This window comes from Amycolatopsis sp. NPDC104863, from assembly GCF_055582965.1.
The window spans coordinates 851406-908200 of the sequence record NZ_JBVJOW010000001.1; the positions used below are offsets into that span (position 1 = coordinate 851406).

Annotated in this window: 53 protein-coding genes and 1 pseudogene (2 of these 54 cut by a window edge); 30 read left to right on the top strand and 24 right to left on the bottom strand. The window is 72.4% G+C overall.

Annotation, left to right across the window (positions count from 1 at the left end):
• A protein-coding gene (locus tag ACZ63J_RS03760; RefSeq protein ID WP_465399880.1) for an APC family permease crosses the window boundary here: on the bottom strand, window positions 1–405 show its 5' portion. 972 nt of this gene lie to the left of the window's left edge; 405 of the gene's 1377 nt are visible here — the first part of the coding sequence; the start codon lies at window positions 403–405; its stop codon lies off the left edge, out of view.
• Window positions 406–577: 172 nt separating this feature from the next.
• Here ACZ63J_RS03760 and ACZ63J_RS03765 point away from each other — a divergent pair, with 172 nt between their 5' ends.
• The 5 genes from ACZ63J_RS03765 to ACZ63J_RS03785 all read left to right on the top strand — a co-directional run bounded on the left by ACZ63J_RS03765 (window position 578) and on the right by ACZ63J_RS03785 (window position 5075).
• Complete coding sequence (locus tag ACZ63J_RS03765) at window positions 578–1072, top strand: Lrp/AsnC family transcriptional regulator (RefSeq protein WP_465313920.1); 495 nt, start codon at window positions 578–580, stop codon at window positions 1070–1072.
• A 117-nt stretch (window positions 1073–1189) separates the two neighbouring features.
• Window positions 1190–2581, top strand: a complete 1392-nt coding sequence (locus ACZ63J_RS03770; RefSeq protein WP_465399879.1) for an aspartate aminotransferase family protein — start codon at window positions 1190–1192, stop codon at window positions 2579–2581.
• 217 nt (window positions 2582–2798) lie between these two features.
• Entirely contained in the window at window positions 2799–4007 is a 1209-nt protein-coding gene (locus ACZ63J_RS03775) for a cytochrome P450 (RefSeq protein ID WP_465399878.1), read from the top strand.
• A 33-nt stretch (window positions 4008–4040) separates the two neighbouring features.
• Window positions 4041–4430, top strand: a complete 390-nt coding sequence (locus ACZ63J_RS03780; RefSeq protein WP_395922494.1) for a hypothetical protein — start codon at window positions 4041–4043, stop codon at window positions 4428–4430.
• Between the two features lie 3 nt (window positions 4431–4433).
• A complete protein-coding gene (locus tag ACZ63J_RS03785) occupies window positions 4434–5075 on the top strand; it encodes a response regulator transcription factor (RefSeq protein ID WP_465399877.1) in 642 nt (213 codons plus the stop codon).
• A gap of 491 nt (window positions 5076–5566) precedes the next feature.
• On the opposite strand, the gene ACZ63J_RS03790 is transcribed toward ACZ63J_RS03785, so the two are convergent.
• The 4 genes from ACZ63J_RS03790 to ACZ63J_RS03805 all read right to left on the bottom strand — a co-directional run bounded on the left by ACZ63J_RS03790 (window position 5567) and on the right by ACZ63J_RS03805 (window position 10197).
• Complete coding sequence (locus ACZ63J_RS03790; RefSeq protein WP_465399876.1) at window positions 5567–6028, bottom strand: GNAT family N-acetyltransferase; 462 nt, start codon at window positions 6026–6028, stop codon at window positions 5567–5569.
• 56 nt (window positions 6029–6084) lie between these two features.
• Window positions 6085–7233, bottom strand: a complete 1149-nt coding sequence (locus ACZ63J_RS03795) for a S53 family peptidase (RefSeq protein WP_465399875.1) — start codon at window positions 7231–7233, stop codon at window positions 6085–6087.
• A 14-nt stretch (window positions 7234–7247) separates the two neighbouring features.
• On the bottom strand, window positions 7248–9359 hold the full coding sequence (locus ACZ63J_RS03800; RefSeq protein ID WP_465399874.1) for a hypothetical protein: 2112 nt from the start codon (window positions 9357–9359) through the stop codon (window positions 7248–7250).
• Window positions 9360–9471: 112 nt separating this feature from the next.
• A complete protein-coding gene (locus tag ACZ63J_RS03805; protein ID WP_465341084.1) occupies window positions 9472–10197 on the bottom strand; it encodes a FadR/GntR family transcriptional regulator in 726 nt (241 codons plus the stop codon).
• 142 nt (window positions 10198–10339) lie between these two features.
• Here ACZ63J_RS03805 and ACZ63J_RS03810 point away from each other — a divergent pair, with 142 nt between their 5' ends.
• The 7 genes from ACZ63J_RS03810 to ACZ63J_RS03840 are packed head-to-tail and all read left to right on the top strand — an operon-like array spanning window position 10340 to window position 20465.
• The gene (locus ACZ63J_RS03810; RefSeq protein ID WP_465399873.1) at window positions 10340–11938 is read left to right on the top strand and encodes an ABC transporter substrate-binding protein; all 1599 of its coding nucleotides are present in this window, start codon (window positions 10340–10342) and stop codon (window positions 11936–11938) included.
• Window positions 11939–11950: 12 nt separating this feature from the next.
• Window positions 11951–12910, top strand: a complete 960-nt coding sequence (locus ACZ63J_RS03815; protein WP_465399872.1) for an ABC transporter permease — start codon at window positions 11951–11953, stop codon at window positions 12908–12910.
• On the top strand, window positions 12907–14811 hold the full coding sequence (locus ACZ63J_RS03820) for a dipeptide/oligopeptide/nickel ABC transporter permease/ATP-binding protein (protein ID WP_465399871.1): 1905 nt from the start codon (window positions 12907–12909) through the stop codon (window positions 14809–14811). Before ACZ63J_RS03815 ends, ACZ63J_RS03820 begins: the two co-directional genes overlap by 4 nt.
• A complete protein-coding gene (locus ACZ63J_RS03825) occupies window positions 14808–15752 on the top strand; it encodes an oligopeptide/dipeptide ABC transporter ATP-binding protein (RefSeq protein WP_465399870.1) in 945 nt (314 codons plus the stop codon). The genes ACZ63J_RS03820 and ACZ63J_RS03825 overlap by 4 nt, the downstream gene beginning before the upstream one ends.
• On the top strand, window positions 15752–16675 hold the full coding sequence (locus ACZ63J_RS03830; protein ID WP_465399869.1) for a dihydrodipicolinate synthase family protein: 924 nt from the start codon (window positions 15752–15754) through the stop codon (window positions 16673–16675). The genes ACZ63J_RS03825 and ACZ63J_RS03830 overlap by 1 nt, the downstream gene beginning before the upstream one ends.
• Entirely contained in the window at window positions 16675–18636 is a 1962-nt protein-coding gene (locus ACZ63J_RS03835; RefSeq protein ID WP_465399868.1) for a beta-galactosidase, read from the top strand. Before ACZ63J_RS03830 ends, ACZ63J_RS03835 begins: the two co-directional genes overlap by 1 nt.
• Before the next feature lie 2 nt (window positions 18637–18638).
• The gene (locus ACZ63J_RS03840; protein ID WP_465399867.1) at window positions 18639–20465 is read left to right on the top strand and encodes an exo-alpha-sialidase; all 1827 of its coding nucleotides are present in this window, start codon (window positions 18639–18641) and stop codon (window positions 20463–20465) included.
• Here ACZ63J_RS03840 and ACZ63J_RS03845 read toward each other — a convergent pair.
• Complete coding sequence (locus tag ACZ63J_RS03845; RefSeq protein ID WP_465399866.1) at window positions 20371–21294, bottom strand: DMT family transporter; 924 nt, start codon at window positions 21292–21294, stop codon at window positions 20371–20373. The genes ACZ63J_RS03840 and ACZ63J_RS03845 overlap by 95 nt on opposite strands.
• Window positions 21295–21366: 72 nt before the next feature.
• Here ACZ63J_RS03845 and ACZ63J_RS03850 point away from each other — a divergent pair, with 72 nt between their 5' ends.
• Window positions 21367–22266 carry a LysR family transcriptional regulator gene (locus tag ACZ63J_RS03850; RefSeq protein ID WP_465399865.1) on the top strand — a complete coding sequence of 300 codons (900 nt, stop codon included), beginning with the start codon at window positions 21367–21369 and terminating at the stop codon, window positions 22264–22266.
• 4 nt (window positions 22267–22270) lie between these two features.
• Here the strand turns inward: ACZ63J_RS03850 and ACZ63J_RS03855 are convergent, their stop codons facing one another.
• The 4 genes from ACZ63J_RS03855 to ACZ63J_RS03870 all read right to left on the bottom strand — a co-directional run bounded on the left by ACZ63J_RS03855 (window position 22271) and on the right by ACZ63J_RS03870 (window position 25651).
• Window positions 22271–22603 (bottom strand): hypothetical protein, encoded by a 333-nt coding sequence (locus ACZ63J_RS03855; RefSeq protein ID WP_465341072.1) that lies wholly within the window; start codon window positions 22601–22603, stop codon window positions 22271–22273.
• 68 nt (window positions 22604–22671) lie between these two features.
• Window positions 22672–24036: a protein kinase domain-containing protein gene (locus ACZ63J_RS03860; protein ID WP_465399864.1), complete on the bottom strand. Its 1365-nt coding sequence runs from the start codon at window positions 24034–24036 to the stop codon at window positions 22672–22674.
• 97 nt (window positions 24037–24133) lie between these two features.
• Window positions 24134–24595, bottom strand: a complete 462-nt coding sequence (locus ACZ63J_RS03865) for an HNH endonuclease (protein WP_465399863.1) — start codon at window positions 24593–24595, stop codon at window positions 24134–24136.
• 117 nt (window positions 24596–24712) lie between these two features.
• Window positions 24713–25651, bottom strand: coding sequence for a CE1 family esterase (locus tag ACZ63J_RS03870; RefSeq protein ID WP_465399862.1), 939 nt, complete (start codon window positions 25649–25651; stop codon window positions 24713–24715).
• Window positions 25652–25919: 268 nt separating this feature from the next.
• Between ACZ63J_RS03870 and htpG the strand changes: the two genes are divergently transcribed.
• From htpG to ACZ63J_RS03885, 3 genes are all read left to right on the top strand, one after another.
• Complete coding sequence (gene htpG, locus ACZ63J_RS03875) at window positions 25920–27824, top strand: molecular chaperone HtpG (RefSeq protein ID WP_465399861.1); 1905 nt, start codon at window positions 25920–25922, stop codon at window positions 27822–27824.
• Window positions 27825–28029: 205 nt separating this feature from the next.
• Complete coding sequence (locus ACZ63J_RS03880; protein ID WP_465399860.1) at window positions 28030–28680, top strand: phosphoribosyltransferase; 651 nt, start codon at window positions 28030–28032, stop codon at window positions 28678–28680.
• A gap of 120 nt (window positions 28681–28800) precedes the next feature.
• A complete protein-coding gene (locus tag ACZ63J_RS03885; protein WP_465399859.1) occupies window positions 28801–29235 on the top strand; it encodes a DUF6292 family protein in 435 nt (144 codons plus the stop codon).
• Window positions 29236–29252: 17 nt separating this feature from the next.
• Here the strand turns inward: ACZ63J_RS03885 and ACZ63J_RS03890 are convergent.
• Window positions 29253–29396 (bottom strand): annotated as a pseudogene (locus tag ACZ63J_RS03890) (VOC family protein); the annotation flags it as partial.
• A complete protein-coding gene (locus tag ACZ63J_RS03895; protein ID WP_465399858.1) occupies window positions 29375–29836 on the bottom strand; it encodes a hypothetical protein in 462 nt (153 codons plus the stop codon). The pseudogene ACZ63J_RS03890 and the gene ACZ63J_RS03895, both read right to left, overlap by 22 nt.
• A 251-nt stretch (window positions 29837–30087) precedes the next feature.
• Here ACZ63J_RS03895 and ACZ63J_RS03900 point away from each other — a divergent pair, with 251 nt between their 5' ends.
• Window positions 30088–31215: an FUSC family protein gene (locus tag ACZ63J_RS03900; RefSeq protein ID WP_465399857.1), complete on the top strand. Its 1128-nt coding sequence runs from the start codon at window positions 30088–30090 to the stop codon at window positions 31213–31215.
• Between the two features lie 18 nt (window positions 31216–31233).
• Here ACZ63J_RS03900 and ACZ63J_RS03905 read toward each other — a convergent pair whose 3' ends face one another.
• Window positions 31234–31839 (bottom strand): flavodoxin family protein, encoded by a 606-nt coding sequence (locus tag ACZ63J_RS03905; RefSeq protein ID WP_465399856.1) that lies wholly within the window; start codon window positions 31837–31839, stop codon window positions 31234–31236.
• A 131-nt stretch (window positions 31840–31970) separates the two neighbouring features.
• On the opposite strand from ACZ63J_RS03905, the gene ACZ63J_RS03910 reads away from it, so the two are divergent.
• Together ACZ63J_RS03910 and ACZ63J_RS03915 are read left to right on the top strand one after the other, a co-directional pair.
• Window positions 31971–33161, top strand: coding sequence for a zinc-dependent alcohol dehydrogenase (locus ACZ63J_RS03910; RefSeq protein ID WP_465399855.1), 1191 nt, complete (start codon window positions 31971–31973; stop codon window positions 33159–33161).
• A gap of 104 nt (window positions 33162–33265) precedes the next feature.
• Complete coding sequence (locus tag ACZ63J_RS03915; RefSeq protein WP_465399854.1) at window positions 33266–34858, top strand: phytoene desaturase family protein; 1593 nt, start codon at window positions 33266–33268, stop codon at window positions 34856–34858.
• Here the strand turns inward: ACZ63J_RS03915 and ACZ63J_RS03920 are convergent.
• Complete coding sequence (locus ACZ63J_RS03920) at window positions 34849–35304, bottom strand: SRPBCC family protein (RefSeq protein WP_465399853.1); 456 nt, start codon at window positions 35302–35304, stop codon at window positions 34849–34851. The two genes, ACZ63J_RS03915 and ACZ63J_RS03920, sit on opposite strands and share 10 nt — an antisense overlap.
• Before the next feature lie 154 nt (window positions 35305–35458).
• Here ACZ63J_RS03920 and ACZ63J_RS03925 point away from each other — a divergent pair, with 154 nt between their 5' ends.
• Entirely contained in the window at window positions 35459–35839 is a 381-nt protein-coding gene (locus ACZ63J_RS03925) for a VOC family protein (protein ID WP_465399852.1), read from the top strand.
• 4 nt (window positions 35840–35843) lie between these two features.
• Here ACZ63J_RS03925 and ACZ63J_RS03930 read toward each other — a convergent pair whose 3' ends face one another.
• Both ACZ63J_RS03930 and ACZ63J_RS03935 read right to left on the bottom strand, forming a co-directional pair.
• Complete coding sequence (locus ACZ63J_RS03930) at window positions 35844–36179, bottom strand: hypothetical protein (protein WP_465399851.1); 336 nt, start codon at window positions 36177–36179, stop codon at window positions 35844–35846.
• A gap of 133 nt (window positions 36180–36312) precedes the next feature.
• Window positions 36313–37326: a DNA topoisomerase IB gene (locus tag ACZ63J_RS03935; RefSeq protein ID WP_465399850.1), complete on the bottom strand. Its 1014-nt coding sequence runs from the start codon at window positions 37324–37326 to the stop codon at window positions 36313–36315.
• A gap of 345 nt (window positions 37327–37671) precedes the next feature.
• Between ACZ63J_RS03935 and ACZ63J_RS03940 the strand changes: the two genes are divergently transcribed.
• The 4 genes from ACZ63J_RS03940 to ACZ63J_RS03955 are packed head-to-tail and all read left to right on the top strand — an operon-like array spanning window position 37672 to window position 41743.
• Entirely contained in the window at window positions 37672–38676 is a 1005-nt protein-coding gene (locus ACZ63J_RS03940; protein WP_465399849.1) for a chemotaxis protein CheB, read from the top strand.
• Window positions 38673–39446 carry an ATP-binding protein gene (locus ACZ63J_RS03945; protein ID WP_465399848.1) on the top strand — a complete coding sequence of 258 codons (774 nt, stop codon included), beginning with the start codon at window positions 38673–38675 and terminating at the stop codon, window positions 39444–39446. Before ACZ63J_RS03940 ends, ACZ63J_RS03945 begins: the two co-directional genes overlap by 4 nt.
• Window positions 39443–41302, top strand: coding sequence for a CheR family methyltransferase (locus ACZ63J_RS03950; RefSeq protein ID WP_465399847.1), 1860 nt, complete (start codon window positions 39443–39445; stop codon window positions 41300–41302). Before ACZ63J_RS03945 ends, ACZ63J_RS03950 begins: the two co-directional genes overlap by 4 nt.
• A gap of 51 nt (window positions 41303–41353) precedes the next feature.
• A complete protein-coding gene (locus tag ACZ63J_RS03955) occupies window positions 41354–41743 on the top strand; it encodes an STAS domain-containing protein (protein ID WP_465399846.1) in 390 nt (129 codons plus the stop codon).
• Here ACZ63J_RS03955 and ACZ63J_RS03960 read toward each other — a convergent pair.
• Complete coding sequence (locus ACZ63J_RS03960; RefSeq protein WP_465399845.1) at window positions 41740–42834, bottom strand: carboxylate-amine ligase; 1095 nt, start codon at window positions 42832–42834, stop codon at window positions 41740–41742. The two genes, ACZ63J_RS03955 and ACZ63J_RS03960, sit on opposite strands and share 4 nt — an antisense overlap.
• A gap of 125 nt (window positions 42835–42959) precedes the next feature.
• Here ACZ63J_RS03960 and ACZ63J_RS03965 point away from each other — a divergent pair, with 125 nt between their 5' ends.
• The gene (locus ACZ63J_RS03965; RefSeq protein WP_465399844.1) at window positions 42960–44147 is read left to right on the top strand and encodes a M20 family metallopeptidase; all 1188 of its coding nucleotides are present in this window, start codon (window positions 42960–42962) and stop codon (window positions 44145–44147) included.
• Between the two features lie 19 nt (window positions 44148–44166).
• Here the strand turns inward: ACZ63J_RS03965 and ACZ63J_RS03970 are convergent, their stop codons facing one another.
• The 6 genes from ACZ63J_RS03970 to ACZ63J_RS03995 form a co-directional block, all read right to left on the bottom strand.
• On the bottom strand, window positions 44167–45063 hold the full coding sequence (locus tag ACZ63J_RS03970) for a TauD/TfdA dioxygenase family protein (protein WP_465399843.1): 897 nt from the start codon (window positions 45061–45063) through the stop codon (window positions 44167–44169).
• Window positions 45060–46373 carry an LLM class flavin-dependent oxidoreductase gene (locus ACZ63J_RS03975; protein ID WP_465399842.1) on the bottom strand — a complete coding sequence of 438 codons (1314 nt, stop codon included), beginning with the start codon at window positions 46371–46373 and terminating at the stop codon, window positions 45060–45062. Before ACZ63J_RS03975 ends, ACZ63J_RS03970 begins: the two co-directional genes overlap by 4 nt.
• Window positions 46370–47212 carry an ABC transporter permease gene (locus ACZ63J_RS03980; RefSeq protein ID WP_465399841.1) on the bottom strand — a complete coding sequence of 281 codons (843 nt, stop codon included), beginning with the start codon at window positions 47210–47212 and terminating at the stop codon, window positions 46370–46372. Before ACZ63J_RS03980 ends, ACZ63J_RS03975 begins: the two co-directional genes overlap by 4 nt.
• Window positions 47209–47982 carry an ABC transporter ATP-binding protein gene (locus tag ACZ63J_RS03985; RefSeq protein WP_465399840.1) on the bottom strand — a complete coding sequence of 258 codons (774 nt, stop codon included), beginning with the start codon at window positions 47980–47982 and terminating at the stop codon, window positions 47209–47211. Before ACZ63J_RS03985 ends, ACZ63J_RS03980 begins: the two co-directional genes overlap by 4 nt.
• A complete protein-coding gene (locus ACZ63J_RS03990; RefSeq protein ID WP_465399839.1) occupies window positions 47979–48998 on the bottom strand; it encodes an ABC transporter substrate-binding protein in 1020 nt (339 codons plus the stop codon). The genes ACZ63J_RS03985 and ACZ63J_RS03990 overlap by 4 nt, the downstream gene beginning before the upstream one ends.
• Before the next feature lie 101 nt (window positions 48999–49099).
• Entirely contained in the window at window positions 49100–50293 is a 1194-nt protein-coding gene (locus tag ACZ63J_RS03995) for an ROK family protein (RefSeq protein ID WP_465399838.1), read from the bottom strand.
• Window positions 50294–50382: 89 nt separating this feature from the next.
• Here ACZ63J_RS03995 and ACZ63J_RS04000 point away from each other — a divergent pair, with 89 nt between their 5' ends.
• Both ACZ63J_RS04000 and ACZ63J_RS04005 read left to right on the top strand, forming a co-directional pair.
• A complete protein-coding gene (locus ACZ63J_RS04000) occupies window positions 50383–50718 on the top strand; it encodes an ArsR/SmtB family transcription factor (RefSeq protein WP_465399837.1) in 336 nt (111 codons plus the stop codon).
• 1 nt (window position 50719) lies between these two features.
• Window positions 50720–51199: an SRPBCC family protein gene (locus ACZ63J_RS04005; protein ID WP_465341046.1), complete on the top strand. Its 480-nt coding sequence runs from the start codon at window positions 50720–50722 to the stop codon at window positions 51197–51199.
• Here the strand turns inward: ACZ63J_RS04005 and ACZ63J_RS04010 are convergent.
• Window positions 51168–52133 carry a helix-turn-helix transcriptional regulator gene (locus tag ACZ63J_RS04010; RefSeq protein WP_465399836.1) on the bottom strand — a complete coding sequence of 322 codons (966 nt, stop codon included), beginning with the start codon at window positions 52131–52133 and terminating at the stop codon, window positions 51168–51170. The genes ACZ63J_RS04005 and ACZ63J_RS04010 overlap by 32 nt on opposite strands.
• Window positions 52134–52186: 53 nt before the next feature.
• Here ACZ63J_RS04010 and ACZ63J_RS04015 point away from each other — a divergent pair, with 53 nt between their 5' ends.
• The 3 genes from ACZ63J_RS04015 to ACZ63J_RS04025 form a co-directional block, all read left to right on the top strand.
• On the top strand, window positions 52187–53317 hold the full coding sequence (locus ACZ63J_RS04015; RefSeq protein WP_465399994.1) for an epoxide hydrolase family protein: 1131 nt from the start codon (window positions 52187–52189) through the stop codon (window positions 53315–53317).
• A 71-nt stretch (window positions 53318–53388) separates the two neighbouring features.
• Window positions 53389–56394 (top strand): ATP-binding protein, encoded by a 3006-nt coding sequence (locus tag ACZ63J_RS04020; protein WP_465399835.1) that lies wholly within the window; start codon window positions 53389–53391, stop codon window positions 56392–56394.
• A 31-nt stretch (window positions 56395–56425) separates the two neighbouring features.
• Window positions 56426–56795, top strand: partial view of an FAD-dependent monooxygenase gene (locus ACZ63J_RS04025; RefSeq protein ID WP_465399834.1) — the start only. It continues 863 nt past the right edge of the window; 370 of the gene's 1233 nt are visible here — the first part of the coding sequence; it begins with the start codon at window positions 56426–56428; the stop codon falls past the right edge of the window.

Sequence of the window (56795 nt, forward strand, 5' to 3'; positions counted from 1 at the left end):
GTCCGCGACCGCGGCGACGTAGTCGGCGACGCCGATCGCGATGATCGGCGGCACGACGAGGATCACGATGAACGACAGCATGAACGTCAGCCAGCCGGCGAACCGGTTCGCCACGGTCGTCACCATCGCGTATTCACCGCCGGCGCTCGGCACCAGCGTGCCGAGCTCGGAGTAGCAGAAGGCGATCCCGACGCAGAGCAGCACCGCGAGCGTGATGGCGAGGGCGGTGCCGGTGCCGAGCTCGGCGAACAGCGGGGGCACGAGGACGAACAGCGACGACGCCGGGGTCACGCAGCTGAGCGTGAGGAGCGTGCCGCCGCCGACCCCGATGGAGCGGGTGAGCTTGCGGGCGGTCTTCGGCGTCGCGGCGGTGGTGGTGTCGGGCGGGGCGGGAGTGCGGGACACGGGGCGTTCCCTCCGGCCGGGGGCAAGGTGCGACGGATGGAACAGCACCGTTTCGGTGTTGTCAACGGCCCGAAGACGACTAAATCCGTTGTCATTCCGGGGATGCGCTTTCGCATCCGGTGACCTTCCGTTACGAATGCGCCGCGTTTGCCTGGGATCGCCCGTGTCGGGGATGATCCGGGGGGTGAGCAGCCAGGACACGCCCAACCGGCCCGCCCCGCCGGTGCTCGACGACATCTCGCGGCAGATCATCGCGCAGCTGCAGGAAGACGGCCGCCGCGCGTACGCGACGATCGGCAAGGCGGTCGGCCTGTCGGAGGCGGCGGTGCGGCAGCGGGTGCAGCGGCTGTCGGACTCCGGGGTCATCCAGATCGTCGCCGTCTCGGATCCCTTGCAGGTCGGGCTGTTCCGGCAGGCGATGATCGCCATCACCGTCGAGGGGCCGCTCGAGCCGGTCGGCGACGCACTGGCCGAAATGGACGAAATCGCGTACGTCATCCTCTGCGCCGGGCGCTACGACCTGCTGTGCGAGGCGGTCTGCGCGAACGACGAGGCGCTGCTCGAACTGATCTCGACGCGGATCCGCGCGCTGCCGGGGGTCCGGCACGCGGAGGCGATGGTCTACCTCAAGCTGCGGAAGCAGACCTACCAGTGGGGCACTCGCTGAGCGTCACGACTAAATCCGAAGCTTGCTGCGCGATATTGACCATGGATTAGTTGTCGATGTTCGTCCGAGCGACTGAATCACTTGCGTGACGGCGACAGCGCGTGCGATAACCGAGGCATGACCACTACCGCCGACCGCGCTTCCGTCGACGCATCGAGGCTCGCCCAGTCCGCCCGCAGCAACCTCTGGATGCACTTCACCCGCCACTCCGCCTACGACGAGACCGACGTCCCGGTGATCGTGCGAGGCGAAGGCGCCTACATCTGGGACGCCCGCGGGAAGCGCTATCTGGACGGGCTCGCCGGCCTGTTCGCGGTGCAGGTCGGGCACGGCCGCGAAGAGCTCGCCGAAGCCGCCGCGCGGCAGACGAAGCAGCTCGCGTACTTCCCCCTGTGGGGCCACGCGCACCCGACGGCGATCGAGCTGGCTTCGCGCCTGGCCGACGCGTCACCCGGCGACCTCAACCGCGTGTTCTTCACCGTGAGCGGCGGAGAGTCCGTCGAAACGGCGTGGAAGCTCGCGAAGCAGTACTTCAAGCTCGTCGGGAAACCGACCAAGCACAAGGTGATCAGCCGCGCGCTGGCTTACCACGGCACGTCGCAGGGCGCGCTGTCGATCACCGGCATCCCCGGCGCGAAAGCCGACTTCGAGCCGCTCGTGCCGAGCACCCTGCGCGTGCCGAACACCAACTTCTACCGCGCGCCCGAGCACGCCGACGACTACGCCGCCTACGGGCGCTGGGCCGCCGACCAGATCGAGCAGGCCATCGAGTTCGAGGGCGCGGACACCGTCGCGGCCGCGTTCCTCGAGCCGGTGCAGAACACCGGCGGCTGTTTTGTGCCGCCGCCCGGGTACTTCGAGCGGGTGCGCGAAATCTGCGACAAGCACGACGTGCTGCTCGTGTCGGACGAGGTGATCTGCGCGTTCGGCCGCGTCGGGTACGACTTCGCCGCCAAGCGTTACGGCTACCAGCCGGACATCATCACGACGGCGAAGGGCCTGACCTCCGGGTACGCGCCGCTGGGTGCGGTGCTCGCTTCGGAGCGGCTGATGGAGCCGTTCACGCGTGGTGCGACGACGTTCATGCACGGGTCGACCTACGGCGGGCACCCGGTGTCCTGCGCGGTGGCGCTGGCCAACCTGGATCTCATGGAGCGGGAGGACATCTACGGGCACGTGCTGGCGCGGGAGGCGGCGTTCCGGTCCACTTTGGACAAGCTGACCGACCTGCCGATCGTCGGCGACGTCCGGGGCGCGGGCTTCTTCTACGGCATCGAGCTGGTGAAGGACAAGGCGACCAAGGAGACCATCAGCGCCGACGAGTCCGAGCGTGTGCTGCGCGGGTTCCTCTCGGATGCTCTGTTCGAGGCGGGGTTGTACTGCCGCGCCGACGACCGGGCCGAGCCGGTGGTGCAGCTGTCGCCGCCGCTGATCTGCGACCAGGCGCAGTTCGACGAGATGGAGCAGATCCTGCGGGACACGCTGACCCGGGCGTGGAAACTGCTGTAGGGCGGGCCGCCGCCCCCGGAATCCAGTCTAGCGGTGGGCACCGACAGTTTCGGCCGCCTCTTTGGCCGCGGCTTTGGCCCGATCGGGCGGGGAACCCGGCTTTCCCGCCCGGGGGCCGGGTTCCTGGGTACCGTGGACGTCGGGGGGCCGGGGGAGTGGCCGGTGACCGGGCCGCCCGTGTTCGCGCCCGCCGGCCGCGCGCCCGGGAGGAGACCCCATGACCGCGACCACGGACACCCCGCGCCTGCCCTTCGCGCGGCCGAACGTCCTGGAGATCGCCCCGCTGTTCGGGGTGCTGCGCCGGGAGGGCCCGGTGGTGCCGGTGACCACCCCGGCGGGCGACCCGGCCTGGCTGGTCACCGGGTTCGAGCAGGTGCGCGCCGTCTTCACCGACCCGCGGTTCGGCCGCTCGCACCCGGCGCCGGAGGAGGCGTCGGCGCTGTCGTCCGCGGCGATCCTCAGCCGGCCGCAGGGTGACCACGAGACCGAACACGTCGAGTACGCGCGGATGCGGCGGATGCTCGTGCCCGCGTTCTCCGCCAACCGGATCCGCCGGCTCGCCGGGCACGTCCAAGAGCTCGCCGACGGCTGTTTCGACTCGATGGAACGTGCTCGGGGTGGCGGTGAGCCGGTCGACCTGCACGAGCACCTCTCGTTCCCGTTGCCGGTGCTGGTGATCTGCGAGCTGCTCGGCGTCCCGTACGAGGACCGGGGCACGTTCCGCGTGCTGTCGGACCGGATGGGCCGGATGGACATCGGCGACGGCGCCGAGGCCGCGCTCCAGGAGTTCGCGGCCTACATGGGCCGGCTCGCCGCGGCCAAGCGGCGCGAGCCCGGGCAGGACGTCGTCTCCGACATGGTGCGGACCCAGGCCGAGGACCCGGCGTTCACCGACGACGACCTCGCGAAGCTGGCCGCCGGCCTGCTGTTCGCCGGCCACGAGACGACGTCCAACCGCATCGACCTCGGCGTGCTGTACCTGCTGACCAACCTCGCCCGGCGCGACGCGCTCGCCGCCGACCCCGACGGCCGGGTGCACGGCGTCGTCGAAGAGATCCTGCGGATGTCCGCGCCCGGCGGGCTCGGGGTGCTGCGGTACGCCCACGACGACGTCGAGCTCGGCGGGGTGACGGTCGCCCGCGGAGACGCTGTGGTCCTGTCGCTGGCCGCCGCCAACCGCGACTCGGCGGTGTTCGACGACCCCGAGTCGTTCGACCCGGACCGGAAGCCGAACGCGCACGTCGCCTTCGCTTACGGCGGCTGGTTCTGCATCGGCGCGAGCCTGGCGCGCACCGAGCTCCGGGTGGTGTTCGGGTCGCTGTTCCGGCGGTTCCCGGGGCTGCGGCTGGCCGCATCGGTGGATGAACTGGAGGTGCGGACGAACCGTGTCACCGGGGGAGTGGACCGCGTGCCGGTCCTCTGGTAGACCTGCGGCGGCGGCAGAGGAGAACGGGACAGCATGACCCTGTGGGACAAGCTCGGAATGGACGACAAGCTCGTCAAGGTGCTGCAGGAGATCCCGCCGGGCCCGGACGCGGGGGACTTCGGGCCCGCGTACGTCACGATCCACCAGCTGGCCGTCGAGCTGGACCAGCGGTTCCCCGAGGTGCGCAAGCAGCTGGACGTCCCGCTGGGCGGCGGCGCCACCCGGCACGCCGGGCTGGTGGAGCTGCTGGGCAAGGAGCTGGTCGACAAGATCAAGCGCTACGGCGACGTCTACCCGATCGAGGCCGCGCAGCTGTCTTCGGTGCGGTTCCGCGAGCTGCGCCTGCGTGGCCCGGGCGGCCGCGACCTGGTCGGGGCGTCGCGCGCCGACCTGCCGTTGATCCGCCTGCGGCCCAAGGACTGACCGGTGCTCCCACCGCCGCCGGTCCGGGTCCTGGTGGCCGAACGCGACGCCGGCGTGCGGGACCGCCTGAGCGCGATCCTCGCGGAAGCGGACGGCATCGAGGTGGTCGGCGCGGAGAGCGACGCGACGGCGGCCCGGGTCACCCTCCGCCGGAGGCTGCCCGACGTGGTGCTGCTGGACCCGCGCCTGGGCCCGCTGGGCCCGGTCACCCGCCGCCCGGCGGTGGTGGTGCTGGCGACGTTCGACTCCGAGACGGGAATCCTGCGCGCGCTGCGTGATGGCGCGGCGGGTTTCCTGCTGCGCTCGGCTCGGCGGAACGAGGTGATCAAGGTGGTCCGTCTGGCGGCGGACGGGCACGTGGTGCTTTCCCCGGACGCCTCGCGACGCCTGGTCTCGGCGGCAACTCGGTTGTCAGGGCCCCGGGACGAGCGGCTGGCGCAGGTGGACCGGCTGACGGAGCGCGAGAGGGAAGTGCTGGTCGGAATCGGGTCGGCGCTGACGAACGCGGAGATCGCCGAGCGGCTGGGGCTGGCGGAGCCGGTGGTGCGCGGGTGTGTGGCGCAGGTGGTGCGGAAGCTGGGGTGCGCGCATCGGACGGAGGCCGGGTTGCTGGCTTATGAGCGGGGCTTGTGCCGCCCGGGGTGAGGTGGTTTGGGGATCGTGCGGGACGCGGGGAACCCACGGGTCTCGGTTGGGGCGGTGCGCCTGCGCCGCTCGGCTGAGGCGGCTGGCGGTGTGGGCATATTCGCCGGGCGGGATGCTGGCTGTGGCCTTCCCTGGTGCCGCGAGGCTGCGCCGCTCGAGGTTAGTGCGGCGGCGGTGTGGGCCCGTTCGGCTGGCTGTGCCACATTGGCGGCGCGGTGGGCTTGGTGAGCTCGGGTGAGGCGGCTGGCGGTGCGGAAATATTGGCCTGGCGGAGTTTTGGCTGCGGCTTTCGCTGGCGTGGTGCGCCTGCGCTGCTCGAGTGAGGGCGGCGGCGGTGCGGGCGCGTTCGGCTGGCTGTGCCACATTGGCGGCGCGGTGGGCCTGCTGAGCTCGGGTGAGGCGGCTGGCGGTGCGGGGAGCGCTTGCTCGGCTGGGCCTTGGGCTGCGCCGCCTGTCAGCGAGAGAGCAGGGCAGCCCGGCCGAAGGCTTGCTCAGCTGGGCTCTGTCTGCAGTAGCTTGGCCGATACCGCGAACCCGTGGCGCTCGTACGCCGGCACCGCTCTCTCCGAGGAATGCACCGTCACGCGCTCCAGACCCAGCTCCGCCGCCAACTGCAGCACCGCCTCGATCAGCAGACCGCCAAGGCCGTTGGCGCGGGCTTCTGGTGCCACGTATACGCACTGCACATCTCCCGCGGCGCGGGTGAACTCGCGGGGCGTTGGCACCCTCGCCGTGATCGCGAGGAACGCCATTCCCGTCACCTCGCCGTCGCGAATCAGGACCAGGCAACGGTGAGTCGGCGCGTTCTCCCTGGCCCACGCCGCGAATTCGCGCACGAACTCCTCTCGGCCCGCGTCCGTCAGGCCGTCCTGCTCGGCCACCCAGCGCCAGCGCAGGCGCGCGACCGCTTCGAACTCGTCGGCGCCTGCCGGGCGGATCTCGATCTTCGGCACTCCTCGATTCTGGCAAAGCCGCTCCGCCGGGCGCATCCCCGGCGGAGCGGCTCCGGTCAGAAGCCGGTCAGGCCGTTTGGCACGCCGACGCCCGTTGGCGCGTCATAACCCGGGCCGGCCACGCACAGATAATCGCCGCCGCATTTCTTGCCTGCTCCCGTCGGGTCGTTGTGGCCCGTGGTGATGTCCACGAACTGCGACGCGTGCGCGTACAGGTCCGCCGGGCCCGCCGCTCCCGCGCGGCCCGAGCGGCCGTACAGCCCGGCGACGAACGGCGCCGACGCGCTTGTCCCGTTCACCGGGAGCCAGCCGCCCGCGTCGGCGTTGAAGATCGCGATGCCGTCCGCGGCCGCCGCCACGTCCGCGACCGTTCGCTTGCCGCAGTGGGTGTCCTTCTGCCACTTCGGTTTGGCGATGTAGGCCGAGCAGCCGCTGCCGCCGTACTCCCACGCCGACTCCGCCCAGCCGCGCGCGGAGTCCGGGTCGCGGGCGAGCGTCGTCCCGCCGACCGCGACCGTCGACGCCAGCACCGCCGGGTAGCTCGCCGACGTGAACCCGAAGTCGCCGGAAGAGGCGACCACGGTGACCCCCGCGTGCTGGTAGTGGCTCGCGTACGCCAGCGGCACACCGCTTTCCCGCGCGCCGTAGCTGTTCGACACCACCTTCGCGCCCAGCCGGACCGCGGTGTCCTCCGTCTCCGCCAGGTCGGCGAACCCGGGCGTGTTGCCTTCGACGACCACGATGCGGCACGACGGGCACGCCGCCGACACCATCGAGACGTCCAAAGTGGACTCCATGGCCCAGCCGAAATCGGCCGGTGGCAGGGGAGCCGCGGCGCCCTGCTGGTTGACCTTCGTGAAGCAGCCGTTCGCCGTTGTGCACGGCGGCAGCCCGTACTGCGCCCGGTACGCGGCCAGGTCCGCTTCCAGGTTCGGCGCGTCGTAGGCGATCGAGATGCCGACGACAGTCCCCGGCCCCGGGGCGGACGGCAGCCGGTACGCCGACGCCAGGTCGTCGGCACCCCAGCCGGCCGGGCCGTCGGCCAGTCCGCGCACCGAACTCGGCGTGTACGTGGTCAGGCAGCGGAGCATCCCGGGCCGCTCGGGACACGCGGCGCGCGGCACCGGAGCGGCCGACGCGACAGGCGCGAACACGCCGACGGCGACCACGGCGGCGCTCAGGGCGCCGATGATCGATCTATGCACAGTGGACACTCCCCTCAGGACGTATAGATGTGGTAGGCGGCGGTGATCGACTCGGCGATGGTCGCCCCCGCGGCGTCGGAAGCCCTGACGCGCAGGGAGACGTCCCCGCCGCGGAACGCCTCCGTGGTCGCCGTGAAGTCCGCGTGGAAGACGCCGCCACCGCGAGCGGTGACGGTCGCGTCCCGCCAGGTCGTGCCGTCGGTCGAGTACTGCACCGTCGCGGCGGTCACCGGAGAACCCGCGCTCTGCTGCAGGTGCCCGACCGTCAGGTCGAGGCCCTGCGGCCCGGAGACCGTCGAGCCGTCCGGCCGCAGCCCGGCGACGGCGTACCCCAGCGTCAGCAGGGGTTCGACCGTGCACGCCCGGTCCGAGCCGCGCGCGCAGGACAGGGCCGGCGGGAGCGTGCCCTCGGTGTGCTGCGACTGCCACGTCCACTCGGTGTGGGTGGCCGTGCTCTGGCGGTACATCGGGCCGGTGCGGCCCGCGTCGACCGTGAGCCCCAGTGTCGACGGCCCGGCCGCGACCTCCTGCGCCAGCGAAAGTTCGGGCGCCCCCACCGGGCTGCCCTCGGCGATCGTCGCGCCGTCCTGGGTCAGCGTGTAGTGCCCGGTCATCGTGTCCGTCGGCTCGCCGGAGAAGCCGAACCCGGTGTGCCCGGGCTGGTTGTCGCTGAACGGCGTGATCGACAACCGCAGCAGGTCACCGGCGCGGGTCGCGGCCGGGATCACCGGCGCGCTGCCGTCGGACAGCGGCAGCAGCGCGACGTCACCCGCCGGGTGCAGCGGGAACCTGTTCCAGTCCTCGGTGACCGTGGTGCCGCCGGTGTAGGCGTGGAACGGCTCGTACTGCCCGCCGGCCCAGGCCGGGAACGGCGCGGGCACGACGTACTTCGAGAACCCGCCGAACCAGCGCAGGTCCGGCGCGGCGGAGACGTACTCGGTCTGCTTCCGGGGCGTCTCGATCAGGTGCGACCCCCGGCCGCTGCTGTCCTCGAAGGCGAACATCCCGCTGCGCTGGCGACGGCCGAGCGTGGCGAACTCGCTGAAGTACGTTGCGTTCACCGCGGCGACGTCCTGCGCCGTGATCACGTACCGCTGCTGCGGAATCGTGCCCACGCTCGCCTTCTGCAGCACGTATTCGTACGGCGTGCCCGGCCCCGGCGGGGACACGAGCCTGCTGTACGGGTACGTCTGCAGCGCCCCGGTGCGCACCGGGACCGGCGACGGCGACACCGCGATCGGCACACCCGGACCGGCGTCGAAGTCGACGGCCAGCGCCGGCCCCGTCTTCGCCGCCCGGCGGAAGAAGAACCCGGTGTCGTCCAGCAGTGCCGGTCGCGGGGTCACCCAGGTCAGCTTGCTGTTAGCACGGGAAGCGTCCACCCGGACCGTCTTGTCCGCCTTCACCGCGAACTCCGGCTGCGCGCTGAAGCGCACCTCGGTCGGGTTGCCGTCGCCGTCGGCGGTCCAGAAGAGCCCGAGCGCGCTGTAGTTCCCCTCCGGCGCGCTGAACTTCGCCGTGCCGCCCGAGAAGTAGTTGAGACTCTCGTTCGGGTCGAGCAGGTTCCCGTCGTCGGTGTTGTAGAGGAAGGCGACGCCGGTGTCGGCGGGCTTGCCCGCGATGTCCTTGGCGTCGACCGACACCGTGCGCATCACCGAGCGGGGCTGCACGGCCCGCCGCTGCGGTGCCCCCGAGAGCGCGAAGCTTTTACCCCCGGCGAAGAGCCCCTGACCCCCGAAGTGGCCCTTCGCGTTGTCTTCCTTGAACTGCTTGGCCAGCGCCCCGCCGAACGTCGACGGGTCGACCGGCGCCGAAGCGCCGGCCAGCAGCGCCTGGACGTCGAACAGGCTCAGATCCAGCCCGCGCCCCAGGTAGGGGAGCGCGGTGCCGGGGACCTCGTAGTCGCGTTCGCCCAGCCGCAGGTGCACGAGCGCCCGCGCCATGCCCTTCCCGGCGGCCGGCTCGACTTCGTAGTGGAACCGGCCGTCCGTGCTGGTCCGGACGGCGATCCGCTCCCCGGTGGGCAGAACGGCGCCGGCCGCGGCGACCGCGGCCGGCGGGGCGAGCCCGGCCAGCCCCGCCGCACCGGCGAGCAGGACCGCGAGCATCGAAAGTGTTCTTCGCACTGGCACCTCCGTGTGGTGGTTGATCACCACTACCGACGAGCCAGACGCCGAACCCGTTGAGCCCGGTTCTCGATCTTTCGGAAGTTACCTCGATCGGGTCAACGACCCAGAGTCAGGAATGGGCCGCGGGCACCGGCCGCGCGACGCCGAAACCGCCGTACGGACCGGCTTTCGCGCGCTTGCGCACCTCGTCGAAGTGCCGGTGCACGGCTTCGGCGGCCGCGTCGGCGTCACGCAGCACCAGGGCGTCGACGATCGCCTGGTGGCGTTTCGCGGTGGCCGTCGCCGACGACGCCGGCCCGCCGAGCTCGCTTTCGGCGATCCGGTAGACGTCCCAGAACAGCCCGGTGAGCTCGCGGGCGAGGTCGAACCCGGCCTCGGCGCAGATGAGGTCGTGGAACTCGCGGTCGGCCTCCGCGGCGTCGGGGCCCTTGCGCTTCATCCGCGTGACGCAGGCCTGCAGGTCTTCGACGAGCCCGGGCCGGTGGTCGGTGGCCACGCGGCGGGTCAGCTCGGTCTCGAGCATCTCCCGGACCTCCAGGAGGTCACGCAGCCGCCCGACGTCGGTCGCGCCCCGCGCGCGGGTGCGGAACAGCAGCCACGTCTGCAGCGACTCCGAGCCGGCCGAGCCGACGAACGTGCCGTAGCCGTGGCGGATCTCGACGATGCCCAGGGCCTGCAGGGCCTTGATCGCCTCGCGGATCGAGTTGCGGCTGACCCCGATGTCCTCCATCAGGCTCAGCTCGGTGGGCATGGGCGCGCCCGGCGGGAGCTCCCGCTCGACGATCAGGTCGATGATGCGCTTGGTGATCTCTTCGCTGCGCTGCGGACGGGCCACTGCTGTCCTCCCCGGATGCGTCGTGAGAGGACATCCTACGTCATACGTCCAGAAGGGTTGACCGGCACGCGAACCCATCCTAGGCTCACGCCGGTCATAGGACGTCCCATGTCCTACCGTTCGAGGCCAGCCGGAGACACCGATGTCCCAGAGCCCGTCGCTCAGCCGCCGCCAGTTGCTGCGCTACACCACCTTCGCCGGGGCGGCCTTGGCGTTCCCGACCGTGCTCGCCGCGTGCGGCGGGCCGGCGTCCACGAACAAGACCGGCAGCTCGACCGGCTCGCTGACGGCCGTGATCGGCTACGGCAACAACCAGACCTGGGACCCGCTGCAGACCGCGTCCGCGTTCTCGATGGCCGCGATCCTGCACTGCTACGAGTCCCTCCTGGAGGGTGACCCGATCACCCGCGCGCCGTTCCCGGGCCTGGCGAAGGCGCTGCCCGCCGACCCGGGCGGCACCAGCCTGAAGTTCGACCTCCGCGACGGCGCCCAGTGGCACGACGGGCAGCCGGTGACCGCGGACGACGTCGTCTTCACCTACGCCCGGGCGCTGGACGACAAGGAGAATGTGCTCATCCACAGCTTCTTCTCCACGTGGCTCAAGGAGGTCCGCAAGACCGGCGACCGGTCGGTCGAGTTCGTCCTCAAGTTCCCCTTCCCCTACGCGCTGCAGCGCATCCAGTGCTGCAAGATCGTCCCGAAGCACGTCTACGACGGCAAGTGGGACGACGCCAAGGGCGGCAAGGTGGTCGGCTCCGGCCCCTACAAGATCGTCGAGCAGGCCCCGCTGTCCCACACCAGCTTCGAGAAGTTCGCCGCCTACAACGGCCCGCGCCCGGCCGCGTACGACAAGATGCTCTGGAAGTCCATCGTGGACTCGGCGCCGCGCGTCGCGGCCATCTCCGGGGCGACGCCGGACGCGCAGATCGCCGAGAACATCCCGGCTGCCAACGCCGAGCAGCTCCGCAAGGCGGGCCGGACGGTCGAGTTCGCCGACGGCGGCAACAACCTCTTCCTGCTCTTCAACACCGAGCACAAGCCGTTCGACAGCAACCTCGTCCGGCAGGCGCTGCACTACGCGATCGACAAGAAGAAGATGATCGACATCGGCCTGAAGGGCGCCGGCTCGCCCGGCACGTCGTTCATCAACCCGAAGCTCCCGTCGTCCCAGCCCGCGTCGCAGGACTTCGCCTACAACCCCGACAAGGCGAGGCAGCTGCTGCAGCAGGCCGGCGTCAGCGGGCTCAAGGTGACGCTGTCCACGACGAACACCTCGCTGGTCGCCGACTGCGTCAAGGTGATCAAGGAGGGCTGGGACGCGATCGGCGTCCAGACCACTTTGGACTCCCAGGACACGAAGGCGCTGTTCTCCAAGCTGGACGCGGGCATCGACTTCCAGGTCGTCGCGACGACCAACAACCCGATGCAGTTCGGCAACGACCCGGACCTGCTCATCCGCTACTACTACGACGCCAAGTCGATCCTGACCACCAAGTACGCCCGGTGGACCGGCGCCGACGCCCAGTCGCTGCTCGCCCTGCAGAACCAGGCCGCGGCGGAGACCGACGAAGCCAAGCGGACGTCGCTGAACAAGCAGCTGCTCGACCGGATCTCCGAGCAGGCCGTGATCTACCCGGTCGTGTTCACCCAGCTCGGCACCGCGTGGGACCCGAAGGCGATCACCGGGGTGCACGCCCAGGGGTATCCCGGCATCTACCTGAACCAGGCCAAGCCGGTCTAGGAGGAGAACCCCGTGGCCGTCGTCGTGCGGATGCTGCTCAGCCGCATCCTCGCCCTGATCCCGCTGCTGCTCGGCGTGATCCTGTTCGTGTTCATCGTGATGCGGTTCGCGCCGGTCGACCCGGCGCTGGCCGCCTTCGACGGCGCGAACGCCACCGCCGAGCAGCTGCAGCAGTTCCGGCTGGAGAACGGGCTGCTGGACCCGCTGCCGCTGCAGTACGTCCACTTCGTCTGGCACCTGGTCCAGGGCGACTTCGGCACCAGCGTGATCACGAAGCAGCCGGTCGGCGACACGATCGCGACCGCGCTGCCGCTGACCGTCCAGCTCACCCTGCTCGGCCTGGTCATCGCGCTGGTGACGGCGTTGGTGCTCGGCGTGACGTCGGCGCTGTTCCGCGACCACTGGCCGGACAAGGTGATCCGCGTGGTCACCCTGGCCGGGGTCGCCGCGCCGGCGTTCTGGGTGGCGTTGCTGCTGGTCCAGTGGCTGGCCGTCGGCCAGGGCCTGTTCCCGACCAGCGGCTACGTCAGCCCGGCCGACTCGTTCGGCGGCTGGCTGAACTCGCTGACGCTGCCCGCGGTCTCGCTGGCGCTGCCGGTGGCGGCGCAGCTGACCCGGGTGATCCGGACGTCGATGGTCGAGGAGCTGGACAAGGACTACGTCCGCACCGCGCGCGGCGGCGGGCTGCCGCCGGTCGTCGTGGTCGGGCGCAACGTGCTGAGGAACGCGCTGGTCACGCCGCTGACCGTGCTCGGCCTGCGGGTCGGCTACCTGCTGGGCGGCGCCGTCGTCATCGAGACGATGTTCGCGCTGCCGGGGATGGGGCAGAACATGATCCAGGCCGTCACCGACGGCGACACCGCCAAGGTGCAGGGTTTCGTGATCACGATCGCGATCGGGTTCGTGCTGGTCAACCTGGTCGTCGATGTCCTGTACCTGATCGCGAACCCGCGCCTGCGGAGCCACGCGTGAGGCGCCTGCGCGGGTCCTGGCCCGCTCTCGCGATCCTCGGTGTGCTCATCCTGGTCGCCGTGCTCGGCACGCTCGTCGCGACGCACAACCCGGACGCGCTCAGCACCGACACCGGCGGCCCGAGCGGCTCGCACTGGTTCGGCACCGACACCTCCGGCCGCGACATCTTCTCCCGGCTCGTCGCCGGCACGCGCTGGTCGCTCGCCATCGGCCTGGGGGCGGTGGCGCTCGCGCTCGTGTCGGGGGCGGTGATCGGGGCGTTCGCCGCCACGTCGCACCGCCGGGTGGACGCCGTCGTCATGCGGGTCCTCGACGTCATCATGGCCTTCCCGGGCATCGCGCTCGCGGCGGTGCTGGTCGCGGTGTTCGGGCACGGGATCGTCGTGCTGGTCCTGGCCATCGGGTTCCTCAACATGCCCGCGGTGGCCCGGGTGATCCGGGCGAACGTGCTGGCCCAGTACGGCGAGGACTACGTCGCCGCGGAACGCGTCATCGGGGCGCGGCGGTTCTTCGTGCTGACCCGGCACGTCGCGATCAACTGCGCGGCGCCGGTGCTGGTGTACTGCACGGTCACGGTGGCCGACGCGATCGTGTTCGAGGCGTCGCTGTCGTTCATCGGCGCCGGCATCCAGCCGCCCGACCCGTCGTGGGGCTCGGTGCTCGCCGACGGCAAGGACCTGGTGCTGACCGGCGGCTGGTGGGCGACGCTCTTCCCCGGCCTGCTCATCCTGGTCACGGTGCTGGCGCTGAACATCCTGTCCGAGCGGATCTCCGACGCCTGGGCCGCACCTTCGGCGCGGGCGGTCAAGGCGGCCGAAGTCGCGAAGGCCGTCGAAGCCCGCGACGACGCCGACACCGCGCCCGTCCTGCCGATCGCCGGGCTGCGGGAAGCGGGGGAGCGGCTGTCCCGCACCGCCCGGTCCCTGGACCACCGCGACACGGTCCTGGAGGTCGACCGGCTGCGGATCGCGTTCCCCGGGCGGCACGAGGGTGTGGACGTCGTCGACGGCGTGTCGTTCAGCGTCCGCGCCGGCGAGGTCCTCGGCCTGATCGGGGAGTCCGGCTGCGGCAAGACGCTCACGGCGTTGTCGATCCTCGGCCTGCAGCCCGCCGGCGCGGAGGTGACGGGCCAGATCCGGTTCGCGCAGCGCGACCTGCTCGCCCTGCGCCCCGGCGAACGCCGCCGCCACCTCGGCCACGACATCGCGATGATCTACCAGGACGCGCTCAGCTCGCTCAACCCGGCGATGACCATCCGGGCCCAGCTCAAGCAGTTCACCCGCCGCGGTGGCACGCGCACCCCGGCCGAGCTGCTCGAGCTGGTCAACCTCGACCCGGGCCGCACACTGCGCGCGTACCCCCACGAGCTGTCCGGCGGCCAGCGCCAGCGGGTGCTGATCGCGATGGCGCTCTCGCGCGACCCGAAGCTGATCGTCGCCGACGAGCCGACCACCGCGCTCGACGTCACGGTGCAGGCCCAGATCATGGCGCTGCTGCTGCGGCTGCAGGAGGAGCTCGGGTTCGCGCTCATCCTCGTCTCCCACGACCTGGCGCTGGTGTCCGAGATCGCCGACCGCGTCGTTGTCATGTACGGCGGGCAGGTCGCCGAGCTGGGCACGACCGCCGAGGTTGTCGGCTCACCGCGGCACCACTACACCCGCGGGTTGCTCAGCGCGGTGCTCTCGCTGGAGGAGAACGAGGCCCGGCTCACCCAGATCAAGGGGGTCGTCCCGGCCCCCGCCGAGTTCCCGGCGGGCTGCCGGTTCGCCGACCGCTGCCCGGCGGCCCGCGCCAAGTGCTGCGAAGAGACCCCGGTCCGCTTCGGCGAGCCCGTCGACCACCTGGTCGCCTGCCACTTCCCGGCGGTCGACCTCGCCCGCGAGAAGGAGGCGACGGCGTGAACCTGCTCGAACTGGACGGCGTCCACGTCGTCCACCGGATCCGCGGCGCGAACCTGTTCGGCCACGACAACGTGTACGCGCTCACCGACGCCCACCTCGTGGTGAACCCGGGCGAGACGATCGGGGTCGTCGGCGAGTCCGGCTGCGGCAAGTCGACGCTGGCCAAGGTGGTCGTCGGTCTCCAGCGGCCGACCGCGGGCACCGTGCGGTTCCGCGGCAAGCCCCTGGAACGCGGCTCCGGCCGCGAGGTCGGCATGGTGTTCCAGGACCCGTCCACCGCGCTGAACCGGCGGCTCGCCGTCGCCAGGATCATCCGCGACCCGCTCGACGTGCACCGCGTCGGCACCCCGGCCGAGCGTGAGGACCGCGTCCGCGAGCTGATGTCACTGGTCGGCCTGCCCGCCAGCGTCGCCGACGCGGTGCCGGGACAGCTCTCCGGCGGGCAGCGCCAGCGGGTCGCGATCGCCCGCGCGCTGGCCCTGCGGCCGGCGCTGCTCGTCGCCGACGAGCCGACCTCCGCCCTCGACGTCTCGGTCCGCGCCCAGATCCTCAACCTGCTGCTCGACCTGCGCGAACAGCTGGAGCTGGCGATGGTGTTCGTCTCCCACGACATCCAGACGGTGTCGAAGATGAGCGACCGGATCGTGACGATGTACCTCGGCCGGATCGTCGAGGAGGCGCCGGTCGGGGCCGCGGCCCGGCACCCGTACACCCGCGCGCTCTTCTCGGCGACGCCCAGCCTGCTGCACCCCGTCGAGCCGATCGTGCTCAGCGGGCCGGTGCCGTCGGCGACGCACCCGCCGAGCGGCTGCCCGTTCCGCACCCGCTGCCCGAAGGCCACCGACGAGTGCGCGGCCGAGCTGCCGCCGCTCGCCGTGGCCGAGGGCAGGCACACCTACCGCTGCATCCATCCCGAGATCCCGACCGGAGTGACCACCTGATGCCGAAGTTCGCCGGAATCGTCCCGCCGCTGTGCACGCCGTTCAACGACGACTTCAGCGTGGACACCGACTCGCTGCGCCGCCACGTCGAGGTCCAGCTCGACGCCGGGGTGCACGGCGTGTTCGTCCTCGGCTCGTCCAGCGAGGTCGCCTTCCTCCCGGACGCCCAGCGCCGTGTCGTCGTCGAGACGACGGTCGACCAGGTCGCCGGGCGCGTCCCGGTGCTCGCCGGCTGTATCGACATGACGACATTGCGGGTCGCCGAGCACATCCGGGCCGCCGAAGCCGCCGGGGCCGACGCCGTCGTCGTCACCGCGCCTTACTACACGCGGACCCACGTCGCCGAGGTCGACCGGCACTTCCGCCTGCTCGCCGAGCGCACGGCGCTGCCGATCGTCGCCTACGACATCCCGGTCGCGGTGCACACCAAGCTCGACGGGGCGATGGTGCTCGACCTCGCCGCCGACGGCGTGATCGCCGGGTTGAAGGACTCCAGCGGCGATGAAGCGGCGTTCCGCTTGGTGCTGCTCGGCAAGCGCGAACGCGGTCTCGACTCCTTCGCCGTTTTCACCGGCTCCGAGCTGGTCGTCGACGCGGCGCTCGCGATGGGCGCGGACGGCGCCGTCCCCGGCCTGGCCAACGTCGACCCCGTCGGGTACGTGCTCATCCACGACCACTTCAGGTCCGGCAACCTCGCCGCGGCCCGCCGCGAGCAGGAACGCCTGCTGAAGCTGTTCTCGATCACCTCGGTGGCGCCCCCGAGCCGGATGGGCCGCGGCTCGGCCGGGCTCGGCGCGTTCAAGGCCGCGATGAAGATGCGCGGGTTCGTCGACAACGCTGTCATGGCGCCGCCACAGCTGCCCCTCGACGACGAGGAGCTGTTGCGCATCAAGGAGAAGCTCGCCGAGGCGGGTCTGCTCTGATGATCCGCTACGGCGCCGACTACAACCCCGAACACTGGTCCGAGGAGGTCCGCCGGGAAGACCTGAAGCTGATGGCCGAAGCCGGCGTCACGATGGTCACCGCGGGGATCTATTCGTGGGCCGCGGTCGAGCCGCGGCCGGGGGAGTACGACTTCGGCTGGTTCGACGACGTCATGGACGGCCTGGCCGGCGTGGGTGTCCAGGTGTGCCTGGCGACGATGACGGCGTCACCGCCGGCCTGGTTGTCCCACGCGCACCCGGAAACCCTGCCGGTGCGCGCCGACGGCGTCCGGCTCTCGCCCGGCGCCCGGCAGCAGTTCTGCCCGTCCAGCCCGGTCTATCGGGCACACGCCGAGCGCCTGGTCGAGCAGCTGGCGACGCGCTACGCCGGGCACCCGGCGCTGGCGATGTGGCACATCGGCAACGAGTTCGGCTGCCACGTCCGGGCCTGCTACTGCGACGAGTCCGCGTCGGACTTCCGTCGGTGGCTGCAGGAGCGGTACGGCACGGTCGAGGCGCTGAACGCGGCGTGGACCACGACGTTCTGGTCGCAGCGGTACGACGACTGGGCCGAGATCCTGCCGCCGCGCGTCGCGCCGACGTTCCCGAACCCCGCGCAGCAGCTGGACTTCCACCGGTTCTCCTCCGACGCCGCGCTCGGCTGTTACCTGACCGAAAAGCGCGTCCTGCGCCGGATCACGCCGGGCATCCCGGTCACGACCAACTTCGTCGGCCTGGTGCAGAAGGCGCTCGACTGGCACACCTGGACACCGCACGAGGACGTCGTCAGCCTCGACTCCTACCCCGACCCGTACGACCCGCGCGCCCACGTCGAGGCTGCGTTCGCCTACGACCTCGTCCGGTCCACAAAGGACCAACCGTGGCTGCTGCTCGAACAGGCCCCCAGTGCGGTGAACTGGCGGCCCCGCAACAGCCCCAAGCCGCCCGGCGCGATGCGGCTCGGCAGCTGGCAGGCCATCGCCCAGGGCGCCGACGCCGTGCTGTTCTTCCAGTGGCGGCAGACCAGCGGCGGCGCCGAGAAGTTCCACTCGGCGATGGTCCCGCACGGCGGCCGCGAGACCCGCACCTTCCGTGAGACGGCCGCGCTCGGCCAGGAGCTGGCCCGCGTGCCCGAACTGGCAGGGACGCGCGTGCGCGCCGACGTCGCCCTGCTGCACGACTGGCCGAGCTGGTGGGGCCTGGAGCTGGACTCACACCCGGCCCGGCTGGACCAGCTCGAGACGCACCTCGCGCACTACGCGCCGTTGTTCGACGCCAACATCACCTGCGACGTCGTCCCTCCCTCGCGTGACTTGTCGGGCTACAAGCTCGTGGTCGTCCCGAATCTTTACCTGCTGGAGCAGGCTTCCGCGGACAACCTGCGCGCGTACGTCGCCGGCGGCGGGCACCTCGTGGTGTCGTACTTCAGCGGCATCGTCGACGGCTGCGATCGCGCGTACCTCGGGGGCCACCCGGCGCCGCTGCGGGACGTCCTCGGCCTGCGCGTCGACGAGTTCTGGCCGCTTGACGGGACGACCTCACTCGATTTCGGCGACGGGACCACGGATTCCGGGGCGATCTGGTCCGAATGGATCGAGCTCGAAGGCGCCGAGGTCGTCGCGTCGTTCGCGAGTGGTGACCTGGCCGGGCGGCCCGCGATCACCCGGCACGCCTTCGGTGACGGTGTCGCCTGGTACGTCAGCACCCGCCCCGATCTGGCTTCGCTGCTGAGCAGCGTCACCGCCGAAGCCGGGGTGACGCCGGTTCTGGCGGCTCCGCCCGGGGTCCAGGCCGTCGTCCGGCACGGCGGGGAAAGCGCTTACCTGATCCTGCTCAACCACGGCACCGAGCCGGTCACCGTCGACCTGCCGCACACCGCGCCGGACCTGCTGACCGACCCGTCGCGGCCGGTGGACCAGGTCCGGCTCGCCCCGCGAGGTGTCGCCGTCCTGAAGGGATGAGAATGAGAACACTGGGGAGATGGGCCGCGCTGGTGGCCCTGGTGGCGGGCACGCTGCTCGCCGTGAGCCCGGCGCAGGCCGCGCCGCAGTTCGACCAGCAGGTCCTGTTCAAGGCGTCGCAGGATCCCGGGTACAGCTGTTTCCGGATCCCGGCGATCGTCAAGTCCACCCACGGCACGCTCTTGGCCTTCGCCGAAGGCCGCATCGACAACTGCGGTGACACCGGCGACATCGACCTCGTGCTGAAACGCTCCACCGACGGCGGGAAGACGTGGTCACCGCTGCAGGTGGTCAACCGCGGCGGCGGGGACACCCACGGCAACCCGGTGCCCATGGTGGACCGCCGGACCGGCCGGATCGTGCTGGTCACGACGTACAACAAGGGCCGCACCGACGACAAGGCCTGCGACGTCCCGTGTCCGCGGACCCCGCACTCGCAGTACAGCGACGACGACGGCCGGACCTGGTCGGCCCCGGTCGACATCAGCGCTCAGGCGAAACTGCCGAACTGGGACTCGTGGTACGCCTCGGGCCCGGTGCACGGGATCCAGCTGACCCGCGGCCGCCACGCTGGACGGCTCGTGTTCGGCGTCAACGCGGAAACCAGCGACGGCACGAACTCCATCGAGAACCACGCCGGGCTTGTGTACAGCGACGACGGCGGACGCAGCTGGCATGTCGGCGCCGTCAACAGCTACCCGCACCCGGTCGGCGGGACGTACACGCAGAAGCCGTCCGAGGTCACCGTCGTCGAGCTGGCGGACGGCTCGATCTACGCCGGGGGCCGTGAGCAGGGCGGCACCGACATCGGCAACCGCGACTACGCCGTCAGCCGCGACGGCGGCGAGACGTTCTCCAGGTCCTTCACCACCATCCCCGACCTGGTGACGCCGATGGTGCAGGGGGCGATCGTGCGGGTCGGCGATCGCCTCCTGCTCTCGTCGCCGTCGGACACCGACCGGCGGCGGTGGATGATGATCCGCTCGTCCTACGACGGCGGCCGGACGTGGGACAACGCCGAGCAGGGCACGCAGATCACGACGGACTGGTCCGGCTACTCCGACCTGGTGCAGATCGGCGGTCCGGAGATCGGGCTCCTGTACGAAGGCGGCGCGGTCGACGCGCGTGACGAGATCCGCTTCGCGCGGTTCACCGAAGACTACCTGGGCCGGCACCGCTCCGCGGGACCGTCCACACCGGACGTTTCGGGTCACGCCGACGCGCGGGTGCTGGGTGGCGCGCCGGTGACGCCCGGCCGGTTCGGCGGTGCGCTGACCTTGGACGGCGTCGACGACTACGTCCGCGTGCCGTACGACCCGGCGCAGCCGCCCGGCGACGGTGACCTCACGTGGACCGGCTGGTTCCGGTACGGGGCGAGCAAAGGCAGCCAGGTGCTCTTCTGGCTCGGCGGGATGGGCACCACGGCGCCGCAGCTGTGGCTGCGCGGCGAACCCGCGAACCACCGGCTGATCACCACGATGACCACGGCGGCCGGGACCGCGTCGATCACGACGGCGCAGGCCTACGACGACCAGGCCTGGCACCACGTCGCGCTGGAGCGCACGGGCGGCAGGCTGCTGCTGTGGGTCGACGGTGTCCAGGCCGCGGCCGGCGCGGCGGTCGCCGGGTCGGTCAGCCAGACCGTGTCGTTCCAGCTTCAGCTGGGGCAGCGGCTCGACAACACGTTCCGGTGGAACGGCTCGTTCGACGAGGTTCGCTTCTACCGCCGGGCGCTCACGGCGCCGGAGCTCGACGCGATCCGCCTCCGGAACGCGCCGGTTCCCGCGGGGCAGGTGCTGCGGCTGCCGTTCGACCGGATCCACGGCTGAGGGAGATGAGGACGACGCCGGCGATGCTGAGCGCACCGCCGGCGGCGTTCACCCAGGTCGGGACCTCGCCGAGCCAGCCGAACGCGACGGCGAGGGCGACCGCCGGGACGAGGTAGAGCGCGCCGGTCGCGACGGCGATCGAGTGCCGTGCGACCGCGTACCCCCAGGCGACGAACCCGGCGGCCGAGGGGAGCACGCCGAGGAAAACAACCGAGAGTGTCGCCGCGGCCGGGGCCGTCGCGACGGCGTCCAGCGCCTGCGGGGCGAGGGGCGCGAGGAAGAGCGTCCCGGCCCACATGGCGTAACACGCGACTTCGAGCCCGGTGTAGCGCTTGAGCAGCGGCTTGCTGCAGAAGTGGTAGACGCCCTGGACGGCCGCGGCGGCCAGCACGACCCACGCCGCGCCCGAGTAGCCCAGGCCGCCGCCCACCGCGATGAGCGCGCTGCCACCGAGCGCGACGGCGCTGCCGAGGACCTTGCGCGCGGTCAGCCGCTCGCCCAGGAACGCCGTGGCGAGCAGGACGCTGAACACCGGCGCCACCGAGACGAGCAGGCTCGCGGTGCCCGCCGGGACGTGGACCTCGCCCCAGTTGAGCAGGACCTGGTAGGCGCTCATCCCGGCCAGCCCGCAGGCGGCGATCAGCGGCAAGTCGGCCTTTTGCGGTACGCGCACCTTGAGGATCGGCGCGGCGAGCAGCAGGACGGCCGACGCGACCGCGAGCCGGGCGAACGAGAGGCCCGCGACGCCGTACCCGTCGAGGCCGACCTTGATCGCGGGGAACGCCGAGGCCCATAGGACGACGGTGACGGCGAGAGCTGCGAGTTTCACGTTCTCCATCGTCGGCCGTGCGATACTGAAGTACCAGTTACGGTTTCTTCTTGAACCAGGAAGTCGGACTTCATGTTGGAGCTTCGCCGCCTGCGCATCCTGCACGGACTCGCCCAGTACCGGACCGTGGCCGCCACGGCCGCGGCACTGCACCTGACCGGCCCCGCCGTCTCCCAGCACCTGGCCGCGCTCGAGCGCGAGGCCGGGACACCGCTGCTGGAGAAACAAGGCCGCACGCTGGCGTTCACCCCGGCCGGGCGGTTGCTGGTGTCCCACGCGGAGGTCATCCTCGACGACCTCGCGGCGGCCGAGTCGGCGCTGGCGGCGGTCGCCGAGAACGGCGGGACGGGCACGGTCCGGGTCGCGGCGTTCGCCTCGGCGTCCCGGCAGCTGCTGCCGCGGGTGTGGGCCGAGCTGCCGCCGGCGGTGTCCTTGCGCCTGGCCGTGCAGGAGCCGGAGACCGCCTTCCGGTCGCTGCGCACCCAGGACGCGGACATCGCGGTGGTGCACGGGTATTCGCTGCTGCCGCGCGACGTCCCGCCGCGGTGCGAGGACCGGGTGCTGCTCTCGGAGCCGGTCCTGCTGGCGACCGCCGGCCCGCCGGGCTCCGGCGAGCCCGTGCGGTTGGCCGACTTCTCCGATCGGCCCTGGCTCGTGCCCACCGCCGACCTCTCGTGCCACGAGATGATCCAGCGGGCGTGCGGGGCGGCGGGTTTTGTGCCGTCGGTGGCCGCGGAGTCACCGGACTTCGCGGTGCTGATCGCGCTGGCCGCCGCCGGGGCGGGCGTGGCGCTGGTGCCGGCTATGGCGCTTCCCGCCGGACCGCTGGGGGTCGGCCTCCACCGGCTCGCGGAACCGTTGACCCGCAAGGTGTTCGCGGTGACCCGGAGCGGCACGGCCCGGCGGCCGGACATCCGGGCCGTGCTCGACCTGCTGGAGCGGTCGGCGGCCGAGTGGGTGGCGGAACTGTGAGCCGCTACTTGGCGGCCCGCGCCTTCTCGACGGCTTCCAGGAACTTCGCGACCTTCTTGCGGTCGCCGTAGTCGTACTGGAACGTGTTGCCGGCCAGCTTGTCGGCGAACAGCGGGACGTTCTCGACGACCGCGCCCGGCCCGTCCGGCGTCACGAACTCGATCTTCCCGGGCTTCCACGCCGTGGCGGGGGTGTGGCGGATGGCGGTGATCTTCGCGAGCGGGAACCGGTTCTTCTGGTCGTCCGGGACCACCGCCCAGATCTTGGTCGCGATGGTCAGCGTGATCGCGCTCCCGTCGAAGCGCAGGGACCGACGGCGGGATCTGATGGGCTTCACCGGACCTCCCGTCCTCACCACGACTATCCCAGCGGCCCAGGGCGGCCGGAAGACGCCGTCCGGACGGTTCAGAGCGTCCGGCAGGTGAGCTCCGGACGGCCGTCGGCGGCGCCGTTGCCGGTCAGCGCGATCAGCCCGAACGTCGTCGAGCCGTCCGCGTCGAGCTTCGCGTTCCACGCCGCGTTGTCGACCGTCACCGTCGAGCCGTCGACCGTGAACGTGCCGTTCCACAGGCCGCTGATGTGGTGCCCGTCCGGCAGGGTCCAGCGGACGCGCCAGCCGGACAGCGCGGCCGCGCGGTCGTTGCGGACCGTCACCTCGACCTGGTAGCCGCCGGGCCAGGAGTTCGTCACCTGGTAGCGGGCCGCGCAGCCCAGGTCGGCCGGGGTCGTCGAGGTGGTGGGCGGGGGAGTGGCCGGGACCGGCGCGGCGACCGGGGCCGCCGCCGGGGCCGGTCGGTCCGGCACCAGCGCCGTCCCGATCACCACGCCGAGGGCCAGCAGCAACGCACCGCCCGTGCTCGCCAGGACGAGCCGGCGGCGCGGGCGGTGGACGCGCAGCAGCCGGGTCCCCAGGTGCCCTCGCGGCCGCGGCCGGGGCGGCGGCAGCGGACGGCCGCCGGTGACGGCTTCGAACAGGTCCTGCACCTCGGCCATCACCGGGCGCTCGGCCGGGTCGCGCCGCAGCAGCCGCCCGAGCACCTCCGCGAGCGGCCCGCTGTGCCGCGGCGGGGTGACCTCGTCCCGGGCGACGCGCAGCAGCAGCGTGATGGCGTTGTCGTCGTTCCCGAACGGCGGCGCGCCCTCCAGCGCGCGGTAGAGCGTCGCGCCGAGGGAGAAGACGTCGGCCGGGAAGCCCGCGTCGGCGCCGTTCGCGACTTCGGGCGAGAGGTAGGCGGGGGTGCCCGCGATGAACCCGCCGCCGGTCACCGTGCCCTCGCCGGTGGCCCGCGAAATCCCGAAGTCGGCGATCTTCGCGACGCCGGACTCGCCGATGAGCACGTTGGCGGGGGTGACGTCCCGGTGCACGATGCCCTCGGCGTGCGCGGCGGCCAGCGCCGAAGCCACCTGCAGGCCGATGCGCGCCACCTCGTCGGCGGGCAGGCTCTCCCGGTCGAGCAGGATCTCCGCGAGGCTGCGCGAGGGCAGGTACTCCATGACCAGGTACGGCTCGCCGCCGTGCTCGGCGACGTCGTGCACGGTGATGGCGTGGGGATGCCGCAGGCGCGCGGTGAGCCGGGCCTCGCGCATCGCGCGCGAAGCCGCCTGCTCACCGGCGGCCTGCCCGATCGCCGGGTCGTACCCCAGCTGCTTGACGGCGACCACCCGGTCGAGCCGCTCGTCGCGGGCCCGCCAGACGACGCCCATCGCGCCCTGGCCGATCCGCTCGTCCAGCCGGTAGCGCCCGGCGATCAGCTCTCCTGCGTCGGTCACGACGACCTCCCGGCCTTCCCCGGAACACACGGATGCCAGCGGCAATCGGTTCGAGCCTACGGCCTGCCCGCCGGAGGTGCCGGCGGGCAGGCCGCGCTCACGCGCCGGGCCGGTGCAGCTGGTCCCACGTCGGGACGGCCGGGGTGAACCGGAGCTTCATCCCGGCCTCGGCCGGCAGCTTGTCCGCCTTGCGGGCGTTGCAGCTGCGGGGCGTGCCGCCGCACGCGGCGACCGTGTTGAGCCAGCTGGTCCTGGCGCCGCCGCGGGACAGCGGCGTCACGTGGTCGATCGTGGTCGCGCGCTGCCCGCAGTAGGCGCAGCGGTGCCCGTCCCGGACCAGGACCCCGCGCCGGGACCAGCGCGGTGGCTGCGTATATCGCCACTTCATGACGACGTACCGCAGCAACCGGACGATCTTCGGGCGCGGGAACAGCCCGTACGCGAGACCGTCTTCGGCCTCGTGGATCTCGGCGACGTGCCGCACGAGCATCCGGATGGCGTGCGGGACGGACACGGTCTGCAGCGGCTCGTAGCCGGCGTTGAGGACAAGAACCTTCACGGCGCACCTCTTCCTTCGGTGGGGAGACGCAGAAAGCCGCCCGTCGGCGGTCCGACGGGCGGCTTCTGCCTGGTGCGGTTCATGGTCGCCGAGGGGCGCGAGCCGCGTCAATCGTGTTTACCGCAGGGAATGGCCCCGGAAGAACCGCCAGATCACCGGGGTCGCGTCGATGACCGTCGGCGTGGCCGAGTCGAGGTTCGGCTTCGTGCTCGGCCAGACGTGCCCGGCCCCTTCGACGCGGTAGTGCTCGAGGGCGCCGCGGTGGTCGCAGCCGAGCCACTTCTGCGCGACTACCCCTTGCACCGGCGTCCACGAAACGGGCTTGGCGCGGCAACCGTCCCTTGTGGACCAGCCGGCCAGCCAGTCCGGGATCGACGGCAGGCCCTTGTCCGGGTTGCCGGTGTAGGGGATGGTCGTGTCGGCGGTGCCGTGGAAGTCGAGGATCGGGACGTCCCGGCTCGGGTGGCAGGCGCCGCCCTGCGGGTAGAAGGCGCCCGAGACCGGGGCGAACGCCGCGATCCGGCCGGCCAGCCGGCACGCGAGCACCCCGACGAACCCGCCGCCGTTGGACTTCCCGGTGGCGAAGATCCGGTTGTCGTCGACGCACAGCGTGCGCTGCAGCGAGTTCAGCAGGTCACTGGTGAGCAGGACGTCGTCCGCGGCGGCGGAGTAGGGCGCGCCGGTCCAGGCCGACTCGCCGTCGGTGCCGATCAGGCCCTGCGGGTACACCGAGATCGTGTCCAGCGCCGAGAACCCGGACAGCTCCTCCTGGTACTGGGAGGTGCGCTTGTGCCCGTGGAAGGAGAGGACCAGGGGGTAGGCGCGGCGCGGGTTGTAGTGCGCGGGCAGGTGCACGGTGTAGGTGCGGTCGAGGCCGCCGGACACGACGTGCTGCGTGGTCGTCACCCCGGCGGGGACCGGGGCGGGGCGCCCGCAGCCGGTGGTGCGGACGGGGTGGTCGACGACGCCCGCCGCGGCGGCGGGCGCGGCGAAGGCGGTGGTCAGGGCGCAGGCCGCGGCGAACGCGGCCGCCCACCGGGGCAGGGGTCCGGGCACTCGATCCTCCTTGATCGGCAGCGGGGCGTGGCCAGCATCACCCTCGGAGTCCGACCTCACCTAGATTGCGTTCATACTGTGCGCACTTTTCACTGATCCGACCGCGGTCACGGCCTGATGGCTCCGTGCCGACGGTCGCTTGCCGTGCGCGGGCCGGCCTGCTTCCGGCCGGATCAGTGAAGTGCGCGACCGGGTGACGCCCCGGAGTGTCGGTGCCCCTCGGTAGGATCGGCCCACCTCGGCTTTTGTGCACCGGAAAGGACCGGAAGTGACCACCCCGATCGAGACGCTGGAGTTCCAGTCGGAAGCGCGTCAGCTGCTGCAGCTGATGATCCATTCGATCTATTCGAACAAGGACACCTTCCTGCGGGAGCTCGTCTCCAACGCCTCCGACGCCCTCGACAAGCTGCGGCTGGAGTCGTACCGCGACAAGGACCTGGACGCGGACACGGCCGACCTGCACGTGGCGATCGAGGCGGACTCGGCCGCGCGCACCCTCACGGTGCGCGACAACGGCATCGGCATGACGCGCGACGAGGTCGTCGCCCTCATCGGCACGATCGCCAAGTCCGGCACCGCCGACTTCCTGACCAAGCTGAAGGAGGCGAAGGACGCGGCGGCGTCGCAGGACCTCATCGGGCAGTTCGGCGTCGGGTTCTACGCGAGCTTCATGGTCGCGGACAAGGTCACGCTGGTGACGCGCAAGGCCGGCACGGCCGAGGGCGTGCGCTGGGAGTCGACCGGCGAAGGCACCTACACGATCGAGCCGGTCGAAGACGCGCCGCAGGGCACCGCGGTCACCCTGCACCTCAAGCCCGAGGACGCCGAGGACCACCTCTACGACTACACGTCCCCGGCGAAGATCCGGGAGATCGTCAAGAAGTACTCCGACTTCATCACCTGGCCGATCCGGATGGCCGGCGAGGCCGCCGAGGGTGAAGAGCCGAAGGCCGAGACGGTCAACTCGATGAAGGCGCTGTGGGCGCGGTCGTCGAGCGAGGTCACCGAGGCCGAGTACCACGAGTTCTACAAGCACGTCAGCCACGACTGGCAGGACCCGCTGGAGACCATCCGGCTGCAGGCCGAGGGCACGTTCGAGTACCAGGCGCTGCTGTTCCTGCCCTCGCACGCGCCGATGGACCTGTTCCTGCGGGAGCGCAAGCGCGGCGTCCAGCTGTACGTGAAGCGCGTCTTCATCATGGACGACTGCGAGTCGCTCGTCCCCGAGTACCTGCGGTTCGTCAAGGGCGTCGTCGACGCGCAGGACCTCTCGCTCAACGTCTCGCGCGAGATCCTGCAGCAGGACCGGCAGATCCAGCTGATCCGCCGTCGCCTGGTCAAGAAGGTCCTCTCGACGGTGAAGTCGATGATGACCGCCGACGCCGAGAAGTACGCGACGTTCTGGCGGGAGTTCGGGCGCGCGGTCAAGGAAGGCCTGCTCGACGACTTCGAGAACCGCGAGGCCATCCTCGAGATCTCGTCGTTCGCCTCGACGCACGACGCGGAGAAGCCGACCTCGCTGCGCGACTACGTCGAGCGGATGAAGGACGGCCAGCAGCACATCTACTACATGACCGGCGAGTCCCGGTCGGCCATCGAGAACTCGCCGCACCTGGAGGCGTTCCGGGCCAAGGGGTACGAGGTGCTCGCGCTCACCGACCCGATCGACGAGATGTGGGTCGACGCGGTGCCGGGCTTCGACGGGAAGCAGTTCCAGTCGATCGCCAAGGGCCAGGTCGACCTGGAGTCGGACGAGGACAAGAAGGCCACCGAGGTGGCCCGCGAACAGCAGCAGAAGGACTTCGAAGGCCTGCTGTCGTGGATGGGGACGTCCCTGGGCGAGTCCGTCAAGGAGGTCCGGCTTTCGTCGCGGCTGACGACGTCGCCCGCCTGCATCGTCGGGGACACCCACGACCTGACCCCGACGCTGGAGAAGATGTACCGGGCGATGGGGCAGGAGCTGCCGCCGATCAAGCGGATCCTCGAGCTCAACCCCGAGCACGCGCTGGTGACCGGCCTGCGCGAGGCACACACCGCGCGGCCGGAAGACGCGGGGCTGGCCGAGACGGCCGAGCTGCTCTACGGGATGGCGCTGCTGGCCGAAGGCGGCGAGCTCGGTGACCCGGGCCGGTTCATCAAGCTGCTCGCGAGCCGGCTCGAAAAGACGCTGTGAGACCGGGCCCGGGCGGGACCACCCCGCCCGGGCTTCGTCCACTGTGGACGATCGCCGAGGTTGCGCGTGAGGTTTCGGGCGGCTCCCGAACGGGCATGCGCGACGTATGGCCGGAACCGTGCTCGAAGCCGCCAGGCCGCCGCGCTGTCCGCAGGTACCCGGCGAGTGGCCTGTGCACCGCCGGGAACCGGACGGCGGCTGACCCGTGGGCACCCGCGAGAGCGTTGCGCGCGTCTTCGCCGACCGAGAGGACGCTGGGCGCCGGCTCGCCGACGCCTTGGCGCGGCGGACCTGGACCGACCCGCTCGTGCTCGGGCTCGCCCGGGGCGGGGTGCCGGTGGCCGCCGTGGTCGCGCGGCGGCTCGGCGCTCAGCTGGACGTCGCGGTCGCCCGCAAGATCGGCGCGCCGGGCCGCCGCGAGTACGGCGTCGGCGCGGTGACCCCGGACGGTCCCGCGATCTACGACGAAACGATCCTGCGTGTCATGGAGCTGACGGCCGTCCGGATGGCCCGCGTGGAAGAGCGCGAACGGGCGGAGGCCCGGCGCCGCCTCGAGCGGTACCTGGGCGGCCGCGCGCCGGCCGGGCCGGCGGGCCGCGACGTCATCCTCGTCGACGACGGGCTGGCCACCGGCGTCACCGCGACGGCCGCACTGCGTGACCTGCGGGCCGGGCACCCGCGGACCGTCGTCTTCGCCGTGCCGGTGGGCGCGCCCGACGCGGTTGCGAGGCTGCGGGACGAGGTCGACGACGTCGTCTGCGTGGCCGAACCGGCGGGATTCCGCGCGGTCGGCGAGTGGTACGCCGATTTCCGCCAGACGAGCGACGAGGACGTACTTTCGCTGCTCGGCCGGTGACCCTGGGACCTCCACTGAGGACGGGCCGTGACGTGCTGCTCCACCCGGGGAGACCCGGGTTGACCGGATGGGTGGCGGGGTACCACCCGGCGGGGGCCGCGAACCGGATGGGCGGGCGAGATGATCGAACGGGACGGGCTCGGCGCTCCGGCGCGCGGGCTGCGGCAGTACTTCCTGGCCGTGGCGACCAAGCTGGACGTTCCGGCGTGGTTCTGCGAGGTGGAAGTGCCCGCGTCCGCGTACTTCGCGCTGGAGCGCCGGCTCGCGCGGTTCCCGGACCACGAAGCGGCCCTGCTGTGGGACGAGCGTGACGGCTGGGCCGCGGCGGTCGAGTCCGCGGCCGGCGAGGACGTGGTGGTGCTCGCCTACCTCGGCGTCGACGTGCTGGCGGCACCGGACACCGTCCTGGCCTTCGTGAAGGATCTCTACGCCGACGCGTACCCAGGCCAGCCCGACCCGCCGGACCTGCGGAGACCCGGGGCCCCGGACGGCTTCGACGAGCGTCTCGCCGGCTGCGCGAGCAACCCCGTCTGCCTGCCCGAGGGCCAGTCCTGAGCAGTCCACCGCCCGCGTCAGCGCGGCGGCAGCACGCAGAACTCGTTGTCCTCCGGGTCGTCCGCCGGGTCGTCGAGAACCTTCGCGCCGAGCGTTACGAGCCGCGCCACCTCGGCCCGCTGGTCGCGGCACGCGGCCGTCATGTGGCCGCCACGATCCGGTTGACCGCCTCCGCGACCAGGTCCGGCTCGGCGACCGTCACCGTCAGGCCCGGGTGCCGCAGGAGTCCCCACGGTTCGATGCCGGGCACCGGTTCCCGGAAGCGCAGGCAGACACCGCCCGCGGTGGTCGTGCCGAACGTCAGGCCGCGGTCGGCGAGCGAAAGCCGGACGCCGAGGCCGCGCCACGCGCTGTACGGGCCGCTGACCTCGGCCCCGGCGAGGTTGTGCAGCGGCGTCGTGACCACCCACGGCCCGAGCCGCACCCGCAGGCCGCCCGCGTCGAGATCGAGGCCGCTGCGGGGGCCGAGCAGCCGTCGCACCCAGGGGTGGCCGACGGCGGAGTCCGCGTGCAGGCGGTACTGCACGACGACCGGCGCCGCGGTCATGCGCGCTCGCCCGTCGGCCGGGTGGTGGTGCGGTGCATGGGAACCCTCCTTCACGCCGTGTCCTTCCGGCTACCCGGTGGCGCCGGGCCGAAACCGCCCGGCGCGGACGTGGAGGGGCCGGGACTCGCGCCGGTCCCTCCAACCAGGACGCGGGCCCCCGGTCCGGTGGGGGTAACGAAGTCCGTGTCCCGGCCGGTTACCACATCCACGCGGGACCAAACCAAGTCCGAAGTGGACAATCGCGGTTCGGCCCGCCGGGCCCGGGGTAACCGGTGCGCGGTGACCGATCCGCGGAGGGAGGACCGATGGCCGAAGCGCCGGGGGAGCGGCCGCGGTCGCGCTTCGGGACCGCGCTGACCGAACGGCACGACCGGACGCCGGTGGGCTGGTTCGCCCGCGCGCTGCGGGTCCCGGGAACCGAACGGCAAAGTCTCGTCCAAGCCGCGAAAGCCACGTTCGCCGCCACCGGCGCCTGGCTGCTGGCCACGCTGGTGCTGCGGCTGCCCCAGCCGTTCCTCGCGCCGTACGCGGCGGTGTTCCTGGTGGACGCGACGGTGTACCGGTCGCTTCGGGGTTGGCTGCAGCAGGTCGGCGCCGTGGCGGCGGGCGTGCTGCTCGCCGCGCTCGCCGGGCAGCTGATCCCGTCGCAGGCCGTGGCGCTCGCCGTGGTCGTGTTCACCGGACTGCTGGCCGGGAACTGGCGGCACTTCGGCTCGGCCGGGATCTGGGTCGGCGTCACCGGCATGCTGGTGATCTCCTACGGCACCGCGACCGAGACCGTGCTGCTGGGCGACCGGCTGCTGGAGACCGCGCTGGGCGCGACGATCGGCGCGGTCGTGAACGCCCTGATCTTCCCGCCGCTGCACGGGGAACGGCTGTCCTCGGCCGCCGGCCGGCTCGCGACCGCGCTGTCGGAGCTGCTGGAGGCGACGGCCGACCTGGTCCGCCACGGCGAGCCGCCGGAGGACGTCGAAGACCTGCTGGCCCGGGCCCGTGACGTGCGGAGCCTCGTGCAGCTGGCCGAGGATGCCGCCGGCCTGACCAAGGAGGGGCGGCTGCTCAACCTGCGCCGCCGCCGGCCGGGGGCGGGCAGCCGGCACGAACGTCCACTCGCGACACTCATCGCGCTGTGGCCGCCGGTTTCCCAGCTGGTCACCGCCGTCCGGACGACGTCCGGGCAGCAGGAGCACCCGTTCGGCTACCCGTGGCCGGCCGCGCGGGACGCGCTGGCGGACCTGGTCGCGGGCTTGGCCGCCGCGGTCCGGTCGGTGGCGAAGGGCGGCGAAGCCGTCGACCTGGACCGGTCCCGTGAACTGCTGGCGCAGCTCGAGGAGCGGCTGGTCACCGCGGACGACGGCGTGTCCGCGCGGCTGGGGCTCGGCACCCTCACCCTGCCGGCGCGGCACCTGCTGGAGCGGCTGGAAAGCCGTTGACCTGGATCGAGGTAGCCGTCACGAAGCCGGGTACTGCTGCTCCCGGAGCAGGTTCGCCAGGTGGACGGCGTTGCGGACGAGCGTCGCGTTCGCCGAGGCCACGGCCTTGGGCGTCTCGTCGAGGTCGTTGTAGTCGCCGCCCTGCATGGCCTCGCCGTTCCAGTACGTGCCGCCCTGCGCCGGCACCGTGAAGCCGGTGTCGTTGAGGGCCTGGAACAGGTCAGCGATGATCTTGTGGGCGCCGTCCTCGTTGCCGACCGCCGCGGCGACCGCGACCTTGCCGAACATCGCGGGCCGGCCTTCGCCGTCCTGTTCGGACAGTTCGGCGTCGAGGCGTTCGAGGACGCGCTGCGCGACGCTCGACATGTGACCCACCCACGTCGGCGTGGCGACCAGCAGGACGTCGGCGGCCAAGATCTTGTGCCGGATCTCCGGCCACTCGTCACCCTCGCCCATGTCGGTTTCCACGCCCGGGCGGACGTCGTAGTCGACCACGCGGACGATCTCGCCGGTGGCGCCGCGTTCGGCGAACAGGTCCAGCAGCTGGCGCGCGATGAGGTCGCTGCTCGACTTCGACGGCGACGGCTTGAGCGTGCAGGTGAGCGCCAGGACGCGCAGGGGCATGGGTTCCTCCCGGTGGGTTCGGACCACTCCGGCTACCCGGTCCGCGCGGGCGCCAACCGCCGGCGGCCACGCGTTTGCCGCCCGCCCACCCGGGAAACCGGGGATCGACAACCCCACGGAAGAGGAGAGCCATGAAGGCAGTGACCTGGCACGGTAGGCGCGACGTCCGTGTCGAAGAGGTGCCGGACCCGAAGATCGAGGAGGGCACCGACGCCGTCATCCGGGTCACCTCGACCGGGATCTGCGGCTCCGACCTGCACCTCTACGAGGTCCTCGGCGCGTTCATGACCGAGGGCGACATCCTCGGCCACGAGCCGATGGGGATCGTCGAGGAGGTCGGGCCCGAGGTGAAGCACATCAAGCCCGGAGACCGGGTCGTGGTCCCGTTCACCATTTCTTGCGGCTACTGCTGGATGTGCGAGCGCGGCCTGCAGTCGCAGTGCGAGACCACCCAGGTGACCGAACAGGGCAAAGGCGCGTCGCTGCTCGGCTACACGCGGCTCTACGGCCAGGTGCCCGGCGGCCAGGCCGAATACCTGCGGGTCCCGCAGGCGCACTACGGCCCGATCAAGGTGCCGCACGGCCCGCCGGACGACCGGTTCGTCTACCTCTCCGACGTGGTGCCGACCGCGTGGCAGGCCGTCGAGTACGCGAACATCCCGAAGGACGGCACGGTTGTCGTCTTCGGGCTCGGGCCGATCGGGCAGATGAGCTGCCGCATCGCCCGTCACCACGGCGCCGGTCAGGTGATCGGGGTCGACCTCGTGCCGGAGCGGCTCGCGCGCGCCCGTGAGTACGGCGCCACCGCGCTCGACACGCGGGACCACAAGGAAATCGGCGACACCATCCGCGGGCTGACCCACGGCCGCGGGGCCGACGCGGTGATCGACGCGGTCGGCATGGAGGCCCACGGCGCCCCGGTCGGCAAGCTCGCGCACAACCTGGTGAACCTGCTGCCGCCGCAGCTCGGCGCGAAGATCACCGAGAAGGCCGGCATCGACCGGCTCAGCGTGCTGTACGCGGCCATCGACAGCGTCCGCCGCGGCGGCACGATCTCGCTGTCGGGCGTCTACGGCGGCATGGTCGACCCGATGCCGATGATGGAGCTGTTCGACAAGCAGATCCAGCTGCGGATGGGCCAGGCCAACGTCCGGCGCTGGATCGACGACATCATGCCGGTGCTCACCGGCGACGGCGACCCGCTCGGCGTCGAAAGCTTCGCGACGCACAAGCTGCCGCTCGCCGAAGCACCGCGCGCGTACGAGATCTTCCAGAAGAAGCTCGACGGCGCGCAGAAGATCCTGCTCCAGCCCAGCCGGTAGTCCTCGGGAGGAACCTGCCGTTCCGAGCCGCGCCGCCCACGCTGGCGGAGATCGCGGCGGGCTGGCAACCTCGACGGGGACGAGCCGGCCCCCGGGAGGTCCCAGTGAGTACCGAAGCCGTCGACGCCGTCGTCATCGGCGCCGGGCACAACGGCCTGGTGGCGGCGAACCTGCTGGCCGACGCGGGCTGGTCGGTGCTGGTGCTGGAGGCGACCGGGCATCCCGGCGGCGCGGTCCGGACGGCCGAGGTCACCGAACCGGGCTTCCGCAACGACCTGTTCAGCGCCTTCTACCCGATGAGCGCGGTGTCCCCGGTGATCCAGGGGCTGCGGCTGGGGGAGCACGGCCTGCGCTGGCGGCACGCTCCCGACGTCCTCGCGCACGTGCTGCCCGACGACCGGAGCGTGGTGCTGTCGCGGGACCTCGACCGCACGGCGGCGTCGGTCGAGGCGTTCGCCCCCGGCGACGGCGACGCGTGGCGGCGGCTGGTCGAGCAGTGGCGGGAGATCCGGGAACCGCTGCTGGACGCGTTGTTCACGCCGTTCCCGCCGGTCCGCCCGGGGCTGAAGCTGCTGTGGCGCACCGGGACGCCGGAAGCGCTGCGCCTGGCGCGGATGCTCACGCTGCCCGCGCGGCGGTTCGGCGACGAGCTGTTCGACGGCGAGGGCGCGAAGCTGCTGCTGGCCGGGAACGCCGCGCACAGCGACCTGTCGGTGGACAACGCGGGCAGCGCGGTGTTCGGCTGGCTGATGGCGATGATCGGCCAGGACGAGGGGTTCCCGGTGCCGGCGGGCGGCGCGGGGGAGCTGATCACGGCGCTGGTGCGACGGCTGGAGTCCCGCGGCGGAACCGTCCACTGTGGACGTCCGGTGGCCGAGGTGCTCGTCCGCGATGGACGCGCGCTCGGGGTCCGCGGCACTTCCGGCGCCCCGGTGCGCGCCCGCAAGGCCGTGCTCGCGGACGTCCCGGCGCCGATCCTGTACGGCGACCTGGTCGGCGCCGAGTGGCTGCCGCGGCGGCTGGTCGAGGATCTCGGCCGGTTCGAATGGGACAGTGCGACGGTCAAGGTGGACTGGGCGCTGTCCGGCCCGATCCCGTGGACGGCCGAAGCCGCGCGCGGCGCCGGCACGATCCACCTGGGGACGGACCTCGACGGCCTGTCCGCCTACGGGAGCGAGCTCACCCGCGGCCGCACCCCGCGGCGGCCGTTCCTGCTGCTCGGCCAGATGACCACCACGGACCCGGACCGGTCCCCGCCCGGCACGGAGTCGGCGTGGGCGTACACGCACGTCCCGCGCGGCACGATGGAGAACCGCGCGGCGCTGGAGCGGCGCGCGAAGCGCATCGAGGAGACGGTGGAGGCGAACGCGCCGGGCTTCCGCGACCTGATCAAGGCCCGCTACGTCCAGGGGCCGGTGGAACTGGCGAACCACAACCCGGGCCTGGTGGGCGGCGCGATCAACGGTGGCACCACGGCGATTCACCAGCAGCTGTTCTTCCGCCCGGTGCCGAGCGCGGGCCGCGCGGACACCCCGGTGGACCGCCTGTTCCTGGCGGGCGCGTCGGCGCACCCGGGCGGCGCGGTCCACGGCGGCCCGGGCGCGAACGCGGCCCGGGCGGCGCTGGCCCGGGCGGGAAAGCTGGGTCCCGGGTACGCGGCGGTGATCCGGGCGGCCCACCGCGCGATCTACGGCTGAGCCGGGTTGGCGTGCTTGCCGGTCGCGAGGTCGGCGAGACGAGCCAGGGACTCGGTGTTACGGGGCTTCACCAGCAGCGACTGCAGGGCCGCCGGCAGCAGCTTGCCGGGCCCGCGCACGACGTGTTCGGTCATCCGGACCAGGGTCTTTCCGTCGCCGTGCGGCACGAGCGTGAGCCCGACCGCCGCGGCGCCGACGGGCCAGGCCCGCGCCTCCAGCGCCAGCGAAAGCCCCGGCTCGACCGCGGTCACGACGGTCTCGTCCTGGATGTGCACCGGCCACGGGCCGACGCTGTGGTGGATCCGCGAGCCGGTCGCGGGCCAGCGCTCGTCGACGTCGCGGATGTGCGAGCTCCCGACCACCCAGCCGGCATAGAGCCAGCCGTCGGCGAGGACGTCGTACACGGCTTCGGGCGGCACGTCGATCACCCGGCTGACCTCGGTCACGACTACCTCCTGCTCGTCGGGGCGAAGCGGGAGTACCCCGTCACCGACGGGGTATGCCCGCGCCGACGAACCCGAGCCTGCGGCCGCGTGCCACGATGGTGGTCGACGACGAAGCCACCGCCGTGGCGCGGAAAACCGAACGGAGCTGAGCGGGATGGCCTGCCGGATCACCGAGCTCGTCCTGGACTGTGCCGATCCCGGCCGGCTCGCCGAGTTCTGGTGCGCCGTGCTCGGTTACGAGATCGTCGGCCACGAGCCCGACGGTCTCGAGCTGGGTCCGCCGGGTGGCAAGTTCGGCGCCGGGCCGCCGACGCTGGTCCTGGCGCAGACCGACAACCCGCGCCGAGGGAAGCTGCCGTTGCACCTGGACGTGAGCCCGGCCGGCACGGATCACGAGACGGAGCTGGCCCGGTTGCTGGCGCTCGGCGCGCGCCCGGCCGACGTCGGTCAGGACGGCACTGAGTCCTGGGAAGTGCTGCAGGACCCGGAAGGCAACGAGTTCTGCCTGCTGCGCACGGACGTCGGCGCCGCCTGAGCGGTCAGTCGCTTTCGGCCGCGCAGCGGCGCCACTGCACCCGGTCGCCGGCCTGGTCCGCGTGCCACACGGGTGTCCCCTCGGACTCCCACGTCGGCAGCAGGCGTCCGGTCACCACGCGCCCGCGGTCGACCCGGCCGAACAGTTCGGCCCCGTCCGCGCGGCGGGCCGCCGGGATCCACGCCGGGAACCTCGCCCGCGGCAGCTTCCGTTCGATCCACTCGCGGGCCGAGCCCTCGCTCCCGTGGTCGGATTCGACGATGCTCGACACCGGCCCGTCGCCGCCGACCGCGAGGCCGATCGACGCGCGCCAGCGCACGGAGGAAACGTCGGGATTCATCGGTCCCAGGTTCCCGGACGAGCGGGTCCGCGGGCCAGTACACGTACGGGTGGATCGACGCTCACTCACCGTGCCCCCTGCTGTCTGCGGCCGTCCGGACACCCTCGGATTTCCCCGCCCGGGTGATGTTCAATCACGCGCTGCTCAGCAGCCGTGCGCACGCCTTCTCCAGCACCGCCCGCGCGTCGTCGCCGTCGACGCGTGCCGCCCGCTTCAGCGCCGCCGCGATCGTGCGCTCGTCGCGGTAGGCCTCGACCAGCCGCGGGTCCACATAGGACGATCGGCACACCGCGGGGGTGTTGCCCAGCGCCAGGGAAACCTCCTTCATCACGCCCGCTTCCGCGCGCTTGCGGGCGGCGGGCGACGACGGCGGGTCCGCGGCGGCGAACGCGGCCGCCGCCAGCACCGTCGCGTTCCAGGTGCGCAGGTCCTTCGCGGTGCAGCCGTCGCCGGCGAGCTCCTTGAACCGCTCGTTGACGTCGGCCGCGTGCACTTCGTGCCAGGTCCGGCCCTCGCGGTGGACGAGCAGCCGGTCGCTGCCCGACCGGCTGCGCAGCAGGGACTTCAGGACCTTGGCCAGCGCCTCGTCCCGGATCGCCACCTCACGGTCGAGACCGCCTTTGGCGACGTAGCAGAACCGGCATTCGTCCCCGCGGACCGCAGCGTGCTCCCGCAGCAGCGTCGCGACGCCGTGCGTGCCGTTCTCCTCCGCGTACTCCTCGCCGCCGGTGCGGAAGATCCCCCGGTCGAGCATCCGCAGCGCCGCCGCGAGAACCCGCTTCCGGGTGAGGCCGGATCCGGACAGATCGGTCTCGACCGAGTCCCGCCACGCCGGGAGCCGGCGGGCCATCGCCAGGACGCGGTCGTGCTTCTCCTCGTCGCGGTCCCGCCGCCACTGCTCGTGGTAGAGGTACTGGCGCCGCCCCGCGTCGTCGGTCCCGACGGCCTGGACGTGCCCGTTCGGGTGCGGGCAGATCCACACGTCCCGCCAGGCCGGCGGGATGACCAGGGCCTTGATCCGGTCGAGCGGCTCGGCGCCGGTGACGGGCCCGCCGTCGGCCGTCGTGTACGAGAAGCCGCGGCCGCGGCGGACCCGCCGGAAGCCGGGGCCGCGCAGGTCACTGCGCCGGAGTCGGGTGCGTCCCACGCCCCGTTGGTACCCGCCCCGGCCGCCGCGAAACCCGGATCACCCCGGTCGGGGCCGGACCGCATTTCGTCCACAGTAGACCCGTCACCGTCCGGGTCCGCGGGCGCGCCGCGGTGATCACCGTCCGGGCGCCCGGTTCGGTGCGGGCAGAACGGGCCCGCCGGCGTCGAACGCGGGCAGCCCGGCCGTCCGGGCGGGCCCACGCCGTGGACCTCGCGATCCGCGGTCCGGCCCGGCTCCCGGTGTGCGGCACGACGGTGGGTGACAACCTCGTTTCGGTCCGCGTCCGGTGGCGGCACGAGTGCCGGAGACGACTACCGTGGCCGTCGTGAGGAGGTGGTCGCCGTGCCCGTCCACCGGGGCGTGGTGGTGGTCGGCGCCTCCGCCGGCGGGGTCGAGGCGCTGCGCGGGCTCGTCGGGGCGCTGCCCGCGGACTTCCCGGCGGCGATCGTCGTCGTCCTGCACCTGGCGCCCGGCGTGCCGAGCGCGTTGCCGCAGGTCCTGAGCCGCGGCGGGCTGCTGCCCGCGGTCCAGGCGGAGCACGGCCGTCCGCTGACCCCGGGTGTCATCCACGTCGCGCCGCCCGACCACCACCTGCTCCTCGACGACGGCGTGCAGTGCCTCAGCCACGGGCCCACCGAGAGCGGGCACCGTCCGGCGATCAACGCCACCTTCCGGTCCGCGGCGCTCGCCGCGGGACCGGAGGCGGTCGGCGTGGTGCTTTCCGGTGCCCTCGACGACGGCGCCGCCGGGCTCAGCTCGATCGTCGAACGCGGTGGGGTGGCGATGGTGCAGGACCCGGCGGAGGCGATCTACCCGGGCATGCCCGAGAGTGCGCTGGCCAGGGTGCCGACGGCGCACGTGCACCCGGTCGAGATGCTCGGCAAGATGCTGGACAAGCTGGTGCGCGCCCCGATGGCGCCCGCCGCCATGCCCGCACCCTCACCGACGCTCCTGCTGGAGGACCGGATCGCCCGGGACGGCGTCCGGCTCGAGGCCGTGGTGGCGGACGAGGTTCCGGCGTCCGGCCACAGCTGCCCGGACTGCGGCGACGCGCTCGTCGAGGTCGACGGGCCGGCGGGCCGGTACCGGTGCCGCGTCGGGCACGCCTGGTCGGCCGAGGCGCTGCTGCGGGCCCACGACCTCGGGTTCGAACGGGCGCTGTGGACGGCGCTGCGGGCCCTCGACGAGAAGGCGGCCCTGGCCGGCCGGATGCAGCGGAACGCCGTCGCCCGCGGCCGCGGTGCGCTGACCGGCGGGCGGTACCAGAACACCGCGCGCGAGTGCGCCGAAGCCGCGGAGACCCTCCGCCGGTTCCTGCTCGCGCAGCAGCCGGGGCCGGACTCGTGACCGCGGCGGCGGTGCACCTCGTCCCGGAGCCCCGGGCGTGGGCGACGGTGGTCACCGTGACCGGGACGCTCAGCCTGGACAGCTACCCCGACCTGCGGGACGGCCTGCTCAAGATCGCCACGGACGCCGTCAACGGCGTGGTCGCCGACATCGCCGGCCTCACCGTCGAAGAAGACCGGCTGGTCACCGTCTTCGGCACCGTCGCCCTGCGGGTCAGCGACTGGCCGGGCATCCCGTTTTCGCTCGTCACCCCGCGCCCGGACCACTTCCGGGTCCTGACGAGCCGGGCGGTCGCCCGGTTCGTCGCGGTCCACCCCGACCTGGGCACGGCCGAGCGGGAGCTGCACCACCCGCCGCGGCGCCGGGCGGTGCAGCTGCTGGTACCGGTGCCCGGCGCGTCGGCGCTCGCGCGGCGGTTCGTCACCCGGGTCTGCGCCGACTGGGGGGTGCCCGAACACACCGAGGACGCCCTGGTCATCGCGACGGAGCTGGTCGAGAACACGATCCGGCACACCGGCTCCGCGGCCCGGCTGCGGCTCGAGCTGCGGCCGGACCTGCTGTCGGTGTCCGTTGCCGACGACGACCCGCGCCCGGCCGTGCTGCATGAGCGGGTCGCCGCGACCGACCCCGGCCTCGGGCTGGCGATGGTCGCGCAGATTGCCCGAGTCTGGGGCTGCAACCCCTCCTGGACGGGCGGGAAGGTGGTCTGGGCGGTGCTGACCCGGCGTGGCCGCCCGCGGGCCCACCGCCGGGTAGCCTTCCCCCGGTGACGGATCTGCGGCCGGAAGGCGACGACGAGTTCGAAGCGGTGCTCCGCTACATCAAGGAGTCCCGCGGCTTCGACTTCACCGGCTACAAGCGGACGAGCCTGATGCGGCGGGTCCAGCGGCGGATGAGCCAGGTGGGCGCCGAGAGCTACGCCGACTACGTCGACCAGCTCCAGGTGAACGCGGACGAGTTCGTCGCCCTGTTCAACACGATCCTCATCAACGTCACCGCGTTCTTCCGCGACCCGGATGCCTGGGAGTACCTGCAGAACGACGTCGTCCCGGCGTTGCTGGCCGCGCGCAGCCCGGAGGAGCCGATCCGGGTGTGGTGCGCGGGGTGCGCGGCCGGCCAGGAGGCCTACAGCCTCGCCATCGTCTTCGCGGAAGCGATCGGGGTCGACGCCTTCCGCCGGCGCGTCAAGATCTACGCCACGGACGTCGACGAGGAAGCCCTCACCCAAGCGCGCCACGCCGCCTACACCCCGGCCGAGCTCGAAGGGCTGCCCGAAGGCGCCCTCGAAACCTACTTCGAGCAGCACGGCAGCCGGTACAGCTTCCGCAAGGACCTCCGCCGCTCGGTCATCTTCGGGCGCAACGACCTCGTGCAGGACGCCCCCATCTCGCGCATCGACCTGCTCGCGTGCCGGAACACGCTGATGTACTTCAACGCCGACACCCAGACGAAGATCCTCGAGCGGTTCCACTTCGCGCTGGCGCCGCGGGGGATGATGTTCCTGGGCAAGGCGGAGATGCTGCTCAGCCACACGCGCATCTTCGAGCCGCTCGACCTCAAGCAGCGCGTCTTCCGCAAGATCGCCGATTCGCAAGCGGGCTTCCGCACCTTCGTCTCCCAGGGCCTCCCGGCCCGGCGGGCGGACGACGAGGTCGCCGGCCTCGACCAGCTGCGCGAGCACGCGTTCTCCGCGAGCCCCGTCGCCCAGATCGTGGTGACGGCCGACGAGGTCATCGCGCTGATCAACCAGCAGGCCGAGATCTCGTTCGGGCTGACCGACCGGGACCTCGGGCGCAAGCTGTGGGACGTCGACCTCTCCTACCGCCCGGTCGGGCTCCGGCCGTATGTCGAGCAGGCCCGGCTGGAACGCCGCTCGCTGCGGATCAAGGACGTCGAGTGGCGCCGCGCCGGCGACACCGTGTGGTACGAGGTGCACGTGAACCCGTTGCTGGGCAAGGAAAAGAGCCTGCTCGGGGTGTCGGTCGTGTTCCACGACGTCAGCTGGGCGCGGCTGCTGCTCACCGAGCTCGAGCACGCGAACCGCCAGCTCGAGTCGGCCTACGAAGAGCTGCAGTCGACCAACGAGGAGCTGGAGACCACGAACGAGGAGCTCCAGTCCACTGTGGAGGAGCTGGAGACGACCAACGAAGAGCTCCAGTCCACCAACGAAGAGCTCGAAACGATGAACGAGGAGCTGCACTCCACCAACGACGAGCTGCAGACGATCAACGACGCTCTCCGCGACCGCGGCGTCGAGCTCGACGAGCTGAACGACTTCCTGGAGTCCGTGCTGACCTCGGTCCAGGCCGGGATGGTCGTCCTCGACACCGAGATGCGGATCAAGGCGTGGAACCGGGGCGCCGAAGACCTGTGGGGCGTCCGCCGCGAAGAGGCCGAGGGCATGCACCTGCTCAACCTCGACATCGGCCTGCCGCTGGCCGAGCTCCGCCCGGTCGTGCGCGACGCGCTGACCGACGCGGCGACCCGCACCGAGCTGACCCTGGACGCCATCAACCGCCGGGGCCGCGCGGTCGTGGTCCGGCTGCGCTGCAGCGCGTTGCACAGCACCGGCGACGAGAGCCACGGCGCGCTGCTGATGATGGAAGAGCTGCCGCCCGCTTCCTGAACCGCGTCCCGGCGTGTTTCGTGATGATCATGCCCGGGGTACTTCGTGGTCATGACGACCTACGACCGTCCGCGCGTCGTCTCGCCGCGAACGGACCGGCTGCCTTCGCCGCGCGCTCCCGTGGACGGTGTCCTGCGGAGCCGGATCCGCTGGAAGACGGCCGACGCGATCGTCGTCGAGGTGGCGGGGGAGGTCGACCTGTGCACGGCGCCCGGCCTCGAAGCCGTGCTGGCCGAGCACGTCAAGGCCTGCCCGGGGGTGCTGCGGGTCGACCTCGGCGAAGTGCGTTTTCTGGGCGCGGAAGGCATCGACGTGCTGCTCCGGGCGCAGCAGCGGGCCGAAGCCGCCGGGATCCGGTTCGTCATCGATCCCGGCCGCTCCCGCGCGGCCGTGCGTGCGCTCGAACTGGCCGACCGGATCGGGGGCCGCAGCCCGCGCTAGCCGCCCGTCAGCAGGTCGACGACGTCTTCGGGCCGGTTCCGTTCCGCGAACCGGCGGCGCTGCCGGTCCGCGCCGCCGCCTTCCGCGACGAGCCGCGTCAGCCCGTCCCGTGCGAACTCCAGGTCGTCCGCCGCCTCCAGCGCGGGCGCCGTCCGCTCGATCAGGTCGTCGAGCACCGCCTTGGCCGGCACCAGGTCCCCGCTGTCCGGGTGCGGGCAGCAGCCGGTCGGCCCTTCGCGCGACGCCCGCCAGAGCTGCGCGCGCAGCACTTCGTTCGACAGCTGCGGTGGGGGCGCGGCCTCGGCCAGCGCGGTCGCGACCAGGGCTCTCGCCAGTACGCCCAGCAGGACGGCCTCCTCCGGGGTCGCGGCGACGTCGGCGATGCGGAACTCGATCGTCGGCTGCTTCTCCGAAAGCCGGACGTCCCAGTAGATCATCCCGCGGTCGAGGATCGAACCGGCGCGCAGCCAGCCGTCGACGATGCTTTCGTACTCGTCGAGGGAGGCGAACCGCGGCGGCGGGCCCGCTGACGGCCACCGGCTCCACTGCTGGTACCGCCAGCTGCCGTAACCGGTGTCGTAGCCGTCCGCGATCGCCGAGTTCGCGGTGATCGTGAGCAGCACCGGCAGCCACGGCCGGACGTGGTTGAGCACGCGGATGCCGCTGTCCTTGTCCGGGATCGCGACGTGCACGTGGCAGCCGCAGGTGAGCGAAGTCCGTGCGGTGGCGCCGAAGTGCTCGGCCATCCGCTCGTACCGCGGGCTGGGCGTGATGGTCGGCGGGCCCGCTTCGGCCAGCGGCGGCGCCGCGGCGGGCAGCACCCGCAGCCCGCGCCGTCGCGCGGCGCCCGACAGGTCGGCACGCATCCTGCGTAGCTGCCGCAGCGCTTCGCCGTGGGTCCGGCAGACGTCGGTCGCGGCCTCGGCCTGCGACCGGGTCAGTTCGTGCTGCAGCTCGCCCTGATCGTTCGCCGTGGCTTCCGCGGCGTCGACGACGTTGTCGCCCGCCTGCGAGAGGTGGCCACGGCGGTCGACGACGAAGAACTCTTCTTCGATGCCGAACGTCAGCACTTCACCGGGGGCTTGGTTCACCGGGGATCTCCTGGGGATCGGGGAGTCACCCGGATACCCGTGCGGTCCAGCGTGCAAACCGCGGCCGGCCCGTGTGGAACACTGCGGGTGGTGTGACCGTGCAGGGCGGGGGTATTCCGGTGGGCATGGAGTGGCACGAAGACCTGCACGAGCGGGCCGACGAGCGGATCGAGCACTGGGCCGAACGGCTCTGGGCCGTCGCCGTCGCGCTGCACGAACGGCCGGAACTGTCCTATGAGGAGCACGCCGCCGCGGAGCTGCTGACCGGCGAGCTGGCCACGGCCGGCTTCGCGGTGGAGTCCGGCGTGGCCGGGCTGCCCACGGCGTTCGTCGCGCGGGCGGGCAGCGGACGGCCGTGCGTCGCGCTCCTGCTCGAGTACGACGCGCTGCCCGGACTGGGCCACGCCTGCGGGCACAACCTCGTCGCCGCGTCCGGGCTCGGCGCCGCGCTGGCCGTGAAGGAGGTCCTCGCGGAGAGCCCGGGTTCGCTGCTCGCGATCGGCTGCCCGGCCGAGGAACGCGGCGGCGGCAAGGTCGCGTTGGCCGAGGCGGGCGTCTTCGACGACGTCGACGCGGCCCTGATGGTCCACCCCGGCGTGCACTCGTGGTCCTGGGCGCCGCTGACCGCGCAGGTCGAGCTGAAGGTGACCTTCCACGGCCGCGCGGCCCACCCCACCGGCGACCCCGAGCAGGGCGTGGACGCCCTCGCCGCGCTGGTCCAGGCGTTCGGCGCGGTCTCGGCGCTGCGCCAGCGGATGCCCGCGAGCTCCCACGTCCAGGGCATCATCACCCACGGTGGCGAGGCGACGAACATCGTCCCCGACCGGGCCGAGGGCCGGTTCGGGCTCCGCGCGCTGACGACCGGGGCGCTGGACCGCCTGGCCGAGGACGTCGGCACGTGCGCGCAGGGCGCCGCGCTGGCGACCGGCGCGAAGGTCGACGTCGAACGGCTCGGGCGCGGGTTCGCGCACTTCCGCGACAACCCGGTGCTGTCCGAGCGGTTCACCGAACACCTGGCGGCGTGCGGGATCCACGCGACACCGCCGGAGCCGGGTGTCTACCCGGGGTCGTCCGACATCGGCGACGTCAGCGTCCGCGTCCCGGCGATCCACCCGTTCGTGGCGATCACGGCGGAGGAGTACGCGGTGCACACCGAAGAGTTCGCGGCCGCGTCGGCCGGTGCGCGCGGGCGGTCGGTGATGCTCGCGTCGGCGGCGGCGCTGGCCCGCACGGCGATCGACCTGCGGACGCACCCGTCGCTGGTCAGCCGGGCCTGGGACCACTTCCGGGAACAGGCGCGGAACGAGCACTGAGCCCGTTCCGCGCCCCGGCTCACGCCACCGAGGTGTAGTGCGAGGCGTCGCCCTCCAGCGACTCGCTTGCCCGGCCGTCGATCCCCACCGGGATGTCGCCGGCCACCGTCACCCGGTTGAGCCGCCGCGGCAGGCCGTCGTAGTTGTCGATCGCGTAGTGCTGGGTGATCCGGTTGTCGAACAGCACCAGCTGGTTCGGCTCCCACGCCACGCGCACGACGTTCTCCGGCCGCGTCACGTAGGACTGCAGCAGCCGCAGCAGGTCCCGCGACTCGCTCACCGACAGGCCTTCGATCCGCTGCGCGAAGCCGCCGATGTACAGCCCGCGCTCGCCGGTGACCGGGTGCACCCGCACGACCGGGTGCACGGTCCGGTACTTGCGCGAGACGAACTGCGCGCGCCGCGCCTGTTCCTTGTCGTCCACTGTTTCCGGCGGCTGGACGTAGTCGTAGTCGTTGGTGTGCACCGCGCGCAGCGTGTCCGCGAAGGCCCGCAGCGGCTCGGGCAGGTCGCGGTAGGCCGCCGCGGAGTTCGCGATCAGCGTCTCCCCGCCGTAGGGCGGCACCACGAGGCTGCGCAGGGTGCTGGCCTTCGGCGGGTTGAGCACGAAGGTGACGTCGGTGTGCCAGTGGTTGGCGCGGCCTTGCTCGCTGTCCACCGGCAGGATCGTCGGCGCGCCGTCGACGGCGGGCACCGTCGGGTGCGCCTTGGTCAGCTCACCGAAGCGCGCGGCGAACCGCTGCTGTCCTTCGTCGTCGAGCGTGACGTTGCGGAACACGAGCGCCTTGTGCTCGTGCAGGGCGTCGGCGAGGAACGCCACCTGGGCCGCGTCCAGGTCGCCGGCGGGGTCGACACCGACGATCTCGGCGCCGATCCTCCCGGTGAGCTTGCGGACGTCGGTGCTGAGGGTGGTCATGCGGGCTCCTTCACTCGGTTGCGGTTGACGGGACGCGCGAGGCCGTAGTGCTCGCGCAAGGTGGCGCCGGAGTACTCGGTGCGGAACAGCCCGCGCCGCTGCAGCTCCGGGACGACGAGGTCGACGAAGTCGTCGAGCCCGCCGGGCAGGGTCGGTGGCATGACGTTGAAGCCGTCCGCGGCGCCGCCGGTGAACCACGCCTCCAGCTCGTCGGCCACCTGGACGGGAGTGCCGGCGAAGACGCGGTGCCCGCGGCCGCCGGCCAGCCGCTCCAGCAGCTGCCGGATGGTCAGGTCCTCGCGCCGGGCCAGGCCGACGACCAGTTCGAACCGGCTCTGCCCGCCTTCGGTGAAGCTGCCCACCTCGGGCAGCGGGCCGTCCAGCGGGTAGCCGGTGACGTCGTGGTCGAGCATCTTCGACAGCTGCCGCAGCCCGTAGTCCGGCGTGATCAGCGCGTTGAGCTCGGCTTCCCGCTGACGCGCTTCGGCTTCGGTGCGGCCGAGGATCGGCGAGATGCCGGGGAGGATCTTGATCTCGTCGGGCGTGCGGCCGTACTTCGCCAGGCGGCCCTTGACGTCGTCGTAGAACGCCTTGCCCTCGGCGAAGGTCTGCTGCGCGGTGAAGACGGCTTCGGCGTGGCGGGCCGCGTACTCCTTGCCGGTTTCGGACGAGCCCGCCTGCACCAGCAGCGGGTGACCCTGGGGCGGGCGTTCGATGTTGAGCGGCCCGCGGACCTGGAAGTGCTCGCCGTCGTGCGCGATCGGCCGGATCCGCTCGGTGTCGGCGTAGACGCCGATCTCGCGGTCGACGATCGCGGCGTTGTCGTCCCAGCTGTCCCAGAGCTTCTTGACGACGTCGACGAACTCCTCGGCCCGGTCGTACCGCGCGTCGTGGGACGGGCGCTTGGCCAGGTTGAAGTTCCGGGCCTCGTCGATGCCGGCCGAGGTGACGATGTTCCAGCCCGCGCGGCCGCCGGAGAGGTGGTCGAGCGAGGCGAACTTCCGGGCCAGGTGGTACGGCTCGTTGTACGTCGTCGACGCCGTCGCGATCAGTCCGATGTGGACCGTGGACGCGGCGAGCGCCGAAAGCAGCGTCAACGGCTCGAAGTGGCTGTGGGAGTTGTGCTTCACGTTGCCCCACAGCGCGACGCCGTCGGCGAGGAACAGCGAGTCCAGCTTGCCGCGCTCGGCGGTCCGGGCGATGTCGGCGTAGTGCTGCAGCGTCCGGGCCCGGTGCGGGTCGGTCGACGGGTGCCGCCAGGCGGCTTCGTGGTGGCCGTTCGGCATCACGAACGCGTTGAGGTGCATCATGGCTTCTCCTTGGGACGCCAGGTGGAAAACCGCCGCTCGAGGACGACAAAACCCTGGTTGACGAGCACTCCGAGCACCGAGACCGCGATGATCCCGGCGTACATCTGCTGGATCTGGAAGTTCACCTGGCTGGTGTTGATGAGGTAACCGAGCCCGGCCTTCGCGCCGACCATCTCGGCGGCCACCAGCACCAGGATCGAGTAGGACGCCGCCATCCGGATGCCGGTGAACACCGTGGGCACCGCCGAGGGGAGGATCACCTTCCGGAACAGCCGCGGGCTGGACAGGCCGAGCGAGCGGGCCGCCTTGATCAGCAGCGGGTCGACCGTGTTCACCCCGGCGATCGTGTTGAGCAGCACCGGCCAGACGCACGCGTAGACGACCAGGGTGACCTTCGACAGCTCGCCGATGCCCAGCAGGAGCGTGAACACCGGCAGCAGGGCCAGCGCGGCGGTGTTGCGGGCCAGCTCCAGCAGCGGCTGCAGGAACCGCGCGACCGGCCGGTACCAGCCGATCAGCAGCCCGAGCGGCACCGCGACGGCCACGGCGATGGCGAACCCGGCGGCCGAGCGCCCGACGCTGGCCAGCAAGTGGTCGGCGAGCCGGCCGTCGAGCATGAGGTCCCAGAGAGCCTGCAGGTCTTCGGACAGCGGCGGCAGGAACGTCCGGGTGCCTTCGTCGAGCACGAACCGGGGGACCAGCTCCCAGAGCGCGACGAACAGCACGATCGCGGCCGAGCCGTGCACCGCGCGGGTCAGCTTCTTCGTGAACCGCCGTGGTTTCGGCGGTGGAGCCGTGGGTCCACTGTGGACAGGTGGCGCTTCGAGGGTGGTGGTCATCCGAGGACGCTCCGTTCGTGTTCGGCCGCCTTGCGGACCTCGTCGTGCAGCAGCTCCCACAGCCGGTGGCGCTGCCGCCCGAACGCCGGGTCGGACCGGACGTCCCCGGTGCGGTCGCCGAGGTCGACGTCGACGACGGCCTTGAGCCGCCCGGGCCGCGACGTCAGCACGGCCACCCGCTGCCCGAGGTAGACGGCTTCGTCGATGCCGTGGGTGATGAACACGATCGTCTTGCCGGTGCGGCGCCAGATCCGCAGCAGCTCGTCCTGCAGCTGCTCGCGGGTCTGGGCGTCGAGGGCGGCGAACGGCTCGTCCATCAGCAGCACCGCCGGGTCGTAGGCGAGGCTGCGGGCGATCGCGACCCGCTGCTTCATCCCGCCGGACAGCTCGTGCGGGTAACGGTCCTCGAAGCCGGAAAGCCCGACCAGGGCGAGGAACTCGCGTGCCCGGTCCGCCCGCTGCCGCTTCCCGAGCTGGCCGCCTTCGAGGCCGAACTCGACGTTGGCGCGGGCGGTGCGCCACGGGAACAGCGCGTACTGCTGGAAGACGACCCCGCGGTCGAGGCCGGGGCCGCGCACCGGCTCGCCGTTGATGAGCACCTCACCGGACGTCGGGGTGGTGAGCCCGCCGAGGAGGTCGAGCAGGGTCGACTTGCCCGACCCGCTCGGCCCGACGAGGGACAGGAAGGTGCCTTCGGCGACGTCGAGCGTGACGTCGTCGAGTGCGGTCAGCTCGCCGAAAGTCTTGGTGACGGACCGGATGCCGATCACTTGGTCACCGCCGGGGCGCCGTCGCGGTAGGGGTTGAACTCGTTGGTGTAGAGCTTCGAGGTGTCGATCTTGTCGCCCTTGATGTAGCCCTGCTGCTTCAGCCACGGCTCCCACAGCGTGTAGTCCTGGTCGGAGATGAGACCGCCGCGGGTGATGCCGACGCTCTTCCAGTACTTGAGGGTGCCGGTGTTCTCGTTGCGGCCGCGGGCGTTGATGATCTTGGTGAACCGGGCGATCACCTCTTCGCGCGGGGTGGTGCGCTCCCACTCGATCGCCTTCGCCACCGCGGAGACGAAGATCTTCGTGGTCTCCGGGTACTTCTTGATGAAGTCGGTGCGCAGCACGTACGGGCCGCCGTTGTACGGGCCGAACGCCTGGACGTCGCTGAACAGGGCGCGGACCCCGCCGGCGGCGAGGGCGTGGTCCTGCAGGATGCCTTGCAGGGCAACAACGTCGAGCTGGCCGTTGCGCAGCGCCTGCTCGGCGTTCACCGGCGGGATGACCACGAGCTGGACCTGCTTGATCTCGTCGTCGGACAGGCCCTGCTTCTTCAGCCAGGTGTCGAGCGCGGCCTCCAGGTTGGCGCCGGCCGTGTTGACGCCGACCTTCTTGCCGACCAGGTCGCGGGCGCTCCGGATCGGACTGTCCTCTTTGGCGTAGTAGCCGATGAACGCCTTGTCGTCGGACCCGTAGTAGTTGACGACCGCCTTGACCGGCGCCCCGGCTTCGACCAGCTTGACCACGGCGCCGGTGAAGGCGCCGCCGAAGTCGGTCTGGTCGGTGGCCGCGGACTGGATGTCCTGCGGGCCGCTGATCGTGTTGCCGACCCACTTCAGCTTGACCGGGCCGAAGTAGCCCAGGTCTTCGGCGAGCTCGGGCAGGGTGACGGAGTTCGCGCTGCCCTGGTAGCGCAGCTCGAGTTTCTCGGGTTGCCCGGGCGCGCCGGTGGCCGTCGCCGACGCGCAGCCGGTCAGCAGCACCGCGGCCGCGGCGAGGAGGGGCAGGATCTTCTTCACGGTGGTTTCGTCCGTTCCGGGATTCGGCGGGGATGCCTCGATTGTTCGGGGCGGCCGAGCGGACGGTCAATTTTGCGAGTTTCTGAATTAACTCGGGAGGTTCACGAGGCGTGGGAGAGTTCGGAGAGCAGCGGCCCGAGCGGGTCTTCGTAGAGGAGGTCGAGCAGGACCGCGCCGCCGGCCGTGGCCAGCTCGGTGCCCGGGAAGCTCGTACCCACAACGGTTTCTGCGCTGTCAAGGCGGCGGGACCGCCGGCCGACCTCGTCCCGGATGGCGGGAAGGCAGCCGGGCACCCCGGCTATGCTCCGGTCGACCACCACGAGCACGGCCGGGTTGAGGACGTCGAGCAGCAAGGCGGCCGCCTGACCGATGAGCCGGGCGCGATCGTGGAACAACCGCACCGCCGCGGAATCGCCGTGTGCGGCGAGCGCGAGCAGTTCCGGAAAGGGCATCCCGGCTTTGCGCGCGATGGTCGCTTCCGAGACGGTGGCTTCGAGGCAGCCGGTGCGCCCGCACCGGCACGCTTCCGTGCTGTCGTCGACCGGCAGGTGCGCGACCGCGCCCGCGGCCGAGCGCGGCCCGTGGTGCACGGTGCCCCCGGTGGCGAACGCGGCGTCGACCACGTTGCCGGTGAACAGCTGAACGACGCTCTCCCGCGCACGCGGATGCCCGAAGAGCTGCTCGGCGTGCACCAACGAGCGCGCGTGCCCGTCGACCGCGACGGTGAGCCCCGTGCTTTCGGTCAGCAGGTCCCGCACCGGCACGTCTTTCCAGTCCAGCAGCGGGTGTTCGACGACGGTGCCGGACTCGCGGTCGACCCAGCCGCCGGTGGCCACGCCGAGCCCGAGCGGCTCGCGGTCCGGCGCGTGCCCGAGCAGCAGGTCGTCGAGGATCTCCGCGGCCCGGGCGAGCAGGTCTTCGGCGGCCAGGCCGTCGTGCGGTTCTTCGTGCTGCGCCAGGACGTTCCCGCGCAGGTCGAGCAGCGCGACGGTCGCGTGGTGCACGGCCAGGTGCAGTGCCCCGGCGACGTGCCGCCCGGTGTCGAGGTCGACGGGCACGTGCGGCCGCCCGACGTTCCGCCGCGGTTCGGCTTCGGGCAGTTCGCGCAGCAGCCCGCGCCGCAGGAGCTCGCCGGCGTGCCCGCTGACCGCGGCGGCGGACAGCCCGGTCCGCCGCGCGACGGTGCTGCGCGCGATCGGCCCGCCGTCGAGGACCGCCCGCAGGACGGCGCTGGCACTGGCGCTGCGCCGGGCGCCGCGCGCGTCCGTCCTCTGTGGACCGCCGGCCCCCGTCATGGCCTGATGGTGGCAGACGCCGGGGTGTCCGCCCAGCGTGCCCAGGATGTGGGTGTTGACGCATACCCATATCGGCATATGATGGCGGCGTGGCACGAGCAGCAACAACGACCGACACCTTCAACGCCGTCGCCGAACCGCGGCGGCGGCAGATCCTCGACGTCCTCATGGCCGGCGAGCGGTCGGTCGGGGACCTCGTCGACGCGCTCGGGCTCGCGCAGCCGCAGGTGTCGAAGCACCTGCGCGTCCTGCGAGAGGTGGGCGCCGTGGACGTGCGCGGGGCCGGCCGTCAGCGGCTCTACCGGCTCAACGGGCCCGCGCTCAAACCCATCCACGACTGGGTCAGCCGCTACGAGCGGACCTGGTCGGAACGCTTCGAGCTGCTGGACGACGTCCTCGAAGAACTCAACGAACAGGAGCAGTGACGTGGAGATCACCACCCCCGCCGACGACCGGATCCTCATCACCCGGGAGTTCGCCGCGCCGAAGCACCTCGTCTACCGCGCGTGGACCACGCCGGAGCTGGTGAAACGCTGGTGGGCCGGGCACCGGGGCACGACCACGAAGGTCGAGCTGGACCTGCGGCCCGGCGGCCGCTGGCGGTACGTCCTCAAGACCAACGACGGTGCCGAGGTGGGCTTCCACGGGGAGTACCGCGAAGTCGTGCCGGAGGAGAAGATCGTCTACACCGAGGTGTTCGAGCTGCCCGGGGTCGACCTCGACTCCGTCGACGGGCCGCTCAACACCGCCACCTTCACCGCCCTCGACGGCGACCGGACGCGCCTGGAGCTGCTGACCGAGACCGGGAGCAAGGAGCTGCGCGACGTCATCCTCGGGTCCGGCATGGAGGTCGGCGTCCGGGAGCAGATGGTGCTCATCGAGGAGCTGGCGAACTCCCTGCGCTAGCCCGCAGGAACCGGGCGCCCACCCGGGCCAGCTCGGCGGCCAGCGCCGGCGCGTCGAGCACCTCGAAGTCCACTTCGAGCAGCCCGAGGTACAGCGCCAGCATCGGCGCGTGGTCGGAGCCGACCTCGGCGACACAGCGGTCCGGCCCCTCGGCGGTCACCTCGACGGCCATCGGGAGGCGGGCCCGGACCTGCTCGGCCGGCGCGTGGAACCGCACCTTCGCGTGGAACCGCCAGGTCGCCGCGCCCACGCTGCGCTGCACGAACTGGGCGACGTCACCCTCCGGCGCCTCGCGCGGGACGAACCGCGGCCCGTTCGGCACCCGCGGGGTCATCCGGTCGACGCGGAAGGTGCGCCAGTCGTCGCGCCCGGTGTCCCAGGCGACGAGGTACCAGCGCCGGCCCCAGCTGACCAGCCGGTGCGGCTCGACGTCGCGGCGGCTGGCCGCGCGGTCGTGGCTGGTGTAGTCGAACCGCAGCCGCTCGGCGGCCCGGATCGCCGAAGCGATCGCGGTCAGCACGTCGGCGTCGACGGCAGGGCCGGCGCCGGGCACCGAGACCGTCGCCGCCTGCAGCGCGTGCACCCGGTGCCGCAGGCGCGACGGCAGCACCTGCTCGAGCTTGGCCAGCGCCCGCACCGACGTCTCGCCGATGCCGGCGACCCCCGTGGCCGTGCGCAGGCCGACCGCCACAGCCACCGCTTCGTCGTCGTCCAGCAGCAACGGCGGCAGCTGTGCGCCGGCGCCCAGCCGGTAGCCGCCCTGGACGCCGGGGGAGGCCTCGACGGGGTAGCCGAGGTCCCGCAGCTTGCCGATGTCGGTGCGGACGGTGCGCGGGGTGACGTCGAGCCGCTCGGCCAGGTCGGCGCCGGTCCAGTCGCGCCGCGTTTCGAGCAGCGACAGCAACCGCAGCAGGCGGGCGGAGGTCTGCAACATTTTCCGAGCATCGCACGAATCGCGGAAGAAAGTCTTCCGCAATGGTTCCTACCGTGGTGCTCATGACGAACTCCTTCCGGATCGACATCCCGCAGACCGACCTCGACGACCTGCGCCGGCGCCTCGCCGAAGCCCGGTTCGCCGACCCCGTGCCCGGCGACGAGCCGGACTGGTCCCGGGGCATCCCGGCCGCCGTCGTGCGCGAGCTGGCCGAGTACTGGCGCGACGAGTACGACTGGCGGGCCCAGGAAGCGGCGATCAACGCGTTCCCGCAGTTCACGACCGTGATCGACGGCCAGACGATCCACTACCTGCACGTCCGGTCGCCCCGCGCCGACGCGATGCCGCTGCTGCTCACCCACGGGTATCCCAGCTCCTTCGCCGAGTTCCTCGACGTCATCGGCCCGCTGACCGAGGCCGGCCCGGACGCGTTCCACGTCGTCGTGCCGTCGGTGCCCGGCTTCGGGTTCTCGACGCCGCTGAGCGGGCCGGGCTGGGAGCTGGCGCGGACCACCGACGCCTTCGCCGAGCTGATGACCCGCCTCGGCTACGACCGCTTCGCCGCGCAGGGCGGGGACATCGGCGCCGGTGTCACCGGACGGCTCGCCGCGCTGTACCCGGAGCGCGTGATCGGCACCCACGTGAACAGCGACCGCGGCACCATCGCGCTGGCGGGGGAGCAGCTGCCGCTGCCGCCGAACCTGACCGAGCCCGAGCAGGTCGAGCTGGACGCGGCGCGCGAAGCGTGGAAAGCCGGACGCGGGTACCTGGACCTGCAGTCCCACAAGCCCGAGACGCTCGCCGCCGGGCTCACCGACTCGCCGGTCGGCCAACTGGCGTGGATCGCGGAGAAGTTCGAGGCGTGGACGAACGCGTCCGGCGGGATCGCGCGCGACCGGCTCCTGACGACGGTGAGCCTGTACTGGTTCACCCGCAGCGGCGCGACCGCGGCCCGCTTCCTCTACGAAGCCGCCCACGCCGCGCACGGCTGGCTCGCGCCGTCGGACGTGCCGGCGGGCTGGGCGGTGTTCGACTCCTCCCCGGTGGTCCGCCGGATCATGGACCCGGAGGAGAAGATCGAGCACTGGTCGGACTTCGCCGCGGGCGGCCACTTCGCGGCGATGGAGGAGCCGGAGGTGCTGGTGGCCGACATCCGGGCGTTCTTCCGCACGCTTCGGGGGTGAGCCGGGGGCCGGGAGCGGGCGGTTCGGCGGAAAGCCGTCCGCGACCGGCGTCGCCGGGCCAGAATCAGCGGGTGCAGTTCGCCATCCTCGGGCCGGTCGAAGCCCGCCGTCCCGACGGGACCCCGGTCGCCCTCGGCGGGCCGCAGCTGCGCGGGCTGCTCGCGTTGCTCGCCCTCGACGCCGGGCGGGTCGTCAGCGCCGAGCGGCTGATCGACGGCCTGCACGGCGAGCACCCGCCCGAAGGCGCCGCCGATGCCCTGCAGTCCCAGGTTTCCCGGCTCCGGCGGCGATTGCGGGACGGCGGCGCGCCCGACGGGCTCGTCGAGTTCACGCCCGCCGGGTACCGGCTGGCCGTCGAGCCGCGGGCCGTCGACGTCCACCGGTTCGAACGGCTCACCGCCGAAGCGCGGGAGACACCCGACCCGGCCACCAAGCTCGAGTTGTTCGGCGAGGCGCTCGCGCTCTGGCGCGGCCCGGCGCTCGACGGGCTCGCGGACCCGCCGCGCGCGGCCCGGCTGGCCGAGCTGCGGCTGGCCGCGACCGAAGACCGCGTCGAAGCCGGGCTCGCGCTCGGCCACCACGAGCGGCTGGTTGCCGAACTGCGTGAGCTCACCGAGGAGCATCCGCTGCGGGAGCGGCTCGCCGCGCAGCTCGTCCGGGCGTTGCACGGCAGTGGACGTCCGGCCGAAGCCCTCGCCGTGTTCGCGGAAATCCGGGAGCGCCTCGCCGACGAGCTCGGCGCGGACCCGTCACCGGAACTCGCGGACGCGCATGTCGCCGTCCTGCGGGCCGCCGCGCCCGCGCCGGCGCGGCGGGTTCCGGTGCCGCTCACCGGGTTTGTCGGCCGGACGGAGCTCGACCGGCTGACGGCGGCCTTGCGCGACGCCCGGCTCGTCACGCTCACCGGGCCCGGCGGCGCGGGGAAGACCCGGCTCGCCGTCGAGGCCGCGGCCGGCGAAACGGGCGAAGTGTGCTTTGTCGAGCTGGCCACGACGACCGACGTCCCGCGAGCCGTGCTCGCTGCGCTGGGCCTGCGGGAACAGGGCGTGCTTGCGCCGGGTGCGCCCGCGGATCCGGCCGACCGGCTGGTCGCCGGGCTCACCGACCGGCCGCTGCTGCTGGTCCTCGACAACTGCGAACACGTCGTCGCCGGGGCCGCCACTTTGGTCCGGCGGCTGCTCGGCGAGTGCGCCGGGCTGCGGGTGCTCACCACCAGCCGGGAGGCGCTCGGCCTGACCGGCGAAACGCTGGTGCCGGTCGGCGCGCTGCCCGCCGAAGCCGCCGAACGGCTGTTCAGGGACCGGGCCGCGGCGGTGGCCGGTGGTCAGGAACCCGATCCCACGGCGGTCACGCGGATCTGCACCGCCCTCGACGGTCTTCCGCTGGCGATCGAGCTCGCCGCCGCGCGGCTGAAGTCGATGTCCGCGGCCGACGTCGCCGCCCGGCTCGGCGAGCCGTTCCGGCTGCTGTCCCGCGGGGAGCGGACCGCCGAGCCGCGGCACCGGACGCTGCGCGGCGTCGTCGAGTGGAGCTGGGACCTCCTCGAGCCGGACGAACAGCGGCTCGCCGGCCGGTTCGCGGTGTTCACCGGCGGCGCCCGGCTCGACGCGGTCGAGCGGGTCTGCGACGTCCCCGACACCGACTTCGTGCTCACCGGCCTGGTCGAGAAGTCCCTCGTCGAGTTCGCCGGCGGCCGCTACCGGATGCTCGAGACGATCCGCGCGTTCTGCGCCGAGCAGGGTGACGACCGGCGCGAGGCGCACGCGAAGTACTTCCTCGACTTCGCCCGCGCCGCCGAACCGAAACTGCGCGGCGCGGACCAGCTGACCGCCTTGGCGGAGCTGACCGCCGAGCACGCCGACCTCCACGCGGCTTTGCGCCGGAGCGTCGAGCACGCGCCGGACGTCGCGCTGCGGCTCCTCGCGGCGCTCACCTGGTACTGGTGGCTGCGCGGCCTGCGCGGCGAGGCGGCGCCGTTCGCGGACGCCGTGCTCGCCGCCGTCGGGCCCGAGCCGCCGCCCGGGCTCGTCGAGGAGTACGTCCTGTGCGTGATCCACGCGTCGGACACCGACGTCGAGATCGAGCCGATCCTGGCCGCCCACCCCGGCCCGCTGCGGTACCCGTACCTCTTCCTGCTGTGGGCGTTTTCCCCGCGTACCAAGGTGAAGGAGGGTGAACGGCTGGCGGCGCTCGTCGGCGGCGACGCGTGGTCGCGTGCGTTCACCCGGGTCGGTGACGGCCTCGGCGCGCAGTACCGCGGCCGGGTCGCCGAAGCCGAGGCGCACTTTTCGGCGGCCTTGGACGGGTTCCGCGTCCTCGGTGACCGCTGGGGTGAGGCGAGCACGCTGGAGAAGCTCGCGGAGTTCGCCGACTGGCGCGGTGAGCACGCGCGGTTCCGCGAGCTGATGGACGAGTCCGTCCGGCTGGCCGGTGAACTCGGAGCCGGCGAAGACGCCGCCGACCTGCTCTGCCGCCGCGCCGACGGGGTGCTCCGGGCCGGGGACGCCGAGGCCGCCCGAGCCGACTACGAAGCCGCCGCCGAGCAGGCCCGCGCGGCCGGGACACCGGTGATGCTGGCCCGGGCGCGCGGCGGGCTGGGGGAGATCGCGCGGCGCGCGGGTGACCTGGCGGCGGCCCGGCGCTGGTACACCTCGGCGCTCGCACTGCCCGCCGGCCCGGTGACCGGCGGCGAGACGCGGATCCGTCTTTACACCGGTTTCGGCTGGACCGCGGCCGCCGAGGGTGAGCTCGACGAAGCGACCGAGCTGCACCAGGAGGCGCTGGCGACGGCGCTCGACCACGTGAACCTGCCCGGCGCGGCGCAGGCGGTCGAAGGACTGGCCGGGGTGCTCGCCGCCCGGGCCGAGGACCACCGGGCCGCGTTCCTGCTCGGCGCCGCCGTCGGGCTGCGCGGCGCGCCGGTCACCGGGGACGCCGACGTCGCCGCGGTGACCGAGCGCGTGCGGGCCCGCATCGGCGCCGAGGCTTACGCCGAAGCGTTCGACCGCGGCCGCGAAATGCCCCCTGAGCAGGCACTTCAGGAGTTCGGTCAGCGGCGGTGCGCGCTCGGTTCGTGAGCGGTTGGCGGCCGCGCCCAGAGTTCGGGGCATGACGAAGAACATCCTGATCTCCGGCGCCAGCGTCGCCGGCCCCGCCCTCGCCTTCTGGCTGCACCGCCACGGCTTCCGCGCCACCGTCGTCGAGCGGGCCCCGAGCCTGCGCGAAGGCGGCTACAAGGTCGACATCCGCGGGGTCGCCGTGGACGTCGTGCGCCGGATGGGCCTGCTGGAGCAGGTGCACGCGGCGAGCACCGACATGCAGGGCGCCGCGTTCGTGAACAAGCGCGGCAAGGAGCTCGCGACGCTGGACGCCGACACGTTCGGCTTCCGCCACGGCGACGACACCGAGATCCTGCGCGGCGACCTCGCGAAGATCCTCTACGCCGCGACCCGCGACGAGACCGAGTACGTCTTCGGCG

What these genes read in the sequence shown, in the direction of transcription:
- ACZ63J_RS03830 (WP_465399869.1), top strand. Translation starts at nt 15,752, where the DNA reads ATGCCGAAGTTCGCCGGAATCGTCCCGCCGCTGTGCACGCCGTTCAAC.
- ACZ63J_RS03900 (WP_465399857.1), top strand. Translation starts at nt 30,088, where the DNA reads ATGGCCGAAGCGCCGGGGGAGCGGCCGCGGTCGCGCTTCGGGACCGCG.
- ACZ63J_RS03835 (WP_465399868.1), top strand. Translation starts at nt 16,675, where the DNA reads ATGATCCGCTACGGCGCCGACTACAACCCCGAACACTGGTCCGAGGAG.
- ACZ63J_RS03770 (WP_465399879.1), top strand. Translation starts at nt 1,190, where the DNA reads ATGACCACTACCGCCGACCGCGCTTCCGTCGACGCATCGAGGCTCGCC.
- ACZ63J_RS03955 (WP_465399846.1), top strand. Translation starts at nt 41,354, where the DNA reads ATGACGACCTACGACCGTCCGCGCGTCGTCTCGCCGCGAACGGACCGG.
- ACZ63J_RS03995 (WP_465399838.1), bottom strand. Translation starts at nt 50,293, where the DNA reads ATGACGGGGGCCGGCGGTCCACAGAGGACGGACGCGCGCGGCGCCCGG.
- ACZ63J_RS03975 (WP_465399842.1), bottom strand. Translation starts at nt 46,373, where the DNA reads ATGATGCACCTCAACGCGTTCGTGATGCCGAACGGCCACCACGAAGCC.
- ACZ63J_RS03925 (WP_465399852.1), top strand. Translation starts at nt 35,459, where the DNA reads ATGGCCTGCCGGATCACCGAGCTCGTCCTGGACTGTGCCGATCCCGGC.
- ACZ63J_RS03965 (WP_465399844.1), top strand. Translation starts at nt 42,960, where the DNA reads ATGGAGTGGCACGAAGACCTGCACGAGCGGGCCGACGAGCGGATCGAG.
- ACZ63J_RS03850 (WP_465399865.1), top strand. Translation starts at nt 21,367, where the DNA reads ATGTTGGAGCTTCGCCGCCTGCGCATCCTGCACGGACTCGCCCAGTAC.
- ACZ63J_RS03780 (WP_395922494.1), top strand. Translation starts at nt 4,041, where the DNA reads ATGACCCTGTGGGACAAGCTCGGAATGGACGACAAGCTCGTCAAGGTG.
- ACZ63J_RS03930 (WP_465399851.1), bottom strand. Translation starts at nt 36,179, where the DNA reads ATGAATCCCGACGTTTCCTCCGTGCGCTGGCGCGCGTCGATCGGCCTC.
- ACZ63J_RS03810 (WP_465399873.1), top strand. Translation starts at nt 10,340, where the DNA reads ATGTCCCAGAGCCCGTCGCTCAGCCGCCGCCAGTTGCTGCGCTACACC.
- ACZ63J_RS03980 (WP_465399841.1), bottom strand. Translation starts at nt 47,212, where the DNA reads ATGACCACCACCCTCGAAGCGCCACCTGTCCACAGTGGACCCACGGCT.
- ACZ63J_RS03910 (WP_465399855.1), top strand. Translation starts at nt 31,971, where the DNA reads ATGAAGGCAGTGACCTGGCACGGTAGGCGCGACGTCCGTGTCGAAGAG.
- ACZ63J_RS03765 (WP_465313920.1), top strand. Translation starts at nt 578, where the DNA reads ATGATCCGGGGGGTGAGCAGCCAGGACACGCCCAACCGGCCCGCCCCG.
- ACZ63J_RS03970 (WP_465399843.1), bottom strand. Translation starts at nt 45,063, where the DNA reads ATGACCACCCTCAGCACCGACGTCCGCAAGCTCACCGGGAGGATCGGC.
- ACZ63J_RS03840 (WP_465399867.1), top strand. Translation starts at nt 18,639, where the DNA reads ATGAGAACACTGGGGAGATGGGCCGCGCTGGTGGCCCTGGTGGCGGGC.
- ACZ63J_RS04010 (WP_465399836.1), bottom strand. Translation starts at nt 52,133, where the DNA reads ATGTTGCAGACCTCCGCCCGCCTGCTGCGGTTGCTGTCGCTGCTCGAA.
- ACZ63J_RS03885 (WP_465399859.1), top strand. Translation starts at nt 28,801, where the DNA reads ATGATCGAACGGGACGGGCTCGGCGCTCCGGCGCGCGGGCTGCGGCAG.
- ACZ63J_RS03775 (WP_465399878.1), top strand. Translation starts at nt 2,799, where the DNA reads ATGACCGCGACCACGGACACCCCGCGCCTGCCCTTCGCGCGGCCGAAC.
- ACZ63J_RS03905 (WP_465399856.1), bottom strand. Translation starts at nt 31,839, where the DNA reads ATGCCCCTGCGCGTCCTGGCGCTCACCTGCACGCTCAAGCCGTCGCCG.